The 54,380-nt window shown below is 65.4% G+C and carries 57 protein-coding genes (2 of these 57 running past the window's edge); 34 read left to right on the forward strand and 23 right to left on the reverse strand.

The genetic code is table 11. The features are described 5' to 3' along the window. Positions 1 to 166: the 3' end of an RHS repeat domain-containing protein gene (locus tag G391_RS0108710; RefSeq protein ID WP_029087176.1), read on the forward strand. It extends 485 nt beyond the left edge of the window; 166 of the gene's 651 nt are visible here — the last part of the coding sequence; the start codon falls outside the window, past its left edge; its stop codon occupies positions 164 to 166. Here the strand turns inward: G391_RS0108710 and G391_RS0108715 are convergent. After that, entirely contained in the window at positions 108 to 614 is a 507-nt protein-coding gene (locus tag G391_RS0108715) for a hypothetical protein (protein WP_029087177.1), read from the reverse strand. The genes G391_RS0108710 and G391_RS0108715 overlap by 59 nt on opposite strands. Before the next feature lie 59 nt (positions 615 to 673). Next, positions 674 to 1,687, reverse strand: coding sequence for a beta/gamma crystallin-related protein (locus tag G391_RS0108720; protein WP_029087178.1), 1,014 nt, complete (start codon positions 1,685 to 1,687; stop codon positions 674 to 676). 165 nt (positions 1,688 to 1,852) lie between these two features. On the opposite strand from G391_RS0108720, the gene G391_RS0108725 reads away from it, so the two are divergent. Continuing rightward, on the forward strand, positions 1,853 to 2,221 hold the full coding sequence (locus tag G391_RS0108725; RefSeq protein WP_029087179.1) for a hypothetical protein: 369 nt from the start codon (positions 1,853 to 1,855) through the stop codon (positions 2,219 to 2,221). Here G391_RS0108725 and gatB read toward each other — a convergent pair. The 7 genes from gatB to G391_RS0108760 all read right to left on the reverse strand — a co-directional run bounded on the left by gatB (position 2,218) and on the right by G391_RS0108760 (position 9,581). After that, positions 2,218 to 3,723: an Asp-tRNA(Asn)/Glu-tRNA(Gln) amidotransferase subunit GatB gene (gene gatB, locus G391_RS0108730; RefSeq protein WP_029087180.1), complete on the reverse strand. Its 1,506-nt coding sequence runs from the start codon at positions 3,721 to 3,723 to the stop codon at positions 2,218 to 2,220. The genes G391_RS0108725 and gatB overlap by 4 nt on opposite strands. Before the next feature lie 102 nt (positions 3,724 to 3,825). Then, positions 3,826 to 4,719, reverse strand: a complete 894-nt coding sequence (locus G391_RS0108735) for a hypothetical protein (RefSeq protein WP_029087181.1) — start codon at positions 4,717 to 4,719, stop codon at positions 3,826 to 3,828. Positions 4,720 to 4,723: 4 nt separating this feature from the next. Next, positions 4,724 to 5,860, reverse strand: coding sequence for a GNAT family N-acetyltransferase (locus G391_RS14380; RefSeq protein WP_156893908.1), 1,137 nt, complete (start codon positions 5,858 to 5,860; stop codon positions 4,724 to 4,726). 98 nt (positions 5,861 to 5,958) lie between these two features. Then, entirely contained in the window at positions 5,959 to 6,576 is a 618-nt protein-coding gene (gene pth, locus G391_RS0108745; RefSeq protein ID WP_029087182.1) for an aminoacyl-tRNA hydrolase, read from the reverse strand. Positions 6,577 to 6,662: 86 nt separating this feature from the next. Next, complete coding sequence (locus tag G391_RS14385) at positions 6,663 to 7,340, reverse strand: 50S ribosomal protein L25/general stress protein Ctc (protein ID WP_051257321.1); 678 nt, start codon at positions 7,338 to 7,340, stop codon at positions 6,663 to 6,665. A 146-nt stretch (positions 7,341 to 7,486) separates the two neighbouring features. After that, the gene (locus G391_RS14390) at positions 7,487 to 8,539 is read right to left on the reverse strand and encodes a hypothetical protein (RefSeq protein WP_051257260.1); all 1,053 of its coding nucleotides are present in this window, start codon (positions 8,537 to 8,539) and stop codon (positions 7,487 to 7,489) included. 100 nt (positions 8,540 to 8,639) lie between these two features. Then, positions 8,640 to 9,581: a ribose-phosphate pyrophosphokinase gene (locus G391_RS0108760; protein ID WP_029087183.1), complete on the reverse strand. Its 942-nt coding sequence runs from the start codon at positions 9,579 to 9,581 to the stop codon at positions 8,640 to 8,642. Positions 9,582 to 9,744: 163 nt separating this feature from the next. On the opposite strand from G391_RS0108760, the gene G391_RS0108765 reads away from it, so the two are divergent. The 3 genes from G391_RS0108765 to G391_RS14395 all read left to right on the forward strand — a co-directional run bounded on the left by G391_RS0108765 (position 9,745) and on the right by G391_RS14395 (position 13,055). After that, entirely contained in the window at positions 9,745 to 10,584 is an 840-nt protein-coding gene (locus tag G391_RS0108765) for an outer membrane protein assembly factor BamD (protein WP_051257261.1), read from the forward strand. A gap of 34 nt (positions 10,585 to 10,618) precedes the next feature. Then, positions 10,619 to 12,319, forward strand: a complete 1,701-nt coding sequence (recN, locus tag G391_RS0108770; RefSeq protein ID WP_029087185.1) for a DNA repair protein RecN — start codon at positions 10,619 to 10,621, stop codon at positions 12,317 to 12,319. A 97-nt stretch (positions 12,320 to 12,416) separates the two neighbouring features. Continuing rightward, positions 12,417 to 13,055 carry an exopolysaccharide biosynthesis protein gene (locus G391_RS14395; RefSeq protein WP_051257262.1) on the forward strand — a complete coding sequence of 213 codons (639 nt, stop codon included), beginning with the start codon at positions 12,417 to 12,419 and terminating at the stop codon, positions 13,053 to 13,055. Here G391_RS14395 and G391_RS14400 read toward each other — a convergent pair. Beyond that, entirely contained in the window at positions 13,003 to 14,805 is a 1,803-nt protein-coding gene (locus G391_RS14400; RefSeq protein WP_051257263.1) for a patatin-like phospholipase family protein, read from the reverse strand. The genes G391_RS14395 and G391_RS14400 overlap by 53 nt on opposite strands. Before the next feature lie 78 nt (positions 14,806 to 14,883). Here G391_RS14400 and G391_RS0108785 point away from each other — a divergent pair, with 78 nt between their 5' ends. Continuing rightward, positions 14,884 to 16,491, forward strand: a complete 1,608-nt coding sequence (locus G391_RS0108785) for a carboxyl transferase domain-containing protein (protein WP_029087186.1) — start codon at positions 14,884 to 14,886, stop codon at positions 16,489 to 16,491. On the opposite strand, the gene G391_RS0108790 is transcribed toward G391_RS0108785, so the two are convergent. Then, complete coding sequence (locus G391_RS0108790) at positions 16,492 to 16,857, reverse strand: DUF2200 family protein (RefSeq protein WP_029087187.1); 366 nt, start codon at positions 16,855 to 16,857, stop codon at positions 16,492 to 16,494. 63 nt (positions 16,858 to 16,920) lie between these two features. Between G391_RS0108790 and G391_RS0108795 the strand changes: the two genes are divergently transcribed. The 5 genes from G391_RS0108795 (at position 16,921) to G391_RS0108815 (ending at position 23,089) form a co-directional block, all read left to right on the forward strand. Beyond that, on the forward strand, positions 16,921 to 17,823 hold the full coding sequence (locus G391_RS0108795) for an enoyl-CoA hydratase-related protein (RefSeq protein ID WP_029087188.1): 903 nt from the start codon (positions 16,921 to 16,923) through the stop codon (positions 17,821 to 17,823). Between the two features lie 74 nt (positions 17,824 to 17,897). Beyond that, entirely contained in the window at positions 17,898 to 19,865 is a 1,968-nt protein-coding gene (locus G391_RS0108800; protein WP_029087189.1) for a beta-propeller domain-containing protein, read from the forward strand. A 96-nt stretch (positions 19,866 to 19,961) separates the two neighbouring features. Next, positions 19,962 to 21,353: a pyridoxal-phosphate dependent enzyme gene (locus G391_RS0108805; protein WP_051257264.1), complete on the forward strand. Its 1,392-nt coding sequence runs from the start codon at positions 19,962 to 19,964 to the stop codon at positions 21,351 to 21,353. A 4-nt stretch (positions 21,354 to 21,357) separates the two neighbouring features. Beyond that, positions 21,358 to 22,518 (forward strand): cystathionine gamma-synthase, encoded by a 1,161-nt coding sequence (locus tag G391_RS0108810; RefSeq protein WP_029087191.1) that lies wholly within the window; start codon positions 21,358 to 21,360, stop codon positions 22,516 to 22,518. A 109-nt stretch (positions 22,519 to 22,627) separates the two neighbouring features. Then, complete coding sequence (locus G391_RS0108815) at positions 22,628 to 23,089, forward strand: hypothetical protein (protein ID WP_029087192.1); 462 nt, start codon at positions 22,628 to 22,630, stop codon at positions 23,087 to 23,089. Here G391_RS0108815 and G391_RS0108820 read toward each other — a convergent pair. The 4 genes from G391_RS0108820 to G391_RS15215 form a co-directional block, all read right to left on the reverse strand. Beyond that, positions 23,086 to 24,864 carry a DUF885 domain-containing protein gene (locus tag G391_RS0108820; protein WP_029087193.1) on the reverse strand — a complete coding sequence of 593 codons (1,779 nt, stop codon included), beginning with the start codon at positions 24,862 to 24,864 and terminating at the stop codon, positions 23,086 to 23,088. The two genes, G391_RS0108815 and G391_RS0108820, sit on opposite strands and share 4 nt — an antisense overlap. A gap of 55 nt (positions 24,865 to 24,919) precedes the next feature. After that, a complete protein-coding gene (locus G391_RS0108825) occupies positions 24,920 to 25,606 on the reverse strand; it encodes a TorF family putative porin (RefSeq protein WP_029087194.1) in 687 nt (228 codons plus the stop codon). Positions 25,607 to 25,664: 58 nt separating this feature from the next. Continuing rightward, positions 25,665 to 26,591: an NAD(P)H-dependent flavin oxidoreductase gene (locus G391_RS0108830; RefSeq protein ID WP_029087195.1), complete on the reverse strand. Its 927-nt coding sequence runs from the start codon at positions 26,589 to 26,591 to the stop codon at positions 25,665 to 25,667. 342 nt (positions 26,592 to 26,933) lie between these two features. After that, positions 26,934 to 27,518 (reverse strand): TonB family protein, encoded by a 585-nt coding sequence (locus tag G391_RS15215; RefSeq protein ID WP_051257265.1) that lies wholly within the window; start codon positions 27,516 to 27,518, stop codon positions 26,934 to 26,936. A 129-nt stretch (positions 27,519 to 27,647) separates the two neighbouring features. Between G391_RS15215 and secG the strand changes: the two genes are divergently transcribed. From secG to G391_RS0108865, 5 genes are all read left to right on the forward strand, one after another. Beyond that, positions 27,648 to 28,052 (forward strand): preprotein translocase subunit SecG, encoded by a 405-nt coding sequence (gene secG / locus G391_RS0108840; RefSeq protein WP_029087197.1) that lies wholly within the window; start codon positions 27,648 to 27,650, stop codon positions 28,050 to 28,052. Positions 28,053 to 28,193: 141 nt separating this feature from the next. Beyond that, positions 28,194 to 29,846, forward strand: a complete 1,653-nt coding sequence (locus tag G391_RS0108845; RefSeq protein ID WP_029087198.1) for a CTP synthase — start codon at positions 28,194 to 28,196, stop codon at positions 29,844 to 29,846. Next, entirely contained in the window at positions 29,843 to 30,886 is a 1,044-nt protein-coding gene (locus tag G391_RS15950; RefSeq protein WP_084169205.1) for a GNAT family N-acetyltransferase, read from the forward strand. The genes G391_RS0108845 and G391_RS15950 overlap by 4 nt, the downstream gene beginning before the upstream one ends. 111 nt (positions 30,887 to 30,997) lie before the next feature. Further along, positions 30,998 to 31,180, forward strand: coding sequence for a 50S ribosomal protein L32 (rpmF, locus tag G391_RS0108860; RefSeq protein ID WP_029087199.1), 183 nt, complete (start codon positions 30,998 to 31,000; stop codon positions 31,178 to 31,180). A gap of 89 nt (positions 31,181 to 31,269) precedes the next feature. Further along, positions 31,270 to 31,881 carry a hypothetical protein gene (locus G391_RS0108865; protein ID WP_029087200.1) on the forward strand — a complete coding sequence of 204 codons (612 nt, stop codon included), beginning with the start codon at positions 31,270 to 31,272 and terminating at the stop codon, positions 31,879 to 31,881. Between the two features lie 54 nt (positions 31,882 to 31,935). Here G391_RS0108865 and G391_RS0108870 read toward each other — a convergent pair whose 3' ends face one another. After that, a complete protein-coding gene (locus tag G391_RS0108870) occupies positions 31,936 to 32,349 on the reverse strand; it encodes a helix-turn-helix domain-containing protein (protein ID WP_029087201.1) in 414 nt (137 codons plus the stop codon). A 121-nt stretch (positions 32,350 to 32,470) separates the two neighbouring features. Between G391_RS0108870 and eno the strand changes: the two genes are divergently transcribed. The 8 genes from eno (at position 32,471) to G391_RS0108910 (ending at position 40,260) form a co-directional block, all read left to right on the forward strand. Next, a complete protein-coding gene (gene eno / locus G391_RS0108875) occupies positions 32,471 to 33,748 on the forward strand; it encodes a phosphopyruvate hydratase (RefSeq protein ID WP_029087202.1) in 1,278 nt (425 codons plus the stop codon). A 222-nt stretch (positions 33,749 to 33,970) separates the two neighbouring features. Beyond that, positions 33,971 to 34,270, forward strand: coding sequence for an FtsB family cell division protein (locus G391_RS0108880; RefSeq protein WP_035304211.1), 300 nt, complete (start codon positions 33,971 to 33,973; stop codon positions 34,268 to 34,270). 81 nt (positions 34,271 to 34,351) lie between these two features. Continuing rightward, on the forward strand, positions 34,352 to 35,365 hold the full coding sequence (pdhA, locus tag G391_RS0108885; RefSeq protein ID WP_029087204.1) for a pyruvate dehydrogenase (acetyl-transferring) E1 component subunit alpha: 1,014 nt from the start codon (positions 34,352 to 34,354) through the stop codon (positions 35,363 to 35,365). A gap of 3 nt (positions 35,366 to 35,368) precedes the next feature. After that, a complete protein-coding gene (locus tag G391_RS0108890) occupies positions 35,369 to 36,745 on the forward strand; it encodes a pyruvate dehydrogenase complex E1 component subunit beta (protein ID WP_029087205.1) in 1,377 nt (458 codons plus the stop codon). Continuing rightward, positions 36,726 to 37,037: a DUF5076 domain-containing protein gene (locus tag G391_RS0108895; RefSeq protein ID WP_029087206.1), complete on the forward strand. Its 312-nt coding sequence runs from the start codon at positions 36,726 to 36,728 to the stop codon at positions 37,035 to 37,037. Before G391_RS0108890 ends, G391_RS0108895 begins: the two co-directional genes overlap by 20 nt. A 2-nt stretch (positions 37,038 to 37,039) precedes the next feature. Then, the gene (locus G391_RS0108900; protein ID WP_029087207.1) at positions 37,040 to 38,326 is read left to right on the forward strand and encodes a pyruvate dehydrogenase complex dihydrolipoamide acetyltransferase; all 1,287 of its coding nucleotides are present in this window, start codon (positions 37,040 to 37,042) and stop codon (positions 38,324 to 38,326) included. A 148-nt stretch (positions 38,327 to 38,474) separates the two neighbouring features. After that, positions 38,475 to 39,881 (forward strand): dihydrolipoyl dehydrogenase, encoded by a 1,407-nt coding sequence (gene lpdA / locus G391_RS0108905; RefSeq protein ID WP_029087208.1) that lies wholly within the window; start codon positions 38,475 to 38,477, stop codon positions 39,879 to 39,881. A gap of 10 nt (positions 39,882 to 39,891) precedes the next feature. After that, entirely contained in the window at positions 39,892 to 40,260 is a 369-nt protein-coding gene (locus tag G391_RS0108910; RefSeq protein WP_029087209.1) for a bleomycin resistance protein, read from the forward strand. Positions 40,261 to 40,273: 13 nt separating this feature from the next. On the opposite strand, the gene G391_RS0108915 is transcribed toward G391_RS0108910, so the two are convergent. Beyond that, positions 40,274 to 41,575: a DUF445 domain-containing protein gene (locus G391_RS0108915; RefSeq protein ID WP_051257322.1), complete on the reverse strand. Its 1,302-nt coding sequence runs from the start codon at positions 41,573 to 41,575 to the stop codon at positions 40,274 to 40,276. Positions 41,576 to 41,688: 113 nt separating this feature from the next. Between G391_RS0108915 and G391_RS0108925 the strand changes: the two genes are divergently transcribed. From G391_RS0108925 to G391_RS0108945, 5 genes are all read left to right on the forward strand, one after another. Beyond that, positions 41,689 to 42,462, forward strand: a complete 774-nt coding sequence (locus G391_RS0108925) for an SDR family oxidoreductase (protein ID WP_029087211.1) — start codon at positions 41,689 to 41,691, stop codon at positions 42,460 to 42,462. A gap of 92 nt (positions 42,463 to 42,554) precedes the next feature. Further along, a complete protein-coding gene (gene wrbA, locus G391_RS0108930) occupies positions 42,555 to 43,157 on the forward strand; it encodes an NAD(P)H:quinone oxidoreductase (RefSeq protein WP_029087212.1) in 603 nt (200 codons plus the stop codon). 4 nt (positions 43,158 to 43,161) lie between these two features. After that, the gene (gene ygiD / locus G391_RS0108935; RefSeq protein WP_029087213.1) at positions 43,162 to 43,917 is read left to right on the forward strand and encodes a 4,5-DOPA-extradiol-dioxygenase; all 756 of its coding nucleotides are present in this window, start codon (positions 43,162 to 43,164) and stop codon (positions 43,915 to 43,917) included. Positions 43,918 to 43,998: 81 nt separating this feature from the next. Then, positions 43,999 to 44,574, forward strand: coding sequence for a LemA family protein (locus G391_RS0108940; protein ID WP_029087214.1), 576 nt, complete (start codon positions 43,999 to 44,001; stop codon positions 44,572 to 44,574). A gap of 10 nt (positions 44,575 to 44,584) precedes the next feature. After that, positions 44,585 to 45,607: a M48 family metallopeptidase gene (locus G391_RS0108945; RefSeq protein WP_029087215.1), complete on the forward strand. Its 1,023-nt coding sequence runs from the start codon at positions 44,585 to 44,587 to the stop codon at positions 45,605 to 45,607. Here G391_RS0108945 and G391_RS0108950 read toward each other — a convergent pair. Next, the gene (locus tag G391_RS0108950; RefSeq protein ID WP_029087216.1) at positions 45,604 to 46,365 is read right to left on the reverse strand and encodes a hypothetical protein; all 762 of its coding nucleotides are present in this window, start codon (positions 46,363 to 46,365) and stop codon (positions 45,604 to 45,606) included. The genes G391_RS0108945 and G391_RS0108950 overlap by 4 nt on opposite strands. 64 nt (positions 46,366 to 46,429) lie before the next feature. Next, positions 46,430 to 47,290 (reverse strand): AAA family ATPase, encoded by an 861-nt coding sequence (locus G391_RS0108955; protein WP_029087217.1) that lies wholly within the window; start codon positions 47,288 to 47,290, stop codon positions 46,430 to 46,432. 148 nt (positions 47,291 to 47,438) lie between these two features. On the opposite strand from G391_RS0108955, the gene G391_RS0108960 reads away from it, so the two are divergent. Further along, a complete protein-coding gene (locus G391_RS0108960; RefSeq protein WP_051257266.1) occupies positions 47,439 to 48,521 on the forward strand; it encodes a M23 family metallopeptidase in 1,083 nt (360 codons plus the stop codon). Here G391_RS0108960 and G391_RS0108965 read toward each other — a convergent pair. The 3 genes from G391_RS0108965 to G391_RS0108975 all read right to left on the reverse strand — a co-directional run bounded on the left by G391_RS0108965 (position 48,518) and on the right by G391_RS0108975 (position 50,124). Beyond that, complete coding sequence (locus G391_RS0108965) at positions 48,518 to 49,057, reverse strand: DUF924 family protein (RefSeq protein ID WP_029087219.1); 540 nt, start codon at positions 49,055 to 49,057, stop codon at positions 48,518 to 48,520. The two genes, G391_RS0108960 and G391_RS0108965, sit on opposite strands and share 4 nt — an antisense overlap. Next, the gene (locus G391_RS0108970) at positions 49,054 to 49,500 is read right to left on the reverse strand and encodes a DUF3592 domain-containing protein (protein ID WP_029087220.1); all 447 of its coding nucleotides are present in this window, start codon (positions 49,498 to 49,500) and stop codon (positions 49,054 to 49,056) included. The genes G391_RS0108965 and G391_RS0108970 overlap by 4 nt, the downstream gene beginning before the upstream one ends. A 75-nt stretch (positions 49,501 to 49,575) precedes the next feature. After that, positions 49,576 to 50,124: a LabA-like NYN domain-containing protein gene (locus G391_RS0108975; protein WP_029087221.1), complete on the reverse strand. Its 549-nt coding sequence runs from the start codon at positions 50,122 to 50,124 to the stop codon at positions 49,576 to 49,578. A gap of 15 nt (positions 50,125 to 50,139) precedes the next feature. Between G391_RS0108975 and folK the strand changes: the two genes are divergently transcribed. From folK to G391_RS0108995, 4 genes are all read left to right on the forward strand, one after another. Continuing rightward, a complete protein-coding gene (gene folK, locus G391_RS0108980; protein WP_029087222.1) occupies positions 50,140 to 50,649 on the forward strand; it encodes a 2-amino-4-hydroxy-6-hydroxymethyldihydropteridine diphosphokinase in 510 nt (169 codons plus the stop codon). Between the two features lie 26 nt (positions 50,650 to 50,675). After that, positions 50,676 to 51,515 (forward strand): tetratricopeptide repeat protein, encoded by an 840-nt coding sequence (locus G391_RS0108985; protein WP_029087223.1) that lies wholly within the window; start codon positions 50,676 to 50,678, stop codon positions 51,513 to 51,515. A 72-nt stretch (positions 51,516 to 51,587) separates the two neighbouring features. Then, entirely contained in the window at positions 51,588 to 51,947 is a 360-nt protein-coding gene (gene rpoZ, locus G391_RS0108990; RefSeq protein ID WP_029087224.1) for a DNA-directed RNA polymerase subunit omega, read from the forward strand. 191 nt (positions 51,948 to 52,138) lie between these two features. Then, positions 52,139 to 54,205 (forward strand): RelA/SpoT family protein, encoded by a 2,067-nt coding sequence (locus G391_RS0108995; protein ID WP_035304336.1) that lies wholly within the window; start codon positions 52,139 to 52,141, stop codon positions 54,203 to 54,205. Here G391_RS0108995 and G391_RS0109000 read toward each other — a convergent pair. Beyond that, a protein-coding gene (locus tag G391_RS0109000) for an HAD-IA family hydrolase (protein WP_029087226.1) crosses the window boundary here: on the reverse strand, positions 54,202 to 54,380 show its 3' portion. The gene runs 496 nt beyond the window's last position; 179 of the gene's 675 nt are visible here — the last part of the coding sequence; the start codon falls outside the window, past its right edge — the gene reads right to left on this strand; its stop codon occupies positions 54,202 to 54,204. The genes G391_RS0108995 and G391_RS0109000 overlap by 4 nt on opposite strands.

Raw genomic sequence — 54,380 nt, forward strand, 5'->3', positions numbered from 1 at the left:
CACCTGGCCGGACGGTTATTATGCCCAGTATGTCCATGACCTGACCGGCGCGATGACCCAGGTGCGGGAGAATGGGGTGACGTCGGCGGGCGGCGGCGCGATCGAGGCTACCGCTCGTCGGTGTAGGTCATCTGGACGATGGTGTCGGGTTCGGACTTGTCGATGATGATGACGGTCAGGCTGGAACGGCCGTCGGCGGTTCGGCCTTCGAAGCTGGTTTCGACATTGTCGCGCACCGGGCGGCTCGTGGCCTCGCCGGGCGTCATGCCGTGGCGCTCCATGGCGGCGCGGTGAAAGGCGACGAGTTCGGCGGCGGAGGCGGGGGCCGCATACATCAGCATGCCGCCCGTTCTGACGTCATTGTTCAGGGTCATCGAGGTCAGGTAGCGACCATTGGCATAGGTCTCGACGTAGTCGGGCAGGCCCTCGCGCGGGATCGGCCGGCCGGCGGCGGCTGAGCGAACCTCCTCGACGATGCCGGAGGCGGCGGCCTCGACGGGGCCGGCGGTCGGGGTGTCGGCGTCAGACCGGGCCGACGGGCCCTGACCGCCGCAGGCGGCGAGCATCAGCAGCAGCGGGGCGACGGCGAGCGGGGTGGGGCGTGTGGCTTTCATGGTCGGGACGTGCTCCGGTTCAGCGGGTTGGGGATAGGGGGCGGGCACCCCCCGCAAGCCTAGAAGATGCGGCCGATGCCCTCGCGGATGCGGTCGTGAACCTGGCGCTCGACCTCATCGGCGGCGACGTCGGCGGCGCGTTCGACCACGCCGGGCAAGGGGCGACCCTCGGCATCGACGCCGCCGGGCTGGCGGACGCCGGTGTCGGCACCCTGTCGGCTGATGGGCGCGCCGGGCTGTCCGGCGGTCTGGGCGTCCACGGCGGCGGCGATGACCGGGTCGCGGCCTTCATAGGTCCCGTTCCAGCGGTCCAGCGGCGTGCCGTCGCAATGGCTGAAGAAGCCGATGAATTCGTTGCTCTCGATCGGGAAGTTCAACTGAACCCGGCCCCAATAATAGGTCCCGTTGCGGGCGCTGGCGCAGCGTTGCGAGGCGTGGGACTGATACCAGTAGCCCTCCAGCGTGTCATAGCCGTCCGCCGCGTGATCGGCGGGCCGCACGAGGCCGTCGAAGGTTCCGGAATCCGAGCCGTCGGCGGCCGCGCCCTGATAGCGCCCCGAGGCCCCGTCGCGGTCATAGCGGTCGATCGTCATCACGCCGAAGTCGGTGTCATAGCGCCGCCCGATCATCTCGGGCCTGTAGTCGACGCGATAGGTTGTCCCGGTCGGTGTCTGGCCGCCGGCGGCTGCCCCGCCGCTCAGGGCCGGGCCGGTGCTGGTCGACGCCGTATCCGCGCCCGAGCCCCAGTCGCCTGGCCCGAGGTAGCGGACTGACGAAACGCTGCCGTTCCAGTCGCCCATGTCGCTGACCCGGCCCTGAACCACGCGGCAACCGCCGGAGAAGCCGGCGTCCAGGCAGATCTCCCACCGGCCCTCAGCGATCAGGCTGCGGGCATCGTCATTGAAGCGCAGGCTCTCGAGATTCTCGACGCCGCGGTCGATGCGCACGGACCCGCCCGAGAAGCCCGTGTCGTCGAAGAGCCGCAAGGCCGGCGCGTTCTGGGCCGCCGCCACGCCGGGCACCAGGGCCGTCAGAACGAAGAGGCCAAGGCCGCTATTGATGGATCTTTTCATGTCGGTGCATCCCCGGAAAAACTGGTGTCAGTGGGAGGAACGCGATCCGCTGCCAAAGCCGGACATGAGGGGCTTCCCTCACGTCACGTTGCTGATCGGCGATCACGCAGCCTGCGGGGCGCAAACGCCCGGATACAGAGGTATTCCCACGGGTCGCTGGAGCTGTTGGCTGACACTCGCGAGTTCGCCTGTCTGTACACGCGCGGCGTGGCCGACTTCGAGGGCCTGGACGCCGCCGAGCGCCTGAGGTTCAGCGCATTTTATATGTCGACCTATCTTCAGCTTCAGGAAATGCACAGGCTGGCCGATCGCGGCGCGATGGACGCCGACACCTGGGCAGGATTCCACGGCCTGCTCCAGGAGACGACGCGCTATCCCGGCGTGCGCCAGTGGTTCGCCATCCGGCGGACCTGGTTCTCGGCGCGGTTCCAGGCCTATGTCGATGAGCTGATGCAGCAGACGCCGAGCCTGGAGGGCACCGCCTATGACGATGCACCGGGGTGTCAGACGGCGGCGGCGGTTGACGCGCCCTAAACCCCCAGCTTCGCCTTCAGGATGTCATTGACCGCAGCGGGGTTGGCCTTGCCACCGGTGGCCTTCATCACCTGGCCGACGAACCAGCCGAGCGCCTGGGGCTTGTCTTTCACCGCCTCGGCCTTGTCGGGATTGGCGGCGATGATTTCGTCGATGGCGGCCTCGATGGCACCGGTGTCGGTGACCTGTTTAAGGCCACGGGCCTCGACGACCTCGAATGGGCTGCCCTCACCGGTCCAGACATAGTCGAACACCTCCTTGGCGATTTTGGAGGAGATGACGCCCTCTTCGATCAGGCGCACCAGCTCGGCCACATGGGCGGCGGGCAGGGGGTTGGCGTCAAACTCCAGACCGTCGGCGGTCAGGCGGGCGGAGACTTCGTTGGTCACCCAGTTGGCCACCAGCTTGGCGTCGCGGCCCTCAGCGGCCTGTTCGAAATAGGCGGCCTTGGCCTGGTCCGAGATCAGGACGCCGGCGTCGTACTGAGACAGGCCGTACTGGCTCATGAAACGCCGGCGCTTGTCGTCCGGCAGTTCGGGCAGGGAGGCGCGAATCTCGTCGATCCAGGCCTGTTCGAGCCGTAGCGGCAGGAGATCGGGGTCGGGGAAATAGCGGTAGTCCTGCGCCTCTTCCTTGGAGCGCATCGAGCGGGTTTCGCCCTTGCCGGGATCGAACAGGCGGGTCTCCTGGTCGATCTTGCCGCCGTCCTCGAGGATCTCGATCTGGCGACGGGCCTCGTACTGAATGGCCTGGTTGATGAAGCGGAACGAGTTGACGTTCTTGATCTCGCAGCGCGTGCCCAGATGGCCGAAGTCGCCCGTCTCCATGAACCGCTCATAGTCACCGGGGCGGCAGACCGAGACGTTGACGTCGGCGCGCAGATTGCCCTTCTCCATGTCGCCGTCGCAGGCACCCAGATACATGAGGATCATGCGGATCTTCTTGACGTAGGCGACCGCCTCATCGGGCGTGCGGATGTGGGGCCGCGAGACGATCTCCATCAGGGCGGTGCCCGCGCGGTTCAGATCGACATAGCTCTCGGTCGGCGACAGGTCGTGGATCAGCTTGCCGGCGTCCTGTTCCAGGTGCAGGCGCTCGATGCCGACGTTGAAGAAGGAGCCGTCATCGCGCTCGACCTCGACCACGCCCTCGCCGACGATGGGGTGGTAAAGCTGGCTGATCTGATAGCCGGTGGGCAGGTCGGGATAGAAATAGTTCTTCCGGTCGAACTGGCTGAAAGTGTTGATTTTCGCCTTGAGCCCCAGGCCCGACTTGACCGCCTGTTCGACGCACCAGCGGTTCAGGGTCGGCAACATGCCGGGAAAGCCCGCATCGACCAGCGACACCTGCTCGTTCGGCCCCGCGCCGAAGCCAACCGCCGCGCCGGAGAACAGCTTGGATTCAGAGGCGACCTGGGCATGGATCTCCAGACCCATGACAAGTTCCCACGGGCCGGTGCGGCCATCGATGGTGTAGCGGGGGGATTCAGTAGTGGTGGTCATGGCAGCGCCTATAGCGCGGACGGCGTGCCCATGTGAACAGCCATCCTCGACCGGCTGTCGTCCCGTCGAACCCGACGCAAACGCAGCCAGCGAGGCGTCTAACTAGGTCGGCACGCCTTCGCGGAGGTCGAAGGTTGAGGGAAGTTGCCTCTCGAATTGCTTGACCAGGCCCGCCGCCTTGGCGACGCGAGCGAAGCCGACCTTGGCCAGGGCTGCCGGGTGGGGCACGGTCTGCAACTGGGGCCGGATGCCGGCCTTTCTCAGCACGCCGTTGGCATAGATGACATTGGCGCGCATGGCGGCCGCCATGGTCATGAACTCGACGCTGAGCGAGACATTCAGCATCGGGCCGTTCTCGATCCGGTGCGGGGCGTTCTGACGCCAGGTGACCATCTTGCCGGGCGTCAGATCAAACACCTGGGCCCCGTCGTCCATGTCGCGGCGAAAGGCGATCTGTTCGGCCGATTCACGCAGGATGACGCGCTCGAGCTGTTCGGGTGTGACGTGGGTGTTCTCGACGGGATAGACCCAGGCCTTTTTCTGGCCGCGCAGCTGCCACAGCGACACCAGCGGCGTGTCGAGATGGTAGAAAACCTGGGCGTTGGCTGAGGAAATCAGAATGCCCAGATCTCGCTTGAAGGTCCTGAGGCCCGAGCGCGCCTCCTTCTCGACGAAAATCTCTCGCTCCAGTTCGGCATAGTCCGGCAGGAAGTCGTTGGTGTGGCGCAGGTTGAGCCAGATGCGCCCGTCCATGACCGCCCGCAGGAGCTGTTCGGCGGACAGATCGCCGGCCGAGCCGTTGCGCCAGCTCCTCCAGTCCTCGGGGTCGTGACCCATGGTGAAGACGCCCAGGTGCTCTCGTGGATAGCGGTCCAGCAGCGAGATCAGGCCCTCGTCATCGAACATCGGACGTTCGTGCAGACTGTGCTCGAAACAGAGTGTTTCCCGGGTGAAGGCCTTGGCCTTGGCGTCAGTCCAGTCGGTGATGATGGTCATGGGTTCACTCGGCAGAGGGAGATTCAGTCATGAGCGAGCGTTTGCGGAGCGCCAGAGCCGTCTCGATTACGCCATGGACCCGCCCCCCAAACGAAGGGTCGGTGGCGGCGATATGGTCAAGCCGCCGACGAATCTTGGTGATCGGCGTGCGGAGCGCATCACTGAGTGCCAGGCCGTCCGCTCCGCTTAGTCCCACGCCCAGAGGGCGTTGCACATTGCAGAACGGCTTCTTGTAGTGATCGGTCCCCGTGCCGAGATCATAGACCTGTAGACCCAGTTGCGGCATGGCCAGGATGGCGTGATGCAGGAAGGCCTGGCCGGGTGACGCATGGGCCAGTTCCGGGTTCGTGGAGGCAATCCAGGGATGGTAGACGCCGTTCTCGGCAACGCCAAAATGGCCACCGATCAGGGTATCGCCGGCATGGAAGGTCAACATCAGACCAGAGAAGTCTGTGGCCGAGGCTGCGGGGCGGAGCTCAAACAGCCACTGCATCATGTCCTGCGACCAGGCGGGACGCAGGACGTCCAGCACGCCCGTGCGGGCAAACTGAGCGCGCTTCCACTGCATCAGTTGGTCGTAGTCGGCCTGGACGGTGGAGGCGCGAACCTCCAGCGGCCCGATTTCTTCGAGACGGTGACGCAAACGCCGCCAGTTCTTGAAGCGTTTGGGGCTCAGGACGCGCAGCGCCTCGACATAGGCCTCAGGTGAACCTTGCAGGTCGATGACATAGCCGGCATCGCCTGTCGGCAATGTGGAGAAGACGTTCCCGGGATCGACCAGGCCGTTGTGACGAAAGGCTTTCAGACGAGCCCCGGCGACGGCGGCGCGAGCGTCAAGGCCATCACCCTGGCGGGTGACCATGGCATGATAGTCGGCAAACGGTGCCCCGATGGGCCGGCCTAGACCGCCTGGGCGCCTGTGGTGCGCCAGATAGCCGATCGCGCGCCCGTCGCGGCGATAGATGGCCACATGCGCATCGCTACGGAAGCGCGCGACAGCCTGGGCAAAGCCAGGCCCGAAAAGAGGGCTGAGCAGAACCGGCTCATCGGCGCGGATGGCGTTCCAGTTTGAAACATCCTCCGGCGAGAGTTCCGCGGCGGAGACGACCGTGGCCTCGAGATCGGTGCGGTTGTGGGACACGAAGATGGACTCCGACAATGTATGCGAAGCGCATTGCACAATAAGGGCCAACAACCTTCGGCTTTGTGAATGTACCGACAACGAGCGGACGGGATCGCTCAGTCGTCTCGACTGGCCTTGCGTGGATCGGCCTTGGGGGAGGGGGCCAGGCGCATGACCTCGGCTTGATAGCGTTCGTCGTCCCCCGCGGCGGCGAAGGGCAGGGCCTCGGCGCAGGCGCGCAGCAACGGATCGCGCCAGGTCAGCTCGACCTTGTAGAAGTCGCCCAGCACATAGGGCATGACCAGTTCGCGCTGACCGGGATGGCCGATGCCCATGCGGGCTCGACGAAAATCAGGGCCGACATGCGCCATCAGTGAGCGCACGCCGTTGTGGCCCGCTGCTCCGCCGCCCGTCTTCATGCGGAAGCGGCCTTCAGCCAGGTCCAGTTCGTCATAGAACGCAACGATGTCCGCGGGCGTTGACTTGTAGAAGCGCATCGCCTCGCCGACGGCGCGTCCGCTTTCGTTCATGTAGGTCTGAGGCTTGATCGCCAGGGCCTTAACCGGGCCATTCGGCGTCGGGATTTCGCCCGCCCGCACCTTGGCCTGAAAGATCGCCCTTTCGGGACCGAAGTTCCATTCATCGGCGATGGCATCAACGGCCATGAATCCGATGTTGTGGCGGTTGTTCTGGTACTTTGGGCCCGGATTACCCAGGCCGGCGATGATCAGCATGGCTGTTCTCGAATCTGGGGCCACAAAAGGAAACGGCCCCGCCCGTGTGCCGGGCGAGGCCGCAAAAATCCAGACCCTTAAGGGGATCAGCCTTCGGAAGACTCTTCGGTCGCTTCTTCGGCCACTTCCTCGGCGTGAGCTTCGGTGGCAGCTTCTTCAGCCGCGGCGTCAGCGGCTTCGTCAGCGGCTTCGGACATGGCAGCCGACGACACCTTGATCGAGGCGATCACGAAGTCACGGTCGGTAATGGTGGGGTGAGCGCCCTCAGGCAGCTTGATTTCCGAGACACGGATGGTGTCGCCCAGCTTGTGGTTCTTGAGGTCGACGACCAACTCTTCCGGGATCTGGTCGGCGCGGACCATGATCTCAACGTCGTGACGCACGATTTCGAGCGCACCACCCTGACGGAAGGCTTCGCACTCGTCCTGGTTTTTGAAGTGGACCGGGATCGAGATCTTGACCGGGGCGTGCTCGTCGACGCGCATCAGGTCGAAGTGCAGCGGACGGTCAGTGACCGGGTCGAACTGAATGTCCTTGGCGATGACCGGCTGGGTTTCCTTGCCGTACTTCAGGGTCACCAGGTGACCGAGCAGCTTGCCGGTGTACAGCGACTTGCGGAACGGACGCTCCTCGACGGAGATGGCCACCGGGCCCTTGTCGCCGCCGTACAGGATACCGGGCACCTTGCCTTCGCGGCGGGCCTGACGAGCACCACCGGTGCCCACGCCGTCGCGGACTTCAACGTTCAGAATAATCTCGGCCATGAGGCTGCCTTCAAAACGAAACCGCCGCGCGGGACGTGCGCGGCGGGGGTCTTCGACCCGTGAATTCAAGAGCGGGCGTCATTACACGCTTCGTTCGACAGGCGCAACAGGGCCGGCGGTGGAATCACGCCGCCCCGCGGCCTCGTCTAGTTGGGGGACTGAGCCTCGCTCGAAACCCCTTCTGTGGTGGAGCCGGCGGGCTCCAGCGTCGGTTGGCCCGACGCCATCAGGGCCGTCGCGGCAACGGGGCTCAGCGTGTAGGAGCCCCCCGAATCGATGATGCACTGGGCGGTGTCCATCATCAGGTGCTGGCCCAGACAGAAGATCTCCTCGTAGTGGGGGCGCGACGCGGCCAGACACTGAAGGATCATCAGGCGGGTGAAGTTCATGCAGTCGGCGCTGACCGGCTCATTCAGCAGGCTTTCGGTCAGGGGCCTGTTGTTTTCGCCCGCCTGGCCAAGGGCCGCCAGGGCCGCCAGGGCCAGACCGCGTACCACGGCCTGGGTGTAGGGTGGTGTCGCCTCTGCCGGGGCTAGTGACAGGCCATGTCCGCTGAGGCCAGCCTGTTGAAGGGTCGCAGACGACGTATAGTCGGGGTTCAGCGGGATAGTGCCCAGAACTCGAACCTGTTCCAGGCGAGCTTCACGGTCAGTGACATGCTGGGCCGACCAGCGTTGGCGCTGGATGTCGTAGGCCGTCTGTTTGATGGCGGCACCGGCCGCATACATCGAGTTTCCGGTTCCCTGGATCTGCGATGCGATCAGGCCGGCAGCCTGACGCGCACCGGGAAGCTGGGCCGCATAGGCCGGGTCAGCCACAATCTGGCGGAACAGGGTGTCACGATTGGCCGGATCCGCCGCCAGGCTGCGGACGCCATTGACGAATTCCGGGGATTGTAGAGCGACGATCGCGGCATAGGCGACCATGCCGCGCGAAAGCTGGACCGGCTCATAGGCCGCGGCGCTCAGCATCGACTGGCGGACCTGGCCACCGTCCGAAAAGCTCGATGACAGGCTGGAGGACGTGCCAATATAGGACAGATAGACGGCGGCGGCTTCGGCGACGCCCGAGTTAAGGGCCAGATCCGGCATGGGCGGCGGCGGCGGCGGCGGCGGAGCCTCCGGCGTTTGACAGGCGGCAACCCCAAGGCTGAGGCTCAAGGCACCGATAAGGCCGGTACGGCGGATGAAGGCACTCATGGGCTGTATCCTCGGATCGAACTGACTGGCGACAGTCTGCAAGTTGGATGCCGCCTCAGACCATAACGCGATGCAAAGCCTTGTTCGATGGTTAATCCGACTAATCGAACAGTTTCGACACGGATTCCTCATTGGCGATGCGGCGGATTGCCTCGCCGATCAGCGGCGCGATCGACACCGTGCGGATCTTTTTGCAGGCCAGGGCCTCGTCTGACAGGGCGATGGAATCGGTGACGACCATCTCGCTGAGGACCGAATCCTCCACGCGATTGACGGCCGGACCGGAAAGCACGCCATGGCTGACATAGGCAGCGACCTCGACGGCCCCTTGCTCTGACAGGGCCTGGGCAGCGTTGCAGAGGGTTCCGGCGGAATCGACGATATCGTCAAACAGGATGCAGCGGCGACCGCTGACGTCACCGATGATGTTCATGACTTCGCTCTTGCCCGGAGCCGAGCGGCGCTTATCCACGATGGCCAGATCGGCATTCAGACGGCTGGCCAGAGCCCGCGCCCGGACCACGCCGCCGACGTCGGGAGAGACGATGACCAGGTCGGACGCGGCCTTGCCGCCGCGCTGTTCCTTGATGTCCTGGGCCAGCAAGGGAGCCGGCAGCAGGTTATCGGTGGGAATGTCGAAGAAGCCCTGGATCTGCCCGGCGTGCAGATCCATCGTCAAAACACGGTCGGCTCCCGCCCGGGTAATGAGGTTGGCGACCAGCTTGGCCGAAATGGGGGTGCGGCCACCCGTCTTCCGATCCTGGCGGGCGTAGCCGAAATAGGGGACGACAGCCGTGATCCGTCTGGCCGAGGCCCGGACCAGGGCGTCCGTCATGATCAACAGCTCCATCAGGTTGTCGTTAGCCGGATAGCTGGTCGACTGAATGATGAAGACGTCCTCGCCGCGGACGTTTTCCTCGATGACGGCGAAGACCTCGTTGTCAGCAAACCGCTTGACCTGGGTTTTCGTCAGCGGGGCCGCCAACTCTTCGGCGATGGCCCTGGCCAGGGGAGGGTTCGAGTTGCCGGCCAGCAGTTTCATCGCGTCATCCTTTCGCCCCATAGGGCCCGCCTTGTGGCGCGGCTTCTATATGCGGTAGGCGTTGGGTTCCACCCCGAACGGGCGTTCTTGGCGCAACTATCTGCCTCGTGTAGAAGCCCGGTCACAGAGTCCGAACCCGTCGGGGCGTTCGAAAGGTCAATCGGTGCAGTCAGCTTCCATTCGTCGCCAGGTCGCCGCCGTCGTTGCGGTTTGTGTCGCGTCCATCGTTCTGTCGGGTTGTGTCGGCGCGCGCGGGCGTCAGCCGCGCCTTCAGTATGAAGAGCGTCCGGTCGAGGTCCTGTATTCTGTTGGCTTGCAGAGGCTGGATCAGCGTCGCTTCCAGGAGGCGGTCCAGTTCTTCCAGGAGGTGGAGCGCCAGCACCCCTATTCGCCGTGGTCACGTCGCGCGATCCTGATGCAGGTCTATGCCCAGTATCAGCGCCAGAACTACGAGGACGCCATTGCGGCGGCGGATCGCTACATCCAGCTCTATCCGGGCAGCCCGCAGGTTTCCTATGCCTATTACATGAAGGGGATCTGCTACTTCGAGCAGATTGTCGATGTGGGTCGCGATCAGGCTGCGGCCGGTCAGGCGCTGAATGCCCTGACGGATGTGATGCGGCGTTTCCCCGGCACCCAGTATGCGACGGACGCCCGGGTCAAGATCGACATGGTCAACGACCAGCTTGCGGGCAAGGAGATGGAGATCGGGCGCTGGTATCTGCGCCGCGACCAGCCGCTGGCGGCGGTCGGCCGCTTCCGCCGCGTGGTCGAGATGTATCAGACCACCTCGCACACGCCCGAGGCGCTGTATCGCCTGGTTGAGGCCTATGTGACGTTGGGCCTGACCGAGGAAGCCGAGCGCAACGCCGCTGTTCTGGGGCACAATTTCCCCGGTAGCCGCTGGTACTCAGAGGCCTATGTTCTTGTTCGCAACCAGGGTGGCCAGCTGGATCAGGAGCCGCAGGAAGAAGGTTGGCTGCAGCGTCTGATTCCGGGCTGAGACGAACCGGCCTCGAATCCTCTACAAGCAGGTCATGCTGACCGGCCTGTCCATTCGTGACATCGTCCTCGTTGAGACGCTGGACCTGAGCTTTGGGCCGGGTCTGACGGTTCTGACGGGTGAAACCGGGGCCGGGAAGTCCATCATTCTGGACGCCCTGGGCCTGGCGACGGGCGCGCGCGCCGATGCCGGCCTCGTTCGCGGTGGAGCCAGTCAGGGGACCGCCATTGCTGTTTTCGCGCCGTCGACGGACCATCCGCTCTGGCGTGACCTGGCGGAGGCCGGGATCAATGCGGAACCCGGAGAGGACCTGATCCTGCGCCGTCAGCAAGGTGCCGACGGGCGAAGCCGGGCCTTCATCAACGACCAGCCGGTGTCGATTGCCGCCCTGAGAGGGGTGGGGGAGCAGCTGATCGAGGTCCATGGCCAGCACGAGACGGTCGGCCTTCTGGATCCCAGGACTCATCGTGGCCTGCTGGATGATTGGGGTGATCTGTCGGATTTGCTGGGCCGGGTGCAGGCCGCCTGGAAGGCTCGAACCGAGGCGACGTCCGAACTCGCGGCCATGCGCGCCGCTGCAGCCACGGCAGCCGATCAGGCCGAGGGCCTTGCTGCCGATCTGGCCGAACTGGACCGGCTGGACCCGAGGGCCGGAGAAGAGGCTGAACTCGCCGGGGAGCGGGCGATCCTCGGGGCGGCTGAGAAGGCCCTGGCCGATCTGGATGATGCCCGGCAAGCCATCGGGGCCGATACGCTGTCGAACCGGCTGGCCTCAGCCTATCGGGCCGTTGAGCGGGCCCGACAACGTGCCTTGCAGGCGGGGGCCGAAGACAACAATGCCGTCGTTCAGAGGCTGACCCGCGCGGCGGAGGGGATCGACCGCACCCTGACGGAAGCCCAGGAGGCCCTGGACGCCCTGGATGAGGCGGCGATCGCCTTTGAGTTTGAGCCGGGGCGTCTGGACCGGGCCGAGGAACGGCTTTTTGCCCTGCGCGCCGTGGCGCGACGATTGAATGTGGCGGTAGAGCTTCTGCCTGACGAGCGGGCCCGGATCAGACGGTCGCTTGATCTGATTGAGGATGGTGCCGAGGCCCTTAAACAGGCCGAGGCGCGCGCCACAGAAACGGATGTGGCCTACCGCCAGGTTGCGGATTCGCTCAGCCTGGCGCGACGATCCGTCGGTGACCGTCTGGCCGAGGCGGTGATGGCGGAACTTGGTCCGCTCAAGCTGGACAAGGCGCGTTTCCGCGTCGGCCTTGAGGCGCTTGATTGGGAGCGGGCCGGGCCGGAAGGGCGTGATCGCATTGTCTTCGAAGTCCAGACCAACCCGGGTGCGCCGTGGGGCGGGCTGGCGGCGATCGCGTCTGGCGGCGAACTGGCGCGCTTTGCCCTGGCCCTGAAGGCATCGCTGGCGAGTCGAGGCCATGCCGCCCAACCCGTGATGATCTTCGACGAGGTCGACCAAGGCGTCGGCGGAGCGGTCGCGGACGCCGTGGGTTCGCGCCTGGCCAGGCTGGCCGAGCAGGGGCAGGTCCTGATTGTGACCCACAGTCCGCAGGTCGCCGCACGCGCGGGGGCCCATCTGAAGGTCGCAAAATCTGAAACGGATGCCGGCGTGCGAACCCGTATCGACACGCTCGATGCCGATCGGCGCGAAGAGGAATTGGCTCGAATGCTGGCGGGGCGCGAGGTGACCGAGGCGGCGCGGGCGGCCGCCAGAGCTCTCCTCGCCTGATCGGGAACACCTCGTCGGATTGAGGATTGATGCACCTTCGGCGCTCAGATCCGAGGTCTGAACTCAACAGCATCGACGCCCCCAGGATCGGAGATCAATGGACCACGAGCCACCGGATAGCCCGCCGCCGGGTCTTTTCTCTGAGATCCTGACGGGTCTTGGCGAGAGGGCTGAGGCGCGCCTGACGTTGGCAACTTTGATCGATGCCCTCGAAGCTCGAGCGTTCGGGGCGGGGCTGACGATCATCGCTGTGATCAGTCTTTTACCCTGGCCGCCGGGCTCCAAGGTGGTTTTCAGCCTGCCCCTGGCCCTGATCGCGACTGAGGTCGTCTTGCAGCGCCGCAAGCTGTGGTTGCCGCGTTGGCTGTTGGATCTGTCCCTGTCGCGGGTGCGCTATGCAGCCGGCCTGAAACGGTTGATCGGTCCGATCCGAAGGATCGAGGCTTTGTCGCGCCCGCGACTGACTGGGCTGACGGTGGGCTGGATGCGGTCGGTGATCGGGTTGGCTTGTCTGTTTCTGACCGTGATGCTGGCGCTACCGATCCCGTTCGGTGACGTCATGCCGGCCTTGACGATCATCGTTCTGGGCTTTGCCCTGATGCAGCGTGATGGGCTGGCCGCGCTGGTCGGCTTGGCCGGCACCGTGATCTGCTTCGCCTATCTGGTCTTTGTCTGGGAGGCGGTCATGCATCTTTTCGCGGTCGCCGTCGCTTGGGTTCTGGCGCGGGCGACTTAGGCACCGGTTCGTCGGGTGCGGCTTGAAGGTCCAGCGCGCGGGAACGCAGATGCGTGATGGAACCATTCAGTCCTGCGAGGACCTCATAGGCCGCCGCTTCGCCCGCCGCGACCGCAGGTTCGAACGCCTTCCAGTCGCGGATTTCGACGCCGTCGAGCTTGGGCAGGATGAGGACGTCGGTGGCAGCGCGTGTTGCCGCCAGCTCCGCACCCGTGGCGATGGTGGCCGAGCGCATCAGGATCGACACGATTGGTGGCCCCTGACGCCACGCCCCCGACAGGATCCATCGCCACCAGGGGCGGGGGATATCGAGGGCCTTGGGGTCAATGCCGCGGGCGCGCGAGACATCGACGCCGACAATCGGGCCGCGGTGCTGGTCGCGCATGACGTCCGCGGGAAAGCTCTTCATGACGGCACCATCGACCAGGACGGCCCCATCCTTGACCACCGGCGGCAAGACCCCCGGCAGGGAGATCGAGGCGCGCAGCGCGTCTCGCAGCAAACCGATTTCGTGGACCTTGTAGGTATTGGTCGTGATGTTGGCCGAGACGCAGAAGTACGGGAGCGGCAGATCCGAGATCATCGTCTCGCCGAAATTCTCCTCGAGCAGAGTCTCGACCTTGCGACCGCGCGTCATGGCAATGATCGGCATGGCGATGTCGCTGAGTGGGCTGGCTTCGACGAAGGCGGCCCGGATGCGGGCCTCCAGTTCGGCCTGAGGCCACTCCAGAGCCAGGCCCGCCGCCATGACGGCCCCCATGGATGATCCGCCGACGAAGTCGAACGGCGTGCCCACCTGGCGAAGCGCGCGGATGGCTCCGAGATGGGCATAGGCCCGCGCACCGCCACCCGACAGGACAAGACCGACCGACGTGCCGGTGATCAGTCGGGCGATGCGGCTTTCATCGGCTCCATCGCCTTCGATGACGTGGAACCAACGGTGCGGGGCGACGGTCGCGATCCAGCTCGGCGTCCCGCGGATCGTGTCGCCTGGCCTGCGAAGGAGAATGAGGTCGCGGGTCTTGTGAGTTTCGTCGATGTCGAGGCGAGGCAGGGCCGCTTCGGCGGGACTGGCTGAGCTGTCCCCGACCAGAAACAGGCGGTCGACCTGGCGGGCGCACAAGGTGGCCCACGCTGTTTCCTGACGTTCGGCGACATAGAGGACGAAGTCGTGGGCATCTTCGACCCGCCCGAACCAGTCTGCGGCCGACCGCAGAGCCGCCTGGTCGATAATCTGGACGGTGAAGCCCAGGCCAAGGATCGCCTCGGCCACGCGCTCGATGATGTCCCGGATCGGTGCGTCCCGGACCGCGACAAAGCCGAAGACGCTGGGCTCATTGGCCCCGGTTCCCTTGTCACGGGATCTGAGAATCATCAGCCGGGCCAGCTCGGCCAGAATGTCGGGCGTTTTGCGGGCCGCGGCAAAGAAGGCGTCGCGCGGCAGGGCCAGAATCTCGGTGTCGCGCAGGGCCACCACCGTTGAGGTGTGGGCGGTGCCGGCGACCAGGGACATTTCTCCGACCGGTTGGCCAGAGGTCACCACCCCAACGAAGTCCGTGTCCTTGCCGTCCTCGCGCCGGAAGACGCCGAGGCGACCGGAGCGAACCAGATATAGGGTATCCGCCGGGTCACCGGCCTGGAACAGCACTTCACCCCCGGTCAGGGTGAACCAGCTCGCCCCCGACCCGGGAGCCTCGAAGAGCCGATAGAGATCGGCTTCAAGTTTCGAGTCGCTGCGACGTCGTTTCATGGCGTGAGCCTAGTCACGCATCGCCGGTGTGCAAGCGGGGGCTTTGGCGAATGCGATCTGGCCGCTAAAGGGAAATCCATGCCCAGGCTCAACTCCTCCGTCGACCGTTCCGCTCCGGCCTTTCAGGCCCTGAAGACTCACAATGAGGCGCTGGCCCACGAACTGCGCGACAAGGTCGCCCAGGCCGGTCGAGGGGGCCCTGAGGCGAGCCGCGAGCGCCACGTCGGACGCGGCAAGCTGTTGCCGCGGGATCGGGTGGAGCGCCTGCTGGATCCCGGCGCGCCGTTCCTGGAGATCGGCCAGTTGGCAGCCGGCGGCATGTACAATGACGAGGCGCCGGGGGCCGGCATGATCTGCGGCGTCGGCCGGGTGTCGGGTCGTGAGGTGATGATCGTCTGCAACGACCCGACCGTGAAGGGCGGGGCCTATTTCCCGATGACGGTGAAGAAGCACCTGCGGGCCCAGGAGATCGCCGAACAGAACCGGCTGCCGTGCGTCTATCTGGTCGATTCGGGCGGGGCGAACCTGCCGCACCAGGCCGAGGTGTTTCCGGACCGCGAGCATTTCGGGCGCATCTTCTTCAACCAGGCGCGCATGAGCGCCAAGGAAATCCCGCAGATCGCCTGTGTGATGGGGTCATGCACGGCCGGCGGCGCCTATGTCCCGGCGATGTCGGACGAGACGGTGATCGTCAGAAACCAGGGCACCATCTTCCTGGCCGGTCCGCCACTGGTGAAGGCGGCGACCGGCGAGGTGATCTCGGCGGAAGAACTGGGCGGAGCCGAGACTCACAGCCGCAAGTCCGGCGTGGTCGACCATGTGGCCGAGAACGACGAACACGCCCTGCAGATCGTGCGCGAGATCGTGGCCGGGCTGAACTCGGTCAAGCCGAACGAACTGGATGTGATCGAGCCGGAGCCGCCGGCGCTGGATCCGCAGGACCTGTACGGCATCATCCCGGACGATGTGCGCGCGCCCTATGATGTGAAGGAGGTCATCGCCCGCATCGTCGACGGCTCTGAGTTTCAGGAATTCAAGCGGGACTATGGGTCGACCCTAGTGTGCGGGTTCGCCCGCATCTGGGGGATGCCGGTGGCGATCCTGGCCAACAACGGCGTGCTGTTCTCCGAGAGCGCCCAGAAGGGCGCGCATTTCATCGAGCTGGCCTGCAAGCGGCGGATCCCGCTGGTGTTCCTGCAGAACATCTCGGGCTTCATGGTCGGCGGGAAATATGAGGCCGAAGGCATTGCCAAGCATGGGGCCAAGATGGTGACGGCGGTGGCCAGTGCAGAGGTGCCCAAGTTCACCGTCTTGATCGGCGGCAGTTTCGGGGCCGGCAATTATGGCATGTGCGGCCGGGCCTATTCGCCCCGGTTCCTGTTCACCTGGCCCAACAGCCGGATCAGCGTCATGGGCGGCGAACAGGCCGCCAGCGTGCTGGCCACCGTCAAGCGCGACGCCATGGAAGCCAAGGGCGAAAGCTGGGCGATCGAGGCCGAAGCCGAGTTCAAAGCCCCAATCCGCCAGCGCTACGAGGACGAGGGCAATCCCTATTTCGCCACCGCGCGGCTGTGGGATGACGGGGTGATCGACCCGGTGCAGACCCGCGACGTGCTGGGCCTGGCGATAAGCGCCAGCCTCAATGCGCCGATCCCCGAGACGCAGTTCGGCGTGTTCAGGATGTGATCAGGCGGGCGACCGCAGGATCTTCTCCATCGCCTTGCCCTTCGCCAGTTCGTCGATCAGCTTGTCGAGGTGGCGGATCTCGCGCATCAGCGGGTCTTCGATCTCTTCGACGCGATGGCCGCAGATCATGCCGGTGATCAGGAGCCGGTTGGGGTTCATGGCCGGGGCCTGGTCGAAGAAGGCCTCGAAGGTCGTCTGGGCGTCGAGCTGGGCCTGGAACTGGTCGGCGGAATAGCCGGTCAGCCACAGGATGATCTGATCGACTTCGGCTTGGGTCCGGCCCTTCTTTTCGGCCTTGGCGACGTAGAGCGGATAGACGCCGGCCACAGTCATGCGGCGGATACGGTCGCTGGCGGTGGTCTGCATCGAACGGCTTTCGTTTCGGTTCGGCGGTTGGCGCGTTATAGGTCGTGACGACAGGAGAACTCCATGGCCAAGACCCCGACCGAAGCCGATCTGAACGCGCCCGACATCACCGACGCGGAGGCCGTCGAGATGAATGCCATCGCCCATCCGATGCTGGCCAATCCGGCCCCCGACGCGGATGACGGGCTGGCGCGGATCGACGCGACGTCCGACGGCATGGTCTTCATCACCATCAATCGCCCAGACAAGAAGAACGCCTTTGACGCCGCCACGATTGCGGCGCTGCGAGAGGCGTTTGAATCCCTGCACGGCGCGGATCATGTCCGGGCCGTCTTTGTGCGCGGGGCGGGCGGTACCTTTTGCGCCGGGGCTGACCTGGGCTGGATGCGCTCGGCGGCGGACTGGTCCGAGAGCGACAACCGCGACGACGCCATGAATCTGGCCGAGATGCTCAAGGCGCTCAGGGATATTCCGGCCCTGACGGTGGCGCTGGTTGAGGGCGCGGCGATGGGGGGAGGGGCCGGTCTGGTCGCCGCCTGTGATCGGGCCGTGGCGGTGGCGAACGCCAAGTTCGCCTTCTCGGAGGTCAAGCTGGGTCTGATCCCGGCGACCATCGCTCCCTATGTCGTCGAGGCGGTGGGGCCGCGAACGGCGCGCGCCCTGTTTGCGACGGGCGAGCTGTTCACGGCGGAACAGGCCCTTCAGTTCGGTCTGGTGTCAGAGGTGCTGGCCTCGTCGGATGACATTGATGCCTATGTCGAACGCCTGGCCACGACCATGAAGGCGACGGCACCGGGCGCGGTCGGCGACGCCAAGCGGCTGGTCCATGATGTGGCCGGTGAAGAGATCGACCACGGGCTGATGGTTGAAACGGCCAAACGGATCGCTCGCGCCCGTGTCTCGCCCGAGGGGCAGGAGGGCGTGCGCGCCTTCCTCGACAAGCGCAAGCCGTCCTGGGCCGAATAGGTCCGTCAGCCTCCGTCAGCTTGGCATCCACGGCAAAACGGCGTTCAGTGTCTCCGAACATGGGAGGACGGACGATGCGCACGACTCGATTGCGAGGGCTGCTGGCGGTCTTCGGACTTCTGGTGGGGCTGGCTGGGGCTTCGCACGCCACGCCGACGTTGGCGCAGCAGGCGATGCAGCCGTTCCGGTCGGACGCGGATCTGCTCGAATTCCTCATGGAGGATGGCGAGCTGGCCGTGGGATCCGGCGGCTATTCGATGTATCCGCCCCCGCCGTCACCGCCGCCGCCGCCGCCGCCCCCGCCGCCTCCGGGGACTGCGCCTGCGGCACCCGTCGCCGCTGCTCCGCCTGCGCTGGGGGGTGTGGCGGCCCCGGACAATCCGTCCATCACCAACACTCAGATCGCCGGCGTCGACGAGGGCGGCATCGTCAAGGTCGTGGGTGACTACCTGGTCATCCTGCGGCGCGGACGCCTGTTCAGCGTGTCCACCGCAGGCGGCGACCTGAGGCCGGTCGGCGAGATAGACGCGTATCCGCCCGGGGTGAATGCTTCGCGCGACTGGTACGACGAGATGCTGGTCTCGGGCGACTGGGTGGTCGTGGTCGGATACAGCTATGGACGCGGTGGCACGGAGATCAACCGCTTCCGCATCGGCGCGGACGGCCAGTTCAGCTTCGTCGACAGCCACCACCTGAGATCGGCGGACTATTATTCGGCCGAGAATTACGCCTCGCGTCTGGTCGGGGATCAGCTGATTTTCTACACGCCGCTTGGCTTTGGCTACGACGATGACCCGCTGGACTCGCTACCGGCGCTGTCGCGCTGGAACGCCGGGGAAGACGAGCCGACCTGGCAAAGGATCACCACAGGGCGCCAAGTCTATGTGGCGCGGCCGTTGCGCGAGAAGGGGCCGCATACCGTCAACACGATGCACACCGTGTCGATGTGCAACCTGACGGCGCCTGAGCTGAACTGTAGCGCCACGGTCATCCTGGGTTCGGACAGCCGGACCTTCTTTGTGTCGCAGAATGCCGTCTATGTCTGGACCGATACAGAGCACGCCTGGAACGAACAGACCGACGAGCAGGATCTGGTGCCAGCCTTCCTCTATCGGCTGCCGTTTGACGGGGCAGCGCCTCAAGCCGTTCGGGTGATGGGCAATCCTATGAACCAGTTCTCGTTCAATCCAAACGCCTCGGCCAGCCGGATGGACATTCTGGTGTCCGCCGACTCGGGCGGCGACGAGATGTGGCGCTCAGAGGTTTCCCAGGGCGACATGGCTCTCCTTCGACTGCCGATGAGCCGGTTCGGTGACGGCAGCGGTTCGGCACGCCCCGAGGACTATCAGGACCTGCCGGGTTCGACCTACACCAGCGTCGTCAATGCCAATCGTTTCGTCGGGGATTGGGCCTTCTACGCCATCTCGACCTATCAGCCGGGCAACTATCAGAGCCGGACGAGCGAGCTGGTGGCGGTGCCTGTGCGCGGGGGGGAGCCGACGCTGTTCAACTTTGAGCAAGGCGTCGAAAGGATCGAGCCGCTGGGATCGGACGCGCTGATCGTCGGCGGGAATACGTCGGTGGATTTCACCACCCTGATTCTGGGCGGCGCGCGACCGCAGGTGGGATCGTCCTTCACCGTCCCTCAGGCCAGCCAGACCGAGTCGCGCAGCCACGCCTTCTTCTACCGGTCCGACACGGCGGACGGCTCGAGCGGTCTCATGGGGCTGCCGATCATGACACAGGCCGCACGGGAGGGCGGGGGCTGGCAGCAGGGGGCGGACATGCTGTTCCTGCGCCGATCCGATCGCGCGCTGTCGGACTTCGGGCGACTCCATGCCACGCCGACCGTGCCGGGGCGGGTCGATCAGTGCGTGGCCTCGTGCGTGGACTGGTACGGCAACGCCCGGCCGATCTTCCTGAGAGGGCGGGTCTTTGCTCTGATGGGCTACGATCTGGTGGAGGGCCGCGAGGGCGGCGACCGTATCGAGGAGGTCCGGCGCGTCGACTATGAGACGCGTGGAGGCGGCAAGGACGACTAGCCGCCCCTGCATGGGGTGACCCCGCCATTGCGGCGCGCTATGCACGGCGCGACGGATTCAGACCCGCTTGTCAGGCGGGCGCTCAGGGAGATGCCCATGGCCGATACGGCCCCCGCCACGCCAACGACGACCGGACTGCTCAGCCTGATCGGCCACACGCCGATGGTCGAGGTGAAGAACCTCGATACCGGCAAGTGCCGCCTGTTTCTGAAGCTGGAATCGAACAACCCCGGCGGCTCGATCAAGGACCGGATCGCGCTGACCATGCTGGATCAGGCCGAGGCCGAAGGGTGGCTGAAGCCGGGCGGAACCATTGTTGAGGCGACGGCGGGCAATACCGGCCTGGCCCTGACGCTGGTTGGGGTTCAGCGCGGCTATCGGGTGCTGCTGGTCATTCCCGACAAGATGTCGCGCGAGAAGATCCAACACGTCCGGGCCATGGGGGCGGAGGTGCGCCTGACCCGCTCGGACGTCGGCAAGGGGCACCCCGAATACTACATGGATCTGGCCGAAAGCCTGGCCCAGAAGATCCCCGGAGCCTTCTACGTCAACCAGTTCGCCAACGCCGCCAATCCGCTGGCGCATGAGCTGACCACCGGACCCGAAATCTGGGAGCAGATGGACCAGGACGTTGATGCCTTCGTCGCCGGTATCGGCTCGGGCGGAACGATCACCGGCGTGGCGCGGTATCTGAAGTCGGTTTCGCCCAAGACCGAGGCGATCCTGGCCGATCCGGTCGGCTCGGTGCTGGCCGGCTATGTCAATGACGGCAAGCCCAGCGCCAAGGGCAGCTATACGGTTGAGGGCATCGGCCAGGACTTTATCCCCGACACGGCTGACATCAGCGTGATTGATCGCGCCTATTCGATCCCGGACACCGAGGCGATCGCCGCGGCGCGCGAGCTGCTGGCCAAGGAGGGGGTGCTGGCCGGATCGTCGTCGGGCACGCTGCTGGCGGCGGCCCTGCGCTATTGCCGCGAGCAGACCGAGCCCAAGCGGGTGGTCAGCTTCGTGTGCGACACCGGGGCCAAGTATCTGTCGAAGGTCTACAACGACGGATGGCTGGCTGATCAGGGACTGGCTCCCAAGACGCTGTACGGCGACCTGCGCGACGTGGTCAGCCGCCCGGCGGCGGAGGTGATCTCGGTCGGGCCGGACGATACCCTGGCGGTGGCCTATGGGCGGATGCGCCAGGCGGACGTGTCCCAACTACCGGTCATGGACGGAGGACGGCTGGTCGGGATCCTGGACGATTCCGACATCGTCCATGTGCTCGACACCGATGAGATCACGCGCACCGAACGCTTTGCCAAGCCGGTCAGGTCAGCCATGGCGACCAAGCTGGATACGGTTCAGGTGAACGAGACGCTCAATGACTTGATCCCGATCTTCGACCGCGACCATGTGGCCATTGTCATGGACGGGTCGGAGTTCGTCGGCCTGATCACGCGGGTCGACCTGATCAATCACCTCAAGCTGAATCAGTAGGGCTATGGCCAAGGGAACCAATCGCCAGGGTTTTTCCACTCGGGCCATCCACGCCGGCCAGCACCCGGACCCGACGACGGGTGCGGTGATGACGCCGATCTACGCCACCTCGACCTACGCCCAGGAAAGCCCCGGCGTGAACAAGGGCTATGAATATGCGCGCGGCAAGAACCCGACGCGCGAGGCGTTCGAGCGGTGCATCGCGGACCTGGAGAACGGCACGCACGGCTTCGGCTTTGCATCCGGCATGGCGGCGACCTCGACAGCGCTGGAGCTGCTGGACGCCGGCAGCCACATCATCACGGGTGACGACCTTTATGGCGGCACCTACCGTCTCTACGAGCGGGTGCGCAGGCGTTCGGCCGGGCTGGATTTCTCGTACCTGGACTTGACCAATCTGGCGGCGGTCGAGGCGGCGATCCGTCCCGAGACGAAGATGCTGTGGGTCGAGACGCCGACCAATCCGCTGATGAAGCTGGCCGACATTGCGGCGCTGTCGGCGCTGGCGAAGACGCGCGGCTTGCTGATGGTGGTCGACAACACCTTCGCCACGCCCTGGTGCCAGACGCCGCTGGATCTGGGGGCCGATGTGGTGATGCATTCGGCGACCAAATATCTGAACGGCCACTCGGACGTGATCGGCGGCGTGCTGGTGACCAGGGATGCCGAGCTGGCGACCCAGATCAAGTTCCTGCAGAATTCGGTCGGCGGGGTGATGGGGCCGTTCGACGCCTTTCTGGTCAATCGCGGCCTGAAGACCCTGGGCGTGCGGATGAAGGCGCACTGCGAGAATGCCCGGGCGATCGCGCGCTGGCTCGAAGGTCGGGCCGGTGTGGCCAAGGTCTATTATCCGGGGCTGGAGAGCCATCCGCAGCATGAGCTGGCCAGGCGCCAGATGCGCGGCTTCGGCGGCATGATCTCGATCCTGGTCGACGGCGACCTGTCGCGGACCAAACAGATCATGGAGCGGCTTCAGGTCTTCACCGTCGCCGAGAGCCTGGGCGGTGTCGAGAGCCTGGCCAACCATCCGGCCATCATGACCCACGCCAGCGTCCCCAGGGAGGTCCGCGAGGCCGGCGGGGTGACCGACAACCTGATCCGCCTGTCGGTCGGGGTGGAGGACCTGGACGACCTGATCGCGGATCTGGAGCAGGCGCTGGCGTAGTCAGGCGGCGTCAGGTCGAGTAGCCGAATTTCGCCTCAATCCTCGGCCACCTCTGGCTGCGCAAAGCGTCGCGGCACCGACCGCGCGGCTCGCTTTCGGAGGCTAACCCATGAAGGTGATTGCTGGCGGAGCCCTGGCCTTGGCGGTCCTGGCTGGCGCGCCGGCGGCCTGGGCCTGCTTGCCGCCCTTGCCGCAGACTCCCGAAGAGCATCTCGCGACCATGGTTCAGCAACAGGCGAACGCCTTTGCCCACGCTCCGCGGATTGTCGAATACGAGGTCGTGGAGGCCTGGGACACCACGCCGGCGTCGCTCCAGCCGCCTTACGACGGGGATACTCACGTCCAGCTTCGCCCGCTTCGCACCTTGCGAGGCCCAGAGGTCACTGGAACGATCGAGCTGGTGCACCGGAGATTCTGCGGTTTCGGCATCGGCTACACGACCGAGCCGGGCACGCGTCTTCTGGTCTTCTCCCGAGCTGACCGGATCGAAGCCTTGTCGGATCTGGCTGACATCATTCCGGTGAGCGAGATTACCGAGGCTGCGATCCTCCAGGCGGTAGCCCGTCCCTAGCTGATCGCGTCGCCCGTCATCAGGGCCCGCGCATAGCGGACCGGCGGCGAGCCAAAACCGAGGAGCGTGTCGTGATAGGCCTTCATGTCGAAACTCTCTCCCCCGGGCTGCTGCATCTCGCGGCGCAGGGCCCAGTGCTCGCGCCAGCCGACGAAATAGGTCGGGAGCTGGGCTGAGGAGAGCTGGGCGCGGATCCATTTGCCGGCGGCCTCTGATTCCTGCTGGAAGGCGTCCTCGGTCATCATCCGCATGGCCTCGTCGCGGGTCATTTCATCGACGTGGACGCCGATGTCGAGCAGGGCGTTGGCGATGACCCTGAGCAGGAATTTGAGGTTGGCCAACCTGTAGAGCGGGTCGCCGTCGAGGTGGCCAGCCTCAACCATGACATCCTGGGCATAGCAGGCCCAGCCCTCGATGAAGGGGCCTGAGGCCAGCACGGCGCGCACCATCGAAGGATAGCGGTTGGCATGGGCGAGCTGGAGGTAGTGGCCGGGCATGGCTTCGTGGACCGTCACCCCCTCGAGGGCGCGGGTGTTGTATTCGCGCAGGAAGCTCTCGGCCTGGGCGTCGGACCAGCCCTCGGGGATGGGCGAAATCTTGTAGAAGGTCGGCTGTTCGCGATCGAGCGGGCCGGGGCTGTCGCAGTAGGCGACGGCGACGCCGCGCTGGAACTCGGGCGTCAGGACGATGCGCACCGGCTCATCGGGCACGGTCACGAGATTGCGGTCGCGCACGAACTGGGTGGCGTTGGCCAGCATGGTCTCGGCGGCCTCAACCAAACCGTTGCGGCTAGGCCGGTCGGCGTAGACCAGCTCCATGGCGGCGTTGAGCACGGCCTGGCGCTGTTCCGCATTGGGGCGGCGCGGGGTTTCGGGCGCTCCTTCACGGCCTTCGAGGACCTGGCGGGCGATCTGGTACATCTCGTCGCGCACGCGGGCCATTTCGCGTTCGCCCTGTTCCTTGATTTCGGCGCGGCTGAGCCGGCTGTTGAGGGCGAAGGCCAGCTTGGCGTCGTAGAGATCGGGCCCGAGGCGATAGTCGCCCTGGGCACCCGGAACGAGCACATCGTCGATCCACTGCTGGTGTGCGGCGATGCCCAGCTTGGCGATGCGGCCGGCCTCGATCAGCCGGGTGCGCTCGGCACCGCTGAGGGCCGGGGCCTCGGCCAGCACCATGTCGACCAGGCTGGCGAGGCCGCGGTTCTGGCCAGAGACGGTCTGGGCGTGGATCTCGGGAACGCGTTCGGGGTCGAGGGCGTCGCGGGTCGAGGCTAGCAGCGCCGGAAAACCCTGCATCCGCGCCGTCGCCGCACGCAGGCGCTCGGGCAGCGGGGCGAACTCACGCGCGATCAGGCTGAACAGGGCCGAGCCGGCGTATTCGTTGTGGACCAGCGGATCCCAGGCCCAGGCCTGAAGCTGGTCGTGGGTCCAGATGTCACCGCGCAGGCTGTTGTCGAGCAGGGCAGCGTCGACCTGACGCTCGCGGGACAGGGCTGAGCGGTCAATGTCACCGAGCGCCTCAAGCGCACGACGGGCCAGGGCCGAGCGGGCGTGCCAACTGGCGGGACCGAGATCGCCGAGCTGATCGTCGAAGCGATGGTCCCCCAGTGATGTCGCAAACGGCGGCGACAGGCGGATCGATTCATCCAGCCACGCCTGGGCGATCTGGTCGAAGGCGGCGTCCGTGGCGTTGGTGGCCTGGGCCTGTGCTGTTGCCGGTAGCAGGGCCGCCGCCGAAAGCGACAAGAACAGACGGCGATTGAGAAAGGGGTTCATCGGGACCTCCGGTCAGGGTCCGTGACCTTGGCGGTCGCGGACCCTGACCGCAAGATCACAGGCCGATGTTGAGTACGGCGACCAGGGCGTCTTCGTACTGGGCAGACGGATTGGCGACATCGGTGTCGTAGTAGCGCAGGTCCAGAGATGCCCAGTCGGTGAGGCGGACATCCGCGCCGATATTCCAGGCGGTGTAGTCCCGGCTGTTGACCTGCTCACGGCGACCGACGGCGGCCGACACACGCACGCGCTCATGGACGCGGACGCGACCCCGGGCCTCAACCCAGGTCCAGCTGCGGGTCGAGCCGGCGCTGTCGGGCGAGTACTGGAAACGCAGGCGGGCATCGACACGGTCCGTCAGGCGGCGCGAGGCGTCGGCGGTGAATTCCCATGCGTCGTCGTCGGTGCCCGGGCGGGCGTTCAGGTACCATTTGTGAGTGGCGCTGAGATCGAACCGGAAACCGGCGGCTTCGGGTCGCCATCCAGCGGAGATCTGGGGCTCGAGATCGGCGCCGATGGAGTGCTCGATCGTCTGGACCTCGGCAGCGACGTAGAAATCGTTGAGCCCCCATTCCACGGAGCCCATGGCGAAGGGGTCTCCCTCCGATTTGGAAGCCCCCTTGGAACGGTTGTCGGTGCCGACGGAGAAGTCGAAGGCGAACTCGCCGGGAATGTCCTGGGCCGAGGCCACGGCGGGTGCCGCAAGAGCGACGGCGAGGAGAGGCAGGGCGAGGCGCTTCATGGTCGGCTCCGAAGGCATTTGTCCGAACGCGGACGTTTCCGCGCCGTTCGGGCGGCGTTTAGCCGAATCGACGCGACAAATCCGTGACGGCCCCGTGAAACTCTTGCGAGAGTCGCTGGACCAGATCGGCGGTCGGCAGGACGTCATGGACCGAGCCCGCCCCCTGGCCGGCGGACCAGACGGTCTTCCAGGCCTTGGCCTCATCGCCCATGTCGAGCTTGTGGTCGGGCAAGTGCTTGGGGTCGACGCCGTTGTCGATCAGCGACTGGGTCATGAAGTTGGCCGGGATGCCCGAGACGGCCGGGGTATAGGTGATGTCGGAGGCCCCGGCCTCGACGATCATGGTCTTGTAGGCGGTCGGGGCCATGGCCTCGGTCGTGTTGATGAAGCGGGTGCCCATGTAGGCGAAGTCGGCACCCAGCGTCATAGCTCCGGCGATATCGCGGCCCGTCGACAGGCAGCCCGACAGGATGATGGTTCCGGCGAAGAAATCCCGCACCTCATTGACCAGGGCGAAGGGGTTGATGACGCCGGCATGGCCGCCCGCGCCGTTGGCCACCAGGATCAGGCCGTCGACCCCGGCCTCGGCGGCCTTGCGGGCGTGACGGATGTTGGCGATGTCGTGAAAAACCACCCCGCCGTAGCCATGGACGGCATCGACGACGTCACGGACGGCACCGAGCGAGGTGATGATCAGCGGCACTTTGTGGGCGACCGAAACCTCGAGGTCCGCCATCAGGCGGGGGTTGGTGGGATGGACGATGTGGTTGACGCCGAAGGCGGCGGCGTCCGGATTCAGCCGGCTCTTGATGTCGACCAGCCAGTCCCGATAGCCCTCGGTGGTTCGCTGGTTCAGGGATGGGAAGGTCCCGATGACCCCGGCATTGCAAGTCGCGACCACCAGATCCGGTCCTGAGACGAGAAACATCGGCGCGGCGATGACCGGCAGCTTGAGGCCGCGTTGCAGGGAATGAGGAATGGCCATGAGATGTCCCTTGGTTTCGATCCGCGAGGCTTAGACGGCGGACGTCAGGGAAGGCAACTCAGTGACCTGGAGCCCAAGGATCCCGATCGTAGAAGTCGATGTAGGTTCTTTGCCCAGGTTGCCAGTTTGGAGGAGGTTGCGTCGCGAGGGCGGCCTGGTTGGCCAGCAAGTGCTGGCCCAAATGCTCCCCGCTCGCGCTTGTCCGAACGATCCGGCAATCTGTGACCGCCCCCGATTGCAGAATTTCGCAGTCCAGGGTGACGTCGCTCTCGCGAACAGGACCCAAGTTGCCCTCGATCACAAAGCGGACATTGAAATTCACCGCTGGTCGAGGCGAGGTGTCTACTGTGGGCCGAACAGGAACTGGACGGTGATCTGCTGGCCGGGCGTTGCGTTGGGGATCAGGCCGGGCGGCAGGCCCCCGCTGGTGAGCACATTGATCGCCTGCGCCCCCAGGCCGGTACCCTCGGGAGTTTCGGACAGGGTCGCACAGTCTGTCGCGAGGCTAACCTCGGAAAGCCGGCATTGGACCGTCGCCGCGCCGGTTTCGTGGCCCGAAATGACAATCGTTGGGTTGGAGACGATCAGGGCAAAGGGAACCCGCAGCCGGAAGGTGGCGGGCTGTTCGACGGCGGCGACGAAGTCGGGGTTCATCCGCGCGCGCTCGATGACGGGAATGGCGGCGGTACCAAAGTCATGGCCGGGCGGGTCTTCGCTGAGTACGACGCAGTCGCTGGGAACGCCCTCCAGCGAGGCCTGACACCGTAGGGTCGCCGTTCCGGCGAGCCCGGCCTGGAGCGCGGCGACCGGATAGTCGGGGGCCGTGATGCTCGGCGGTTCGATCCACATCGGGATGGGTGCTGGCTGAGGAGCCTCTGGCGCGGGCTGCGCTAGAGCGAGGGTGGCGATCCAGGTTACGATGGCCATAGTTGTCCCCATATGGTCCGTAAGGTCAGCCAATCTGCATGGCTCGTGCCGACCCGCGTTGCTCCTGTCCGGCTTCGGTGCTAGACGCCCCCGCTTGAACGCCGCCGAGCGGCCCCCAAGTTATACCCCATGCTGCTTCATATTCTGCTTGTCATTCAGATCCTGATCTCGATCGCCCTGATCGCTGTCGTCCTCATGCAACGCTCCGAAGGGGGCGCGCTGGGTATGGGCGGCGGTCCGACGGGCCTGATGACGGCGCGCGGCGCGGGCAACCTTCTGACCACGGCGACCTGGTGGCTGGGTGCGATGTTTGCCATCTGCGCCATTCTGTTGACCATCGTAGGCAATATGGAAGGCCGCACGGGTTCGTCCTTCGACGCGGAGGATATCGGTAGCGCCGTTGGCGTGCCGGCGGACCCGGCCGCCCAGCCCGAACAACCCACCGCTCCGGTCGCACCGGCGCAAGACAGCCTGTCGTTGGACAGCCTGCCGGTGGGTGAGGGTGCCACCTCTTCGGGAGCCCCGGCCCAGTGATTGCGGGGCGGATTTCCGCCCCTCCACAGTCGAAGAGCCTCCAGCATCCGGGCGCCCCCAAGGGGCGCCCGTTCTGTTTTCAACAACTGCGTCATCGCAAGGCGCAGTCCCAGACCCGAATCATCGGTAGGATGGTCCCCCGTGACTAGATATGTGTTCATCACGGGTGGCGTGGTTTCCTCGCTGGGTAAGGGCCTTGCCTCGGCGGCGCTCGGCGCGCTGTTGCAGGCGCGTGGCTATACGGTGCGGCTGCGGAAGCTGGACCCCTATCTCAACATGGATCCGGGCACGATGAGCCCGTACCAGCACGGCGAGGTCTTCGTTACCGACGACGGGGCCGAGACGGACCTGGACCTGGGCCACTATGAGCGGTTCACCGGCGTGTCGGCCACGCGGGGCGACAACATCACCACGGGGCGGATCTATTCGACGATCCTGGAGAAGGAGCGGCGCGGCGATTACCTGGGCGCGACGGTTCAGGTCATTCCGCACGTCACCGGCGAGATCAAGGACTTCGTCCTGTCACCGGCCATCGACCCGGAAACCGGCAAGGAGGCGGATTTTGTGCTGGTCGAGATCGGCGGCACGGTGGGCGACATTGAAGGGCTGCCGTTCTTTGAAGCGATCCGGCAGCTGGGCCAGGAGCTGCCGCGTGGCCAGACCTGTTTCGTGCATCTGACCCTGTTGCCGTTCATCAAGACGGCCGGCGAGATGAAGACCAAGCCGACCCAGCATTCGGTCAAGGAGTTGCGCTCGATCGGCATTCAGCCGGACGTGCTGCTGTGCCGGTGCGAGGAGCCGATCCCCGAGGGCGAAAAGAAGAAGATCGCTCTTTTCTGTAACGTCCGCCCGAGCGCGGTCATCCAGGCGATGGACTCGGCGGACATCTATGCGGTGCCGATGGACTATCACCGCGAGGGGCTGGACACCGAGGTATTGGACGTCTTCGGCATCAGGGATGCGCCGGAGCCGAACCTGGGGCGCTGGGAAGAGGTGGTCGAGCGGCGTCTGAACCCAGACGGGCAGGTCACGGTCGCCGTGGTCGGCAAGTACACGGTCCTGAAGGACGCCTATAAGTCCCTGATCGAGGCGCTGAACCACGGCGGCGTGGCCAACAAGGTCAAGGTCAATATCGACTGGGTCGAGTCCGAGACGTTTGAGAAGGACCCGTCCGAATGCGCGGCGCGGTTGGAGAACGCCCACGCTATTCTTGTGCCGGGTGGGTTCGGCGAGCGGGGAGCCGAAGGCAAGATCGCGGCGGTGCGCTTCGCCCGTGAACGCAACATTCCCTATTTCGGCATCTGTTTCGGGATGCAGATGGCGGTGATCGAATCGGCCCGCAGCCTGGGTGGCCTGCCGGACGCGACCTCGACCGAGTTCGGCGAGGCCGAGGAGCCGGTGGTCGGCCTGATGACCGAGTGGGTCCAGGGCAACGAGCGGGTCGAGCGGACCGCCGGCGGCGACCTGGGCGGGACCATGCGTCTGGGGGCCTATGACGCGACGCTGAAAGCCGGATCGCGCATCGCCGACATCTATGGCTCGACGACCATCTCGGAGCGACATCGGCACCGTTATGAGGTCAACATCAACTACCGCGAGCGGATCGAGGCGACCGGCATGGTCTTCGCCGGCCTGTCGCCGGACGGGGTGCTGCCCGAAACGGTCGAGCGGCCGGATCATCCGTGGTTCGTGGCGGTCCAGTATCACCCGGAGCTGAAGAGCCGCCCGTTCGCGCCGCACCCACTGTTCGCCAGCTTTATCGAGGCGGCGGTGGAGCAGAGCCGACTGGTGTGACGACGCTGCGGACGCGCCGACTGGTGCTGAGGCCGGCGCGGGCGGATGACCTGGACGCCTTTCACGCCATTCTGTCGGACCCCAGGGCCACCCGCTACTGGTCGACGCCGCCGCATGAGACGCGCGAGCAGTCGCTAGCTTGGCTAACGGCCATGGTGCGCTCGCCGCCGGAGCTGGCGGCGGACTTTGTCGTCGAGTTCGAGGGGCGGGTCGTGGGCAAGGCCGGGTTCTACCGGCTGCCGGAGATCGGCTTCATCCTGAGCCCGGACGTGTGGGGCAGGGGTGTGGCGCGCGAGGCGGTGGCGGCGGTGATCGACCACGTCTTTGCCGAGCGCGGCCTGACCGAGCTGACGGCGGATGTCGACCCGCGCAACGAAGCCTCGATCCGCGTGCTGGAGGGGGCCGGCTTTCGCAAGACCGGTGCGGCGGAGCGAACGTTCCAGATCGGCGACGCCTGGGTCGATAGCCTCTATTACAGCCTGGATCGCGAGACATGGAGGCGGCGATTGATGATCCGAGCCGCAGGGGACGCCGACATCCCGGCTCTGTTGCCCCTGATCGAGGGGGCCTATCGCGGCGAGGGGTCGCGGCGCGGCTGGACGACTGAAGCCGACCTGCTGGGCGGTCAGAGGACCGACGCGGCGGCCCTGGCCGAGATCATCGCTGATCCGAAACAGGCGATCCTGATGGCCGCCGTCGAAGGGGCGCTGGTCGGCAGCGTGCTGATGGCGGACCGAGGCGACGGGACCGGCTATCTGGGGATGCTGTCGGTCGATCCGACGCGACAGGCGGGCGGGATCGGCAAGGCGCTGGTCAAGGCGGTCGAGGCCGGCGTGGTCGAGCGGTTCGGCGCGCGGCGGATCGAAATGCAGGTCTTCTGGCAGCGCGACAGCCTGATCGCCTGGTACGAGCGGATGGGCTATCGGCGCACCGGCGAGACGCGGCCGTTTCCGAGGGACAATCCGCGCATGGGTCTGCCTCTGAGAGACGACCTGTGGTTCGTGGTGCTGGAAAAGGATCTGGACGCCAAGACCCCTTGAAACCGGAGGGCGGTTGAGGCATAAGCCCGCGCTCCGAAGGCGGGCCTGGTGCCCGCCCGTTCCATTTTTCGCGCCCCGTTTCGTGGCGCCCGAACCCAACGAGAGACGGACATGGCCGTTCCGAAGCGAAAAACCTCGCCCTCGCGTCGCAATATGCGCCGCGCCCACGACGCCCTGGGCACCAACGCCTATGTCGAGGACAAGGACACCGGCGAACTGCGCCGTCCGCATCACATCGACCTGAAGTCGGGCACCTATCGGGGCCGTCAGGTGATCGAGGCCAAGGAAGACTAAACCCTTCCTCGATTGCGAGCCTTTGGACGCCGTGCGAACCTTCGCGCGGCGTTCTGCGTTTGGGCAGGGTGCCTTCGCAGGAGACACCCATGCGCCTGACTGCCTGCCTTGTTCTCGCCGCGTCTGTACTGGCCCTGGGGGCCTGTCAGCCCGCCGCCAATGGATCCGAGGGCAGCGATAGCGCGGCGGCTACGCTCCCTGCGGAAAGTTCGCCCAGCGCCGATACGCTGACCGCCGAGGGCTGGGGGCCGCTTCGAATCGGTATGACCCTGGATGAGGTGGTCGCCGCCGCCGGGCCGGATTCGGACCCGGAAGCCATCGGTGGGCCGGAGCCCGAATACTGCGACCAGTTCCGCCCCGAGCAGGCCCCGGAAGGTCTGCTGGTCATGATCGAGCAGGGGGTGCTGACCAGCATTTCGATCTTTGAGCCATCGACCTTGAGGACGGACCGAGGCTTCGGCATCGGTTCGACGGCGGCGGAGATCAAGGCCGCCTATGGCGATGCTGCGACCGTCGAGCCGCACCACTATGTCGGCCCGCCCGCTGAGTACATTACGGCCTGGAATGGGGGGCGACCGAGCGAGCCCTATGTCCAGGACCCGAACGCACGCGGGATTTCCTATGAGACGGACGAGAACGGCGTGGTGACCCTGATCAAGGTGGGCGGCCCGTCGATCCAGTATGTCGAGGGCTGTGCCTGACGGATAGTGCACCGTGAATCGGGTGCAAAAGGTGCAAAAGGTGCAGAAAACGATTCATACTGCATCCTCGCGGCCACGGTGTTCACGGCGAGCGGCAGCCGCGAGGGAGCGGCCCACGCGGGTCCAGCCCTGAGCCTCTGTCAACTGACCTTCGCGAACGGCGCGGGCCGCGCGGCGCATGGCTGTGTCGGCCATGACGCCAAAGTTTGGCCGGTCATCGCGAGCGAGGTCTTCTGATGTGGGAGGAGCCGCAATCACCGGATCAGGCGCGTCGATCTTTCGCCAGCCTTCTTCGCGGGCACGGGTCCTGAGCGTTGAGATGCTGATGCCAAACAGCTCTGCCAGGGATTCGCCGCTCTCGCCGTTGAGGTAGCGTTCCCGGATCGCCTCCCAGATTTCGGGCGACAGGCGAAAGCGCGGCGGGGCCCGATGCGGGGCGGGGGCCTGGGGTATGTCGTTCCAGTTCACGGCGAGGACTCCTTTGGCCTGAGTCTGAAGCCATCGACCGGAGCGGGGATGGACCGAGCGTCCTTGCCGCGCGGACCCTTGGCGGATAAACCCGCGCCACCCCGAACAACCGAGCATGACCATGACCGATATCGCCGACATCACCGCCCGCCAGATCCTCGACAGCCGAGGCAATCCGACCATCGAGGTCGATGTGGTGCTGGAGGACGGCGCGTTCGGCCGCGCGGCGGTGCCGTCGGGGGCCTCGACCGGCGCCCACGAGGCGGTGGAGAAGCGCGACGGCGACAAGAAGCGCTGGGGCGGCAAGGGCGTGGAAAAGGCCGTCGATGCGGTCAATAGCGAGATCTTTGACGCCCTGTGCGGGATGGATGCCGAAGACCAGCGCCGGATCGACGAGACGCTGATCGGGCTGGACGGGACGGACAACAAGGGCCGGCTGGGGGCCAATGCGATCCTGGGCGTGTCGCTGGCCTGTGCGCGGGCGAGCGCGGTGTCGTCGGGGCTGCCGCTGTATCGCTATGTCGGGGGCGTGTCGGCGCGCGTGCTGCCGGTGCCGATGATGAACATCATCAACGGCGGGGCCCATGCGGACAATCCGATCGACATCCAGGAGTTCATGATCATGCCCACGGGCGCGGACAGCTTCTCGGAAGGTCTGCGCATGGGCACGGAGATCTTCCATGCCCTGAAAGGCGCGCTGAAGGACGCCGGCCACAATACGAACGTCGGCGACGAGGGCGGCTTTGCGCCGAACCTGGCCTCGGCCGAAGCGGCGCTGGAGTTCATCGTCAAGGCCGGCAAGTCGGCGGGCTATGAGGCGGGCAAGGACTTCCAACTGGCGCTGGACGTGGCCTCGACCGAGTTCTTCAAGAAGGGCAAGTATGTCCTTGAAGGCGAAGGCAAGACCTTCGATCAGGCGGGGATGGTCGACTATCTGGCCGGACTGGTGGCCAAGTTCCCGATCGTGTCGATCGAGGACGGCTGTGCCGAGGATGACTTCGAGGGCTGGAAGCTGCTGACCGAGCGGCTGGGCGACAACATCCAGCTGGTCGGGGACGATCTGTTCGTGACCAATCCGGCGCGTCTCCTGGCCGGCATCGGCGAGGGTCTGGCCAACTCGATCCTGGTCAAGGTCAACCAGATCGGCACCCTGTCAGAGACGCTGGACGCCGTCGATCTGGCGCATCGGTCGGGCTACACCGCCGTGATGAGCCACCGCTCGGGCGAGACGGAAGACTCGACCATCGCCGACCTGGCCGTCGCCACCAACTGTGGGCAGATCAAGACCGGATCGCTGGCGCGGTCAGACCGGCTGGCCAAATACAACCAGTTGCTGCGGATCGAGGAGATGCTGGGCGATCTGGCGGTCTATGCGGGCGAGAGCGTGCTGCGGGAGTAGGGGGCGTTCGCCCGCCTTGGATCTCGAGTATCGTCATGGCCGGGCGTGTCCCGGCCATCCATCGTCGCGATTTCGCAGGATTGGTGTGACCTGACCAGCCGGTCGAGGTGATGGGCCCCCGGGACAAGCCCGGGGATGATGAGGTCGTTGGAGGGAAATTAGCACAAAATTAAGCCTGTTCGGGCATCGCTGTAGAATCGACTCCAGCGTGTTCGGACCGCCGTGACCTTCAACTTCAGACCCTATGTGAGACTGGCGGTGCTGGTGACGCTGATTGGGTATTTTTCGACCCAGGCGCTGACGGGCGAACGGGGCCTGATGAACGGCACCGAACGGCATCGCGATCTGGCGGCGCGGCGGGCTGAGCTGACGGAGCTGAGGGTGACGCGCGGCGAGCTGGAGGCCCGGGTTCAGGGGCTTTCGCCGGAACATCTTTCGGTCGATCTGCTGGAAGAGCGGGCGCGCGTCGTGCTCGGCTTCGCCCATCCTGATGATTATGTGATCCGCCAGACGGCGTCTTAGGCTTTCTAGGCTTTGCCAAGCGGAACCGAAGGCTGCTAAAGCCCGCTTTCCGTAGGGTTATGAGGTCTGGGAGGACGCCGGATGGCGAAAGCCGCCGCCAAGACAAACGCCAAGAAGTCCAATGGCCCCGAGGCGTCCAAGGACGAGCTCTTGGGCTATTACCGCGAGATGCTGCTGATCCGCCGCTTCGAGGAGCGGGCCGGACAGCTGTACGGCATGGGTCTGATCGGGGGGTTCTGTCACCTCTATATCGGCCAGGAGGCCGTGGCCGTGGGCGTGCAGGCCAACGTCAAACAGGGCTTTGACAAGATCATCACCGGATACCGCGACCACGGCCATATGCTGGCGGCGGGGATGGACCCCAATGCCGTGATGGCCGAGCTGACCGGGCGCATCGGCGGCTCGTCCAAGGGCAAGGGCGGCTCGATGCATATGTTCGACACCGCCACGGCCTTCTATGGCGGGCACGGGATTGTCGGGGCGCAGGTGGCGCTGGGCACCGGGCTGGCGTTCGCGGGCAAGTACCGGGGCGATGACTCGGTCGCGTTTATCTATTTCGGCGACGGCGCGGCCAACCAGGGCCAGGTCTATGAGAGCTTCAACATGGCCGAGCTGTGGAAGCTGCCGGCCATCTACATCATCGAGAACAACCAGTACGCCATGGGCACCAGCATTGAGCGGGCGTCCTCGACGACCGAGCTGTATCAGCGCGGGGCCAGCTTCGGCATTCCAGGTGAGCAGGTCGACGGCATGGACGTGCTGGCGGTACGCGACGCCACGGCGCGGGCGGTGAAGCGGGCGCGCGAAGGCGGCGGTCCCTTCATTCTGGAAGTGAAGACCTACCGCTATCGCGGTCATTCCATGAGCGATCCGGCGAAATATCGGACCAAGGAGGAGGTCGACGAGGTCAAGAAGACCCGCGACCCGATCGACCATGTGAAGCACCTGCTGGACCAGGCCGGCGCCAAGGAAGCCGACCTCAAGCCGATCGAGGACGAGGTGAAAGCCATCGTCGCCGAGGCCGTCCAGTTCGCGCAAGCCAGCCCGGAGCCGGATCCGTCTGAGCTCTATACCGACGTGTATCAGGAGGCTTGATCGATGACTGACATCCTGATGCCGGCGCTTTCTCCGACGATGGAGGAGGGCAATCTGACCAAGTGGCACGTCAAGGCGGGTGACACCGTCAAGGCGGGCGATGTGATCGCCGAGATCGAGACCGACAAGGCGACCATGGAGGTCGAAGCGGTCGATGAGGGCGAGGTGGCTGAAATCCTGGTGCCGGAAGGGACCGAGGGCGTGAAGGTCAATGCCGTGATCGCGCGGCTGGCGGGCGGAGATACTTCGGCCAAGCCGGCGGCACCCCCCCCGGTCGCCCAAGCGACCGCCCCCCCATCTGGCGATGGAGGGGAGACGAATGCTGCGCCCGATCCGGCTGCGCCGCGGGTGGATTTGCGCGACCCTGAAATCCCGGCAGACGCCAAACTGGTCAAGACGACGGTGCGCGATGCGCTGCGCGACGCCATGGCCGAAGAGATGCGCCGCGACGAGACGGTGTTCCTGATGGGCGAGGAGGTCGCGCAGTACCAGGGGGCCTACAAGGTCAGCCGTGAGCTGCTGCAGGAGTTCGGCGACCGCCGGGTGATCGATACGCCGATCACCGAATATGGCTTCGCCGGGGTCGGCGTCGGGGCCTCGATGGCGGGCCTGAAGCCGATCGTCGAGTTCATGACCTTCAACTTCGCCATGCAGGCGATCGACCACATCATCAACTCGGCGGCCAAGACGCTGTACATGTCGGGCGGCCAGATCCGCTGTCCGATCGTGTTCCGCGGACCGAACGGCGCAGCCAGCCGCGTGGCGGCCCAGCACAGCCAGGACTATTCCGCCTGGTACGCCAATGTGCCCGGCCTGATCGTGCTGGCGCCCTATGATTCCGCCGACGCCAAGGGCCTGCTGAAGGCGGCGATCCGCAACCCGAACCCGGTGGTCTTCCTCGAGCACGAGATGATGTACGGCACCGAGTTCGACGTGCCGGAGGTCGAGGACTGGGTCGTTCCCATCGGCAAGGCCAAGGTGCGGCGCGAAGGCACGGATGTGACCCTGACCTCGCATAGCCGCATGGTCGGGTTTGCCCTCCAGGCGGCGGAGGAGCTGGCCAAGCAAGGGATTTCGGCAGAGGTCATCGACCTGCGGACGCTGCGCCCGCTGGACCATGAAACGATCCTGGAAAGCGTCAAGAAGACCAACCGGATTGTCTCGGTCGAGGAGGGCTGGGGGCCGATGGGCGTCGGTGCGGAGATCTGTGCGCGGGTGACCGAACACGCCTTTGACTATCTGGATGCGCCGCCGCTGCGTGTGCACCAGGAAGATGTGCCGATGCCCTATGCGGCGAACCTGGAAGCCCTCTCGCTTCCGACCGTTGAGAAAATTGTTCAAGCTGTGAAGAAGGTTACCTATGCCGGCTCAGGAAATTAGAAAGCCAGACGGGGCCACGACCGGGCCGCATGCCGATACGGCGGTCGAGTTGATGCGCGCCTGGTGGATCCACGATCGTCCGGAGTATGTGCTGTCGGCGCGCCTGAAGGATCCCAAGAATATCGGGCGGATGCTCTATGAGGCGGCCTTCCATTTTTCGAACGTCTATGCCTCCAACGGTCTGGGAACCCAGGAAGAGTTGCTGGCGCAAATCAAAGAAGGTTGGGACGCCGCCAAGGAGATTCCGATGGCGACCAACATGACCACCGAGGCCCCGGCCAAGAAAGGCTGAGAATGACCGACATCCTGATGCCGGCCCTGTCCCCGACCATGGAAGAGGGGACGCTGTCGAAATGGCACATCAAGGCCGGCGACACCGTGTCGGCGGGGGATGTGATCGCCGAGATCGAGACGGACAAGGCGACCATGGAGGTCGAGGCCGTCGACGAGGGCGAGGTGGCCGAGATTCTGGTTCCCGAGGGGAGCGAGGGGGTCAAGGTCAATGCCGTGATCGCGCGCCTGAAGGGCGAGGGCGGTCTGGCAGCGCCGGCACCGAAGGTCGAGGCGGCGAAGGTCGAGGCACCGAAGGCTGAGGCCGCGCCGGCGAAGGCGGACCCAGCGGCCGCCCCCTCCACCCCTTCGGGGTCCCCCTCCCCCGCGAGCGGGGGAGGATCAGGTGAGCGGGTGTTTTCGTCGCCCCTGGCGCGGCGGCTGGCGAAACAGGCCGGGCTGGATCTGAAGGCCATCAAGGGCACGGGCCCCAAGGGCCGGATCGTCGCGGCGGACGTCGAGGCGGCCGGCAAAGGTGGCGGGGCCAAGACTGCGCCGACGCCGGCCAGGGGCGAGGCGCGTCAGGTGCTGTCGCTGGAGCAGCAGGGCATCAAGCCGGGCAGCTATGATCTGGTGCCGCTGGACGGCATGAGGAAGGCCATTGCGCGGCGTCTGACCGACAGCTTCCGCGACGTGCCGCACTTCCCGTTGACCATCGACTGCGAGATCGACGGCCTGCTGGCGGCGCGGGCCAAGGTCAACGCCATGCTGGAAAGCCAGGGCGTGAAGGTCTCGGTCAATGACTTCGTGATGAAGGCGTCGGCCATGGCGTTGAAGGCGGTGCCGGAGGCGAATGCGTCCTACACGCCCGAGGGCATTGCGATGCACCACCACGCCGATGTGGCCATGGCGGTGGCCATCGACGGCGGCCTGATCACCCCGATCATCTTCGCCGCTGAAACCAAGAGCCTGTCGCAAATCTCGGCGGAATCGAAAGACCTGGCCAAGCGCGCCCGCGAGCGCAAGCTGAAGCCGGAAGAGTTCCAGGGCGGGACGTTCAGCGTTTCCAACCTGGGCATGTTCGGCATCAAGACCTTCGCCTCGATCATCAATGAGCCGCAGGGCGCGATCATGAGCGTGGGGGCCGGCGAGCAGCGGCCCGTCGTGACCAAGGACGGCAAGCTGGCCGTGGCGACGGTGATGAGCGTGACCCTGACCTGCGATCACCGCGTGGTCGACGGGGCCATCGGGGCGAAATTCCTGCAGGTCTTCAAGCAGATGATCGAAGATCCTGTGACGATGCTGGCGTAGCCAATGCCCGTCACCCTCGGGCCTGTCCCGAGGGTCCATCGTTGAGCTGATGCTTTTCGTGGGAAGACGGGTGCAGACATAACGGCGGCGGTCGCGCTGGCCTTCGCCATGGGCCCTCGGGACAGGCCCGAGGGTGACGGAGTGAGAGATGGCGCAAGAATTCGACCTTATTGTCATCGGCTCGGGCCCCGGCGGGTATGTTGCCGCCATCCGGGCCAGCCAGCTGGGCCTGAAGGTGGCCATTGTCGAGCGGGAGGACCTGGGCGGCATCTGTCTGAACTGGGGCTGCATCCCGACCAAGGCGTTGCTGAAGTCGGGCGAGAAGTACGAATCCTTGAGCCATCTGAAGGATTACGGCCTGGCGGCGACGGGGGCGTCGTTCGACTTTGACGCCATCATCCAGCGGTCGCGCGGCGTGGCCGCCACGATGAACAAGGGCGTCACCTTCTTGATGAAGAAGAACAAGATCGAGGTGATCGAAGGCTCGGCCAAGCTCGAAAAAGGCGCGGCGGCGCCCAAGGTGGTCGTGGCGCTGAAAGACGGCGGCTCGCGCACGGTCGAGGCCAAGGCGGTGATGCTGGCGGTCGGCGCACGGGCGCGGGCCTTGCCGCAAATCGGGCTGGAGGCTGACGGCGACAAGATCTGGGCCTACCGCGAGGCGCTGGCACCCAAGAGGCTGCCGAAGTCGTTCGTGGTCATCGGATCGGGCGCCATCGGGCTGGAGTTCGCCAGCTTCTACCGGGCGCTGGGGTCCGAGGTGACGGTGGTCGAAGCCGTGGACCGGATCATGCCGGTCGAGGACGAAGAGGTCTCCAAGGCCGCCCAGAAGGCGTTCGAGAAGCGCGGCATCAAGTTCCGGGTCGGGGCCAAGGTCACCAAGGTCAACAAGACGGCGTCGGGCGTGAAGGTCGACATCGAGGCCGGTGGCAAGCCTGAGAGCCTCGAGGCCGAGGTCTGTATCTCGGCGGTCGGGATCACGGCCAATACGGACGGGATCGGGCTGGAGGCGCTGGGCGTCACGATGGACCGTGGGCACATCGTCATCGACAGCCACTGTCAGACCAATGTGAAGGGCCTCTATGCCATCGGGGACTGCGCCGGCGCGCCCTGGCTGGCGCACAAGGCGAGCCACGAAGGCATCCATGCGGCCGAGCACATCGCCGGCTACAAGAGCCCGAACGTGCATTCGCCGATCGCCGGCTGCACCTATACGACGCCGCAGGTGGCGTCGGTGGGCGTGACCGAACAGGCCGCCAAGGCCGACAAGCGCGAGATCAAGGTCGGCCGCTTCCCGTTCCGAGTGAACGGCAAGGCGGTGGCGGCGGGCGACACCGACGGCTTCGTCAAGGTCATCTTCGACGCCAAGACCGGTGCCCTGATCGGCGCGCACATGATCGGCCACGAGGTCACCGAGATGATCCAGGGCTTTGTCACCGCCATCACCCTGGAAGCGACCGAGGAAGACATCCACGGCATCGTCTATCCGCACCCGACGATGTCGGAGGCCATGCACGAGGCGTCGCTGGATGCATACGGGCGGGTGATCCACCTGTAGGAATTGCGCCATGCTGATCGCCGTCGAGCCGCAGCTGTTTGTTCGGGACCTGGAAAAGGCGCTGGATCACTATCAGGAGGCGCTCGGGTTCGAGGTGGCGTTCCAGTACGGCGAGCCGGCCTTCTACGCTCAGGTGGCGCGGGACGGTGCGCGGATGAACCTGAGGCAGACGGACCAGCCGGCGTGGAGCGAGGCGCTCAAGGACGGTGACCCGGATCTGCTGTCCGCGACGATCACGACGGATGCGATCGATGCGTTGTTCGCGGAGTTTTCGGCGACGGGCGCGGTGTTTCATCGGCGCCTGCACACCGAGCCGTGGGGCGCGCGGACCTTTATCGTGCGGGATCCCGACGGCAATCTGATCTGTTTTGCCGGATAGGGTCTGGGCGCGCTCAGTGCCCGAACAGCAGATTTTGCAGAGTGTAGAGGGTCAGGCCGGCCAGGCCGCCGATGATCATGCCGTTGAAGCGGATGAACTGGAGGTCGCGGCCGACGTTGAGCTCGATGATCTGAACCAGCTGGCGCAGGTCCCAGCGATTGACCTGTTCGGCGATGAAGCCGGACACGCCGCTCTTCTGAGTCTCGATGAAGGCCGATAGGGCGATGACGAACCCCTGGTTCATGTCGGCGCGCACGCCGGGATCGGCGGCGAGGTGTCGCCCGACCTCCATGAACATACTGGCCAGGTGCTTTCGGATCAGCGAGTCGTCGGCCTGAAGATCGGTTTCAAGGAACCCGCGCACGCTGTCCCACATATCGCCGGCCATCTGGCGGACCTCGGGGCGGGCGAGAAGATCGCGCTTCATCTCCTCGGCCCGGCGGGCGTAGAGCTTCGATGAGCGCAGACGATGGGCAAGGCCGCGCAGGGCCTCGTCGAACTCCTGGCGGATCGGGTGATCGGGCTGGTCGCGGGCTTCGTCCAGCAGGGCGGCGGCGGCCCTGATGATCTTGTTGAGCAGATAGGCGTCGGCCTTGAACAGGTTGAACAGGCTGGGCAGTTCGGCGCGGATGCGTTCGCGCATGGCTGCCAGCGCCGCCTCGTCTTCCAGGAAGCGACCAACGATGCGGGTCAGTTCGTCGAACAGGCGCTGATGGCGGTCGTCCTCCATGAAGGCGGTGAGGAGGCCGGCGGCGAGGGGGGCGACCTGGATCTTCTCGATTTCGGCCAGGATGCGTTGGGCGACGAAATCGCGGACGCCGGAGCGGTCGATGGCGTCCAGGGCCTGGGGCGTCAGCCGGGAAACGAACCGCGCCAGTCCCTCGGCGCGGCCACGTTCCGACAGCCAGTCGGCGATCTGGGCGGCGAAATCCATCTCGGCCAGCTTGGCCTGAACGGTCGCCTCATCGAGAAAATTTTGCTCGATGAACCGCCCAAGATTCTCGGCAATGCGGCCCTGATTTTCCGGGATGATAGCCGTGTGCGGGATCGGCAGACCCAGGGGGCGCTTGAAAAGGGCGACCACCGCATACCAGTCCGCCAGTCCGCCGATGGTGGCGGCTTCGGCGGTGGCGGCGACATAGCCCAGCCACGGCCAGCGCGGCTGGAACGCCCGCGCCGTCAGAAACGTCGCCGTCGACAGGACCAGAGCCCCGGTCGCCAGCGCCTTGGTGCGGTTGAGCGCACGCAGGCGATCCTGATCGACCGGACTGAGCGGTGGCGGCGGCGCGGGCGGGGCAGGGATGCGTTCGACCATGGCGTCGGCCTTAGCCTCAACCGATCTGGTCGCTGCGTCCAGAGGGCTGTTGGCGAGGGACGTTGACCTGTCGGCGGCTGTCGGCATTGGTGAGATCGGTTAGCGAGGGTGCGATGAGCAGGACCATTCTGATCACGGGAGCCGGCTCCGGCTTTGGGCGCGGCGTGTCGTTCGAACTGGCGCGGCGGGGGCACAGGGTGATCGCCGGGTGTCAGATCTGGCCGCAGGTGACGGAGCTGAGGCAGGCGTTGAAGGCCGAGGGCTTGAGCGCCGAGGTCATCAAGCTGGATGTGCTGAACGAGATCGACCGGAACAAGGCGCTCGGGTTGGACATCGACGTCCTATTCAACAACGCCGGGATCATGGAATCCGGGCCGATGGTCGAGATCCCGATGTCGGTGTTCCGGTCCGTGTTCGAAACCAATGTGTTCGCGGCCCTGGAGCTGGCGCAAGGGTTCGGGAAGGCGATGGTCAAGCGCGGGGCCGGGCGGATCGTCTGGACGTCGTCGGTGGCCGGCCTGGTCAAGGTGCCGTTTGACGGAGCCTATGCGGCGTCCAAACACGCGGTCGAAGGCATCTGTTCGGCCCTGCGCGAGGAACTGGCTCCGTATGGCGTCCAGGTGGTGACGATCAATCCGGGAGCCTATCGAACCGGCTTCAATGACACCGGCATGGAAGCCATGGATCAGTGGTGGGCGCAGGGCGAGCGCGTCGTCGACCACTGGCCGGTGCGCGAGCTGAACCGCCAGCATGATCCCGTCGAGATGGTAGCCACCATGGTTGAGGTGATTGAGGCAGAGCACCCGGCCTATCGCACGGTTCGACCGGCTGTGGCCGAGGAGATGGTGCGTCGGGAACAGGCCGAGGTCTGGGACCTGAAGGTCTGATCGCGAGATTGTGTTTGGCGGCCTCTTGAAGTGCGAAGAGAGCACGCCATATCCGGCACATCATTAGTTACTAATCATCGAAGGGACGGCGTATGACCAAGGTTCTGGTTCTCTATCACTCCACCTACGGGCACATTGAAGCGATGGCTGAAGCCGTCGCGGAGGGCGCGCGGTCGGTGGATGGCGTGCAGGTCGACATCAAGCGGGTTCCTGAGCTGGTGCCGGATGAGGTGGCGAAGGCCAGCGGCTACAAGCTGGATCAGGCGGCACCCGTGGCAACGGTGGCGGACCTGGAAGGCTATGATGCCCTGATCATCGGGGCGGGCACGCGCTATGGCACGGCCGCCAGCCAGATGCGGAACTTCCTGGACCAGACGGGGCCTCTGTGGATGAAGGGCGCGTTCGTGGGCAAGGTCGGCGCGGCCTTTACCTCGACGGCGACCCAGCATGGGGGTCAGGAAACCACCCTGATGGGCTTGATTCAGACGTTGCTGCATCATGGGATGCTGGTGGCGGGTCTGCCCTATGCGTGGCAGGGCCAGATGCGGATCGACGAGGTCACCGGCGGCAGTCCGTATGGCGCAACCACCATTACCGGTGGGGACGGCAAGCGGATGCCGAGCGCCAACGAGTTGGAAGGCGCGCGCTGGCAGGGGCGGTATGTGGCCGAGACGGCGAACAAGTTGAAGGCCTGACCGCATGACCCAACCCGCGGTCTTCTTTGGACACGGCTCGCCGATGAATGCGCTGGGCGGGCCGTTTGCGGACACTTGGCGCAGGGTGGGCGAGGGGCTGGGTCAGCCGAAAGGTATGGTCATGGTCTCGGCCCACTGGGAAACCGAGGGGCTGGGCGTGACCGGACAGGCGCGGCCGGAGACGATCCACGACTTTGGCGGCTTTCCGCAGGCTCTGTTCGATATGCAGTACCCGGCACCGGGTTCGCCGGAGCTGGCGGCGCGGGTTAATCAGTTGACCGGCGCGGTGGTGACGGACCAGTGGGGTCTGGACCACGGGACCTGGTCGGTGCTGGCCCATGTGTGGCCCGACGCCGATGTGCCGGTGGTGCAGCTGTCGCTGGATCGGCGGCTGGATGCGCGCGGGCACTATGAGCTGGGGCGCAAACTGGCGCCGCTGCGCGACGAGGGGATCGTGATTGCCGCGTCGGGCGACTGGGTTCACAACCTGAGAGCCTGGAAGCGGCAGGGCGGTGACGCCTATCCTTGGGCCATTGCATTCAACGAAGCGGTCAAGGCGGCGTTTGCGGCCGGCGACCACGAGGCGCTGATCGACTGGGTGCATCTGGCCGAGGAGGCGCAACTGAGCGTGCCGACCGACGAGCACTATCTGCCCTTGCTCTATGTGGCGGCCCAGCAGAGGCCGGGCGAACCGGCCGCCTTTTTCAATGACGTCATTGAAGGTGGGTCGATTTCGATGACCGGCGTCAGGATTGGATAGGTTGGAAACGACCGATTCCGCATGACGCCGGGCTTTCGGCTCCCTACTATCAGGGTGGAAGAAAGCTGACGGGAGGCTGGCATGCTCACGATCCTCATCATTGTTGTCGTCATTGTTGCGCTGGTGCTGATTTTCGGTGTCGGGGCCTACAACCGTCTGGTCGGTCTGGACCAGCGCGCCGACCAGGCGTTCGCGGACATCGACGTGCAGCTGAAACAACGTCAGGACCTGATCCCCAATCTGGTCGAGACGGTGAAGGGCTATGCCAGTCACGAGAAGGGCACCCTGGAAGCCGTGATCCAGGCCCGCAACGCCGCGACCCAGGCCTCCAGCGTCAATGACAAGGTGCAGGCCGAGAATGTGTTGTCGGCGTCGCTGGGCCGGCTTTTCGCCCTGGCCGAGGCCTATCCTGACCTGAAGGCCAACACCAACTTCCAGCAACTGCAGACCGAGCTGTCGGACATTGAAAACAAGCTGGCCGCCGCCCGCCGGTTCTTCAACAATGCGGTGCAGGAGTTCAACGCGGTGCGTCGCCAGTTTCCGACCATCCTGTTCGCCGGAATGGTGGGCTATGGCGCGGACAAGGCCTTCTTCGATGTGGGCGACGAAGCGCGTGCGGCCATGAACGAGGCCCCGCCGCAGGTCAGCTTCAGCTAAGGGCCGGACCGTGGCCGCTGTCGGCCTTCAGACCCATATCTGGGCGAACAATACCCGCTCCATCGTGCTGATGGCGTTGTTCCCGGTCCTGTTGGTCGGGATCATCTACGCCGCCCAGCTGGTGATGATGGGCTATGGCTATCTGCCCTCGACCGAGAGCTTTGAGGGGGATCTGGCCTATTCGGCCCGGATGCTGATCGGGTCGATGCCTCTGGCGTTCGCCGGTGCGGGCCTGTGGTTCGTCATCGCCTATTTTTCGAACCAGGCCATCATCGACATGGCGACCGGCGCGCGCGTTGTGGACCGGCAGTCGAACCCCGAGATCTACAATCTGCTCGAGAACCTGGCGATCTCGCGCGGGATGAAGACGCCGACGCTGAGACTGATCGAGCGGCCCGAGCTGAACGCTTTCGCGACGGGTCTGCATGAGGGGCAATATTCCATCACCGTTACGCGCGGCCTGGTTCAGGCTCTGGACCGGGATGAGCTGGAAGCGGTGCTGGCGCATGAGCTTACGCACGTCATCAACAAGGACGTGCGCACGATGATCATTGCTACGGTCTTTGCCGGCATCATCAGCCTGATCGCCGAAATGATGTTCCGCTCGATGCGTTTTATGACCTTGGGGGGTAATCGGCGTGGCAACTCCGGGGGGGCGGCCCTGGCGGTGATCCTGATCGGGTTCGGGATTGCGGCGATCGGCTGGATCCTGTCGATCGTGATCCGCATGTCCTTGTCGCGGCGCCGGGAGTTTATTGCCGATGCCGGTTCAGTGGAGCTGACCAAGAACCCGGACGCCATGATTTCAGCTCTGCAGAAGGTGTCAGGACGGGCCGATCTGCAAGCCCCGGACGAGGTGGCCGGGATGTTCCTGGAGCATCACGAAACCGGCTTCCTGGGCCTGTTTGCCACCCATCCGCCGATCGAAAAGCGGATTGAGGCCCTGATCAGATATGCCGGAGGTATCGATCATCTGGCCGAACGCCAGAAGCAGCATCTACCAGGCGGCACCGCCGTTCCGCCGACGGCTTAGGGCAGGCCGCCCACATTCAGGGTCACAAGCTCCCGGGCTTCATCGGCGATAGTGTCTTCATCACCGTCCTTGGACTGGAAGATGGCCACGATAATCGGGCCGGCACCCGGACCGCGGGCCTCATAGCCGACCGTCCGCCAGCCCTCATCGGACGCAACATCGTCGGTGAGAATATAGGTCGCACGAACCTCGCCACCCCGTCCGCGGGTCCGCACCTCGGCCGCGCCTTCATTGGCACTGACAGAGACGACGTCGCCGTCGGTGGGCTCTGACGGCGCGTCCGCGCGAATTCGAATGCCGCCGATCTCAATTGAAGCGCGATCGCCACCCTGGTCGATGCGGACGCCGGGCAGGCGAACGCGTGCATTCTCGCCGTCCGACTGAACGCTGACAGCGGCCCCATCGTTGCCTGCCGCCGCCCGAGCCGGGGTGTCGGGCATCAGCGTCTGGGCCTCGGCCTCAAAGGGGGCCAGAACGTCCTCTGGCGATTGCCCCGGAGGCACGCTGAGAAGTTGCAGGGTCACCCGGCCGCCACGCGGGCCTGAATAGCCGCAGGACAGGCCATCCGCCGAGGTTTCAACCCGCGTCAGGGAGCCGTGATGGTCCGGGCAGTTCAGCGCCGAGATGGCTCTGAGCGGCGAGCCTTCCTCTGTCGTGTGCTCGCGCTGGGTGATGCGGACCCCATCGCCGCCGCATCCGGGCAAGGCGATGACGGCCAGGCCAACGCAAAGGATCAGTCGGGTGTGAGGGAGGTTCATGGCTGGACGATGCGCCTCGTGCCGCGGGGTGCCTAGTGAAATCGCTGTTAGACGGACGAGGGGCCTATTGGCCCGGGCGATTGCCGTCGCGGCGCGTCAGGAAGGCCAGACGTTCAAACAGGTGAACATCCTGTTCGGTCTTGAGCAGCGCCCCATGCAGCGGTGGGATCAGCTTGTTGGGATTGCGCTCACGCAGCGTCTCGACATCGATCTCTTCGACAAGCAGCAATTTCAGCCAGTCGAGCAGCTCGGAGGTCGACGGCTTTTTCTTGAGGCCGGGCGTCTCGCGCAGCTCGTAGAAGACCTTGAGCGCCTCTGCGACCAGCCGGTTCTGGATGCCGGGATAGTGGGCCTCGACGATCTGGGCCATGGTGTCGGGGTCCGGGAAACGAATGTAGTGGAAGAAGCAACGACGCAGAAAGGCGTCGGGCAGCTCCTTTTCGTTGTTGGAGGTGATGACCACGATCGGGCGCACCGCAGCTCGGATCGTCTGATCCGTCTCGTGGACGTAGAACTCCATGCGGTCGAGTTCCTGAAGCAGGTCATTGGGGAATTCGATGTCGGCCTTGTCGATTTCATCGATCAACAGGACGGGGCGCACCGGCGCATCGAACGCCTCCCACAGTTTGCCCTTCTTGATGTAGTTGGCGATGTCGGCGACGCGCGGGTCGCCCAGCTGACTGTCGCGCAAGCGAGTGACGGCATCGTATTCATAGAGGCCCTGATGCGCCTTGGTCGTGGACTTGATGTGCCAGGTGATCAGCGGCGCGTCGAACGCCCGGGCGATCTCATAGGCCAGAACCGTCTTGCCCGTACCGGGCTCGCCCTTGATCAGCAGTGGACGCTCAAGCGCCACGGCGGCGTCGACGGCGATCCTCAGGTCATCTGTGGCGATATAGGCGTCAGTTCCCTGAAATCTGGACATCTCGGCTCCGGCGTCGGCTGTGTGTGAACGCCGTAAACCAGCACCCCGAGCGGGGGAAGCGACAATCCGACACGGATTTCATTAACCTTGCCGCCATACTTCCGCGCGTGAATTCAGGCGAAGCGTGGTGAGATCAGGAGCAGGCGAAATGAATCAGGCCTTGAAATGGGCGGTGCCGGCGCTTGCGGCGCTTTTGTTGAGCGCCTGTGGCGGCGTCTATGTGCCCAGTACGCCGCGCTACCCGGTCCGGGTCGGGGAACAGCCGACCCCGCCGCCGCCGCAATATCCTGTTGCGCCTGAGCCCAGCCATGCGCCCGAAACTGAGGCTGTTCTGCCGCCTGCTCCTTCGACAGAGGTGGAGGCCGAGGCCTTGCCGCCACTAAGAGGCGCGGAGCCCGAGGTCGCCGCCGAGCCCCTGGCGCCGCCACCGCCGCCGCCGGCTGCGCGGCCACCGGCCCAGCAGACAACCGCAACCTCCGTGCAGCCCGGCGAAATCTATATTGTTCAGGCGGGCGACACGCTTTCGGGCGTCGGGCGCCGGTTCGGGACGCCGGTTCGCACCCTGATGATGCTCAACGGGATCGGTGAGACGGGTGCCATCGGCATCGGTGACCGATTGATTCTGCCTGAAGGCGCGCGGGATATCGGACCTGACCCGTATGCGACCGGACCGTCGCCTTTCCGGGCAGAACCGGAACGGCCAGCCGTACCACCGCCGCCCGTCACCCCGCCGGCGGTGGCCCCGCCCACAGCTCCGCCGCAGACCCCGACGACCGGGCCGACGGGCGTGGACGAAGACGGATTTCCAACGACGGCCGAACTGGTACGTCGCGCCGCCGGTCGCTTTGGGTGGCCGGTCCGTGGCGAGATCCTGACACGATTTGGGATCATGGGATCGGGGCTTCGCAGCGACGGGATCAATATCGCCGCCCAGGCCGGAACCGAGGTGCTGGCGTCAGCCGGTGGCCAGGTGGCCTATGCTGGTGACAGCTTGCCGGGCCTGGGCACGACGGTCGTGATCGTTCATGGCGACGGCTGGGTGACGGCCTATTCGCACCTGCGTTCTACCAATGTGCGGATGGAGCAGCGCGTGACCCAGGGTCAGGTGATCGGGACGGCGGGAGCGTCGGGCGGTGTCAGCCAACCCCAGGTCCATTTCGAGATCCGCTATACGGCGGCCCCGGCGGCACGCCCGCGACCGGTTGACCCGCTGCCGTTGTTGCCGCGCTAACCGCGAAAGCCGTCGGCCTCCAGGAAGGCGGCTTCTTGCGGCGTGGTGATGCGTCCAAGCGCAGCGTTTCGGTGTGGAAAGCGCCCGAAGCGGACGATGACGCCGTGGTGGTGGCGCGCCCATTTGTCGGCGTCCGGCGTCGTCAGGGCTGCGAAGAGGGCGAGCGACTGTTCCTGGTCCGCCGGGTCTTCGGAATGCTGGAAGGGCAGATAGAAGAAGGGGCGCAGCTCTTCTTCAAAGGCCTGATCGTGGCCGGCGGCGACGGCGCGGCGGGCGAACAGCCGGGCCAGCGGGTCGGTGGCGAAGGCGTGACCGGTTCCGCGGAAACAATTGCGCGGCCATTGGTCGAGCAACAGACACAGGGCGAGCGAACCGTCCGGCGTTTCGGCCCAGCCGTCACGCTCGCGCCGCGCGGCGGCGAGGTGGTCGTCCCGAAACCGGTCGCGGAAAGCCGCGTCGAAGGCGTCGTCCTTGGCGAACCACTTTTCCGGGCCGGCCTCGCGCCAGAAGGCAATGATATCTGCCGGTGCGCTCATGAGGCGAAAGCGACGACGAGGCCGGTCAGGACACACGCCAGGCCGATGCCGATCCCGGCGATCAAGTAGCCTTTCGAGTCGGCCTCCAGGCGCAGAACGGAGAAGTCATGCCTGTGGGGATCATAACGGACGGTCGTGGTCGATCCGACCGGATAGGCGGCGAGAACCGCTTCGGCCTCGGTGCGGGTCATGTTGATGCCTCCGAATTGGAGACGCTTGCCCGTATAGGTCGTTCCGCCGACCGAGTAGGTATAGGTCAGGCTGGGGGCCGAGCTGGTCTTTCCGACCTTCTGCAGCTTGGCTGACTGAATGACGGCGGGCACCTCTGTCCAGCTGTGCGCGGCTTCCACCTTGGCCTTGAGGCTACGCGACAGGAAGGTGAAGCCCACCCCGACGGCAAGGCCGACAACGACCAGACTTAGGCCGGCGATGGGATTCGACATGGATGCCTCCGTTCTCCGACACGCAAGCTAGGCAGTTTCGCGACTGTTGTCGTGCAGAAACCGGAAGGGTCTGGCCTAGTCGTCGTCGCGCGCCGGACGGTCGCGACCGAACACGGGCAGCAGGTCGTTGAGGTCGATGAAGGTGTCGGCAGCCCGGCGCAGGTCGTCGGCTGCCTGAGGCGGCTGGCTGCGAAGGGTGGAGATCACGGAAACGCGCACGCCCTTCTTTTGAACCGCCTTGACCAGGGGGGCGAAGTCGCCGTCGCCGGAAAACAGAACGGCGTGGTCGAGGCGGTCGGCCAACTCCATCATGTCGACGGCGATCTCGACATCCATATTGCCCTTGGTGCGGGTCCGACCCTCATGGTCGGTGAAGCGTTTGGCCGCCTTGGTGACCATGGTGAAGCCGTTGTAGTCGAGCCAGTCGACCAGCGGCTTGATCGGCGAATAGTCGTCGCCCTCGACGATGGCGGTGTAATAGTAGGCCCGGACTAGAACGCCCTTCTTGCGGAACTCGTCGATCAGCTTCTTGAAGTCGATGTCGGCACCGAGGGACTTGGCGGCGGAATAGAGATTGGCGCCGTCGATGAACAGGGCGAGGCGCTCGTTGGGGTAGAAGCTCATGGCAATATCTCCGGTATGAAAAAGTCGGAATGGGATGCGGCCGTGGTTATCGCCCTGGGGTCCAACTTGAAAGGCCCCTACGGTTCGACGCGCGAATTATTGGAGGCCGCCCTGGCGCGGTTCGCCGACGAGGGGCTCAAGATCACCCATCAGTCGTCGTGGTGGCGCTCGGCCGCCTGGCCGGACCCGGACGAGCCGGCGTTCCTAAACGGAGTGGTGCTGGTGGAGACGGAGCTGGGGCCGCGCGAGACGCTGGCGGCGTTGCACCGGATCGAGCGGGCGTTCGGGCGGGACCGGCGGCGGAGGAACGCGCCGCGGACGCTCGACCTGGATCTGATCGCCCATGGGCGGGTTGCGATGGACGAGGATGGATTGGTCCTTCCTCATCCCAGGGCGGCGGCGCGGCGGTTCGTGATGGGGCCTCTGGCGGAGGTGGCACCGGAGTGGCGGCTTCCGGGGACGGGGGAGGCTGCTAAGACTCTACTTCTGAGTTGTGATATTGGGTCGGATGCCCGTATCGGTTGATTGCTCGGTCCTAGGAGAATGCGCGAATGTTAACGACCTTGTTTGCTGTGCTAGCCTTGGTTGCGGCGCAGGATGGGCCACCGCACGAATGTCAGGCTGATGCGCGTGGATTGGTGGACTATCAGGCCTGTGCGAATGCGACGGAGCCCGGCACGCCCTTCCGCAATCTTGCCCTGATCAACCTAGCGAGCATAGCCACCCTTGATGGTGACTTCGTGCGTGCGGTTGAAATTTATGACTCAGTGGATTTTGGCCCCAATCGCAGGATTGAGAGCGATTCCGTCTTCCATGCGTTGCGTGCACACGCATTCGAGCGGGTCGGGCGTCTGGAAGAGGCTTTGGCGGATGCCCAGCTGGCCGCAAGCATTCTAGCGGGCGGTGGTCCAACTCAGATCCCCGAAATACAACGCAACCCCGATCCCGAATTGGCATACGCCCATCTCTTGCCGGTGCTCGTGCGGGCCGGCGATGCAACGCTTGAATCCGCGCTGGCGGCTTATTTGGCCTTGCCGGCTGACGACTTCTTTACCCTTGGCAATCGGGCAGTCGTGCTGATGGAATTGGGCCAGTTGGACGCGGCGCTGGCGACAAATGAGCGGGCGATGGCGTTGCAACCGCACCATCCGGCAATCCAGAACAGCCAGTGCTATATTTTGACCCTTATGGGGCGCGCCGCTGAGGGGCTGTCCTACTGTGAACGCGCGATCGAGCTTGCGCCGACAGTCGCTCCCATTCGACACAGCTACGCGAGCGCATTAGCTGCCACCGGTCAGTGTCAGGAAGCAGAAATTCAACTGGCCGAGGCCCGCCAGCTTGAACCCGCGACGGTCCTGTATCGCGAGCCGATCAACTGTTCACCAGGCTGATATTGCACCCGCGAAGCGGACTCGCTATCTTAGACGGCTACTCCCCGAACTTCCGAAAAGCTGAGAGTCCGAATGGCCCGCGTCACCGTTGAAGACTGCATTGAAAAAGTGCCGAATCGTTTCGGCCTGGTCCTGCTGTCGGCGCACCGCGCGCGCGCGATCTCGAACGGCTCGGTGCTGATGCTGGATCGCGACAACGACAAGAACCCGGTCGTGGCGCTTCGTGAGCTGGCCGAGGATGCGGTCAAGCCGGACGTGCTGGAAGACAGCCTGGTGACCACTCTGCAGCGTGTGGACGAGCACACCGAGGCCGAGGAAGAAGCCGAAACCCTCGCCCTGCTGGCTGAGCCCCAGCATATGCACATGAGCGAAACCGACCTGCTGCGCGCGCTGCAAAGCGACCGCGACGGTGGCCAGGAGGACCGGTACTGACGGACGAAAGGGTCGATCAAAGTCAGACCCCACCGGCGGCTGAGCCGCCGGCGCCTCAGGCCGCAAACGCACCTACCGAAAAACCGACCTCGCCGGTTCTGCGTCAGTTCGAACTGACCGAGCGGGTGAAGGCCTATGATCCAAAGGCCGATGAGGCCCTGATCGACAAGGCCTATGTCTATGCCACCCAGATGCATGGATCGCAGAAACGGGCGTCGGGCGATCCCTATTATGCCCACCCGATCCAGGTGGCCGGCATCCTGACCGACTATCGGCTGGATACGGCGTCGATCGTGACAGCCCTGCTGCACGACGTGATCGAAGACACCTCGGCCACCCGCGATGACATTGCGGGCATGTTCGGCGAAGAGATCACGGTCCTGGTCGAGGGCGTGACCAAGCTGTCGCAGCTTGAAATGCAGGCCGAGCAAAGCCGCCAGGCCGAGAACCTGCGCAAGTTCATTCTGGCGATCTCCAAGGACGTGCGCGTCCTGATGGTCAAGCTGGCCGACCGTCTGCACAACATGCGGACGCTTCAGTATGTGAAGCCCGAGAAGCGCCAGCGCATTTCTCGCGAGACGCTGGAGGTCTATGCGCCCCTGGCCCGGTCCATCGGGATGCATCGTATCGCGACGGAACTGGAAGAGCTGGCGTTCGAAAACCTTCAACCCCAGGCTCGCGAAGCTATCGTGCGGCGTCTGGACGGCTTGCGGCTGGAGCAGGGGCGGACCGTCGCGCGCGTGACCGCTGAGCTGGAGCGGGTGCTGCTGGCCGAAGGGGTGGTGGCCCGGGTCTATGGACGCGAGAAGACGCCCTATTCGATCTGGCGCAAACTTCAGAACAAGTCGGTCGGGTTTTCGGCCCTGTCGGACATCTACGGCTTTCGGGTCATCTGTGAGACAGAGGCAGACTGCTACCGGGCCCTGGGGGTGATCCACCGGCACTGGAAGATGGCTCAGGGGCGGTTCAAGGACTACATCTCGACCCCGAAGTCGAACAACTATCGTTCACTGCACACCACCGTTGTCGGCCCGCACGGGACCCGTATCGAGCTTCAGATCCGCACCGAAGAAATGGAGCGGATCGCCGAGGACGGCGTGGCCGCCCACTGGCGCTACAAGGACAATGCCTATGGCTTTGACGCCGATGCGGCGGCCGAGGCCGGCGGGCGTGACCCCCTGCAGAGCCTCAGGCATCTGGTTCAGGTTGTCGAAAACGGCGGCGAGCACGACGAATGGGTCGAGCATGCCAAGCTGGAAATGTACCTGGATCAGGTCTTTGCCTTTACCCCCAAGGGCGAGCTGATCACCCTGCCGCAGGGGGCGATGCCGCTGGACTTTGCCTATGCGGTTCATACCGACGTGGGCGACACGGCGGTCGGGGCGCTGATCAACGGCGAGCACAAGCCGATGCGAACCCGGCTCCAGAACGGCGATGTTGTGGAGATCGTGCGCAATGAGACGGCGCAGATGCCGCCTGACTGGCGCAGCCTGACGATTACCGGTCGCGCCCGTTCGGCGATCCGCCGCCATATCCGGGCCTCGGAGCGGGAAGAGTTCCAGCGCCTGGGCCGGTCGGCGCTGGAGCAGGCTTTCGTCAAGGTCGGCAAGAAGATCAAGGATGTCAGTCTGACGCCGGCCCTGGAGGTTCTGAACCTGCCCAGCGATGACGAGCTGTATGACCGGCTCGGGCGTGGCCAGATCAGCGCCGCGGCCATCATTGATGCGCTGTTCCCGTCGCTGGGACCCAAGGAGCGGGCGGCGGTGCGGGCGCGGGCACGGATCGACGGCGGCAAGGCCGGCCGCTTGTTCGTGCGCGGCGGGGGACTGACGCCGGGCGTGAGTGTCCATTTCGCGCCGTGCTGTACCCCGGTGCCGGGGGATCGGATCGTCGGCATCGTCCAGCCGGGCCAGGGCCTGACGGTTCATGTGATCGACTGCGAGCGGCTGGTTGAATACGAGAGCCAGGGCGACCTGTGGCGTGACCTGCAATGGACGCCCCAGGCCGAGCGCCTGGGCCTGGGATCGGCGACGCTGAAGGCCTCGATCCGCAATGCGCCGGGCGTGCTGGGCCAAGCCTGTACGATTATCGGAGAAGCCGGCGGTAACATCCTGAATTTGAAGATGACGCACCGCAAGGAAGACTTCTTCGAAGTGTTGTTCGAGGTCGAGGTGACCGACGCGCGGCACGCCACGACCATTGCGGCGGCGCTGCGGGCCAATCCGTCGGTCGAAGTCGTCGAGCGGATGAAGGGCTAGGCTGTCAGCCGGGCCACCCACGCGGGCAGCTGGTCGAAATCATCAATGACGGCATCGGCCCCGAGATCAGCGGCGGGCGGATCCGTGTAGCCATAGCTGGTGACGATCACCGGCGCGCCGAGGGCGCGGGCGGTGGCGACATCCGGGGCACTGTCGCCGACCATGAGGCAACGGG

The organism is Brevundimonas aveniformis DSM 17977, from assembly GCF_000428765.1.
In the GTDB taxonomy this organism is placed as follows: Bacteria; Pseudomonadota; Alphaproteobacteria; order Caulobacterales; family Caulobacteraceae; genus Brevundimonas; species Brevundimonas aveniformis.

What these genes read in the sequence shown, in the direction of transcription:
- G391_RS0108940 (WP_029087214.1), top strand. Translation starts at nt 43,999, where the DNA reads ATGCTCACGATCCTCATCATTGTTGTCGTCATTGTTGCGCTGGTGCTG.
- G391_RS0108970 (WP_029087220.1), bottom strand. Translation starts at nt 49,500, where the DNA reads ATGTCGAATCCCATCGCCGGCCTAAGTCTGGTCGTTGTCGGCCTTGCC.
- wrbA (WP_029087212.1), top strand. Translation starts at nt 42,555, where the DNA reads ATGACCAAGGTTCTGGTTCTCTATCACTCCACCTACGGGCACATTGAA.
- G391_RS0108830 (WP_029087195.1), bottom strand. Translation starts at nt 26,591, where the DNA reads ATGGCCATTCCTCATTCCCTGCAACGCGGCCTCAAGCTGCCGGTCATC.
- recN (WP_029087185.1), top strand. Translation starts at nt 10,619, where the DNA reads ATGCTGACCGGCCTGTCCATTCGTGACATCGTCCTCGTTGAGACGCTG.
- G391_RS14395 (WP_051257262.1), top strand. Translation starts at nt 12,417, where the DNA reads ATGGACCACGAGCCACCGGATAGCCCGCCGCCGGGTCTTTTCTCTGAG.
- rpoZ (WP_029087224.1), top strand. Translation starts at nt 51,588, where the DNA reads ATGGCCCGCGTCACCGTTGAAGACTGCATTGAAAAAGTGCCGAATCGT.
- G391_RS0108915 (WP_051257322.1), bottom strand. Translation starts at nt 41,575, where the DNA reads ATGGTCGAACGCATCCCTGCCCCGCCCGCGCCGCCGCCACCGCTCAGT.
- G391_RS0108805 (WP_051257264.1), top strand. Translation starts at nt 19,962, where the DNA reads ATGGCCGATACGGCCCCCGCCACGCCAACGACGACCGGACTGCTCAGC.
- ygiD (WP_029087213.1), top strand. Translation starts at nt 43,162, where the DNA reads ATGACCCAACCCGCGGTCTTCTTTGGACACGGCTCGCCGATGAATGCG.
- lpdA (WP_029087208.1), top strand. Translation starts at nt 38,475, where the DNA reads ATGGCGCAAGAATTCGACCTTATTGTCATCGGCTCGGGCCCCGGCGGG.
- G391_RS0108815 (WP_029087192.1), top strand. Translation starts at nt 22,628, where the DNA reads ATGAAGGTGATTGCTGGCGGAGCCCTGGCCTTGGCGGTCCTGGCTGGC.
- G391_RS0108760 (WP_029087183.1), bottom strand. Translation starts at nt 9,581, where the DNA reads ATGAAACTGCTGGCCGGCAACTCGAACCCTCCCCTGGCCAGGGCCATC.
- G391_RS0108890 (WP_029087205.1), top strand. Translation starts at nt 35,369, where the DNA reads ATGACTGACATCCTGATGCCGGCGCTTTCTCCGACGATGGAGGAGGGC.
- G391_RS0108985 (WP_029087223.1), top strand. Translation starts at nt 50,676, where the DNA reads ATGTTAACGACCTTGTTTGCTGTGCTAGCCTTGGTTGCGGCGCAGGAT.
- G391_RS0108820 (WP_029087193.1), bottom strand. Translation starts at nt 24,864, where the DNA reads ATGAACCCCTTTCTCAATCGCCGTCTGTTCTTGTCGCTTTCGGCGGCG.
- G391_RS0108965 (WP_029087219.1), bottom strand. Translation starts at nt 49,057, where the DNA reads ATGAGCGCACCGGCAGATATCATTGCCTTCTGGCGCGAGGCCGGCCCG.
- G391_RS0108950 (WP_029087216.1), bottom strand. Translation starts at nt 46,365, where the DNA reads ATGAACCTCCCTCACACCCGACTGATCCTTTGCGTTGGCCTGGCCGTC.
- G391_RS0108785 (WP_029087186.1), top strand. Translation starts at nt 14,884, where the DNA reads ATGCCCAGGCTCAACTCCTCCGTCGACCGTTCCGCTCCGGCCTTTCAG.
- G391_RS0108995 (WP_035304336.1), top strand. Translation starts at nt 52,139, where the DNA reads ATGCATGGATCGCAGAAACGGGCGTCGGGCGATCCCTATTATGCCCAC.
- G391_RS0108960 (WP_051257266.1), top strand. Translation starts at nt 47,439, where the DNA reads ATGAATCAGGCCTTGAAATGGGCGGTGCCGGCGCTTGCGGCGCTTTTG.
- G391_RS0108900 (WP_029087207.1), top strand. Translation starts at nt 37,040, where the DNA reads ATGACCGACATCCTGATGCCGGCCCTGTCCCCGACCATGGAAGAGGGG.
- eno (WP_029087202.1), top strand. Translation starts at nt 32,471, where the DNA reads ATGACCGATATCGCCGACATCACCGCCCGCCAGATCCTCGACAGCCGA.
- G391_RS0108895 (WP_029087206.1), top strand. Translation starts at nt 36,726, where the DNA reads ATGCCGGCTCAGGAAATTAGAAAGCCAGACGGGGCCACGACCGGGCCG.
- G391_RS14390 (WP_051257260.1), bottom strand. Translation starts at nt 8,539, where the DNA reads ATGAGTGCCTTCATCCGCCGTACCGGCCTTATCGGTGCCTTGAGCCTC.
- G391_RS0108720 (WP_029087178.1), bottom strand. Translation starts at nt 1,687, where the DNA reads ATGAAAAGATCCATCAATAGCGGCCTTGGCCTCTTCGTTCTGACGGCC.
- secG (WP_029087197.1), top strand. Translation starts at nt 27,648, where the DNA reads ATGCTGCTTCATATTCTGCTTGTCATTCAGATCCTGATCTCGATCGCC.
- folK (WP_029087222.1), top strand. Translation starts at nt 50,140, where the DNA reads ATGAAAAAGTCGGAATGGGATGCGGCCGTGGTTATCGCCCTGGGGTCC.
- G391_RS15215 (WP_051257265.1), bottom strand. Translation starts at nt 27,518, where the DNA reads ATGGCCATCGTAACCTGGATCGCCACCCTCGCTCTAGCGCAGCCCGCG.
- G391_RS0108795 (WP_029087188.1), top strand. Translation starts at nt 16,921, where the DNA reads ATGGCCAAGACCCCGACCGAAGCCGATCTGAACGCGCCCGACATCACC.
- G391_RS14400 (WP_051257263.1), bottom strand. Translation starts at nt 14,805, where the DNA reads ATGAAACGACGTCGCAGCGACTCGAAACTTGAAGCCGATCTCTATCGG.
- G391_RS0108910 (WP_029087209.1), top strand. Translation starts at nt 39,892, where the DNA reads ATGCTGATCGCCGTCGAGCCGCAGCTGTTTGTTCGGGACCTGGAAAAG.
- G391_RS0108955 (WP_029087217.1), bottom strand. Translation starts at nt 47,290, where the DNA reads ATGTCCAGATTTCAGGGAACTGACGCCTATATCGCCACAGATGACCTG.
- pth (WP_029087182.1), bottom strand. Translation starts at nt 6,576, where the DNA reads ATGCTGATCATCGCCGGCCTGGGTAATCCGGGCCCAAAGTACCAGAAC.
- G391_RS0108825 (WP_029087194.1), bottom strand. Translation starts at nt 25,606, where the DNA reads ATGAAGCGCCTCGCCCTGCCTCTCCTCGCCGTCGCTCTTGCGGCACCC.
- G391_RS0108810 (WP_029087191.1), top strand. Translation starts at nt 21,358, where the DNA reads ATGGCCAAGGGAACCAATCGCCAGGGTTTTTCCACTCGGGCCATCCAC.
- G391_RS14385 (WP_051257321.1), bottom strand. Translation starts at nt 7,340, where the DNA reads ATGGCCGAGATTATTCTGAACGTTGAAGTCCGCGACGGCGTGGGCACC.
- G391_RS0108975 (WP_029087221.1), bottom strand. Translation starts at nt 50,124, where the DNA reads ATGAGCTTCTACCCCAACGAGCGCCTCGCCCTGTTCATCGACGGCGCC.
- gatB (WP_029087180.1), bottom strand. Translation starts at nt 3,723, where the DNA reads ATGACCACCACTACTGAATCCCCCCGCTACACCATCGATGGCCGCACC.
- G391_RS0108735 (WP_029087181.1), bottom strand. Translation starts at nt 4,719, where the DNA reads ATGACCATCATCACCGACTGGACTGACGCCAAGGCCAAGGCCTTCACC.
- G391_RS0108790 (WP_029087187.1), bottom strand. Translation starts at nt 16,857, where the DNA reads ATGCAGACCACCGCCAGCGACCGTATCCGCCGCATGACTGTGGCCGGC.
- G391_RS0108800 (WP_029087189.1), top strand. Translation starts at nt 17,898, where the DNA reads ATGCGCACGACTCGATTGCGAGGGCTGCTGGCGGTCTTCGGACTTCTG.
- G391_RS0108715 (WP_029087177.1), bottom strand. Translation starts at nt 614, where the DNA reads ATGAAAGCCACACGCCCCACCCCGCTCGCCGTCGCCCCGCTGCTGCTG.
- G391_RS0108925 (WP_029087211.1), top strand. Translation starts at nt 41,689, where the DNA reads ATGAGCAGGACCATTCTGATCACGGGAGCCGGCTCCGGCTTTGGGCGC.
- G391_RS0108865 (WP_029087200.1), top strand. Translation starts at nt 31,270, where the DNA reads ATGCGCCTGACTGCCTGCCTTGTTCTCGCCGCGTCTGTACTGGCCCTG.
- rpmF (WP_029087199.1), top strand. Translation starts at nt 30,998, where the DNA reads ATGGCCGTTCCGAAGCGAAAAACCTCGCCCTCGCGTCGCAATATGCGC.
- pdhA (WP_029087204.1), top strand. Translation starts at nt 34,352, where the DNA reads ATGGCGAAAGCCGCCGCCAAGACAAACGCCAAGAAGTCCAATGGCCCC.